Source organism: Pandoraea sp. NE5 (genome assembly GCF_024363545.1).
Taxonomy (GTDB): domain Bacteria; phylum Pseudomonadota; class Gammaproteobacteria; order Burkholderiales; family Burkholderiaceae; genus Pandoraea; species Pandoraea cepalis.
Window position 1 is genome coordinate 4,574,573 of the sequence record NZ_AP025517.1, and the last position, 57,671, is coordinate 4,632,243.

Annotated in this window: 52 protein-coding genes and 1 other RNA gene (1 of these 53 cut by a window edge); 10 read left to right on the forward strand and 43 right to left on the reverse strand. The window is 62.9% G+C overall.

Going from position 1 to position 57,671, the window contains the following annotated elements:
* On the reverse strand, window positions 1-683 hold the 5' portion of the coding sequence (gene aceF, locus PanNE5_RS20690) for a dihydrolipoyllysine-residue acetyltransferase (protein WP_261938738.1). It extends 997 nt beyond the left edge of the window; 683 of the gene's 1,680 nt are visible here — the first part of the coding sequence; it begins with the start codon at window positions 681-683; the stop codon falls past the left edge of the window.
* 95 nt (window positions 684-778) lie between these two features.
* On the reverse strand, window positions 779-3,466 hold the full coding sequence (gene aceE / locus PanNE5_RS20695) for a pyruvate dehydrogenase (acetyl-transferring), homodimeric type (RefSeq protein ID WP_017231577.1): 2,688 nt from the start codon (window positions 3,464-3,466) through the stop codon (window positions 779-781).
* 342 nt (window positions 3,467-3,808) lie between these two features.
* Between aceE and PanNE5_RS20700 the strand changes: the two genes are divergently transcribed.
* From PanNE5_RS20700 to PanNE5_RS20720, 5 genes are all read left to right on the forward strand, one after another.
* Window positions 3,809-6,292, forward strand: coding sequence for a PAS domain-containing sensor histidine kinase (locus tag PanNE5_RS20700; protein WP_039829656.1), 2,484 nt, complete (start codon window positions 3,809-3,811; stop codon window positions 6,290-6,292).
* The gene (locus PanNE5_RS20705) at window positions 6,289-6,933 is read left to right on the forward strand and encodes a response regulator transcription factor (RefSeq protein WP_017231575.1); all 645 of its coding nucleotides are present in this window, start codon (window positions 6,289-6,291) and stop codon (window positions 6,931-6,933) included. The genes PanNE5_RS20700 and PanNE5_RS20705 overlap by 4 nt, the downstream gene beginning before the upstream one ends.
* Before the next feature lie 70 nt (window positions 6,934-7,003).
* A complete protein-coding gene (locus tag PanNE5_RS20710; RefSeq protein WP_157211311.1) occupies window positions 7,004-7,147 on the forward strand; it encodes a hypothetical protein in 144 nt (47 codons plus the stop codon).
* A gap of 91 nt (window positions 7,148-7,238) precedes the next feature.
* Entirely contained in the window at window positions 7,239-8,093 is an 855-nt protein-coding gene (gene folD, locus PanNE5_RS20715; RefSeq protein ID WP_017231574.1) for a bifunctional methylenetetrahydrofolate dehydrogenase/methenyltetrahydrofolate cyclohydrolase FolD, read from the forward strand.
* A gap of 235 nt (window positions 8,094-8,328) precedes the next feature.
* A complete protein-coding gene (locus PanNE5_RS20720) occupies window positions 8,329-10,407 on the forward strand; it encodes a M3 family metallopeptidase (RefSeq protein WP_261938739.1) in 2,079 nt (692 codons plus the stop codon).
* Between the two features lie 81 nt (window positions 10,408-10,488).
* Here PanNE5_RS20720 and PanNE5_RS20725 read toward each other — a convergent pair whose 3' ends face one another.
* The 17 genes from PanNE5_RS20725 to ndk all read right to left on the reverse strand — a co-directional run bounded on the left by PanNE5_RS20725 (window position 10,489) and on the right by ndk (window position 27,907).
* Complete coding sequence (locus tag PanNE5_RS20725; RefSeq protein ID WP_017231572.1) at window positions 10,489-11,166, reverse strand: DUF4189 domain-containing protein; 678 nt, start codon at window positions 11,164-11,166, stop codon at window positions 10,489-10,491.
* Between the two features lie 234 nt (window positions 11,167-11,400).
* Window positions 11,401-11,937, reverse strand: coding sequence for a phosphoribosyltransferase (locus PanNE5_RS20730; RefSeq protein ID WP_017231571.1), 537 nt, complete (start codon window positions 11,935-11,937; stop codon window positions 11,401-11,403).
* Between the two features lie 27 nt (window positions 11,938-11,964).
* On the reverse strand, window positions 11,965-13,305 hold the full coding sequence (locus PanNE5_RS20735) for an adenylosuccinate synthase (protein ID WP_017231570.1): 1,341 nt from the start codon (window positions 13,303-13,305) through the stop codon (window positions 11,965-11,967).
* 74 nt (window positions 13,306-13,379) lie between these two features.
* Complete coding sequence (locus PanNE5_RS20740; RefSeq protein ID WP_017231569.1) at window positions 13,380-14,540, reverse strand: ATP phosphoribosyltransferase regulatory subunit; 1,161 nt, start codon at window positions 14,538-14,540, stop codon at window positions 13,380-13,382.
* A gap of 38 nt (window positions 14,541-14,578) precedes the next feature.
* Window positions 14,579-14,734, reverse strand: a complete 156-nt coding sequence (locus PanNE5_RS20745) for a DUF2065 domain-containing protein (RefSeq protein WP_150553354.1) — start codon at window positions 14,732-14,734, stop codon at window positions 14,579-14,581.
* Window positions 14,735-14,841: 107 nt separating this feature from the next.
* Complete coding sequence (gene hflC / locus PanNE5_RS20750; protein ID WP_017231567.1) at window positions 14,842-15,744, reverse strand: protease modulator HflC; 903 nt, start codon at window positions 15,742-15,744, stop codon at window positions 14,842-14,844.
* 12 nt (window positions 15,745-15,756) lie between these two features.
* Window positions 15,757-17,109: an FtsH protease activity modulator HflK gene (gene hflK, locus PanNE5_RS20755; protein WP_026131523.1), complete on the reverse strand. Its 1,353-nt coding sequence runs from the start codon at window positions 17,107-17,109 to the stop codon at window positions 15,757-15,759.
* A gap of 221 nt (window positions 17,110-17,330) precedes the next feature.
* Window positions 17,331-18,500 (reverse strand): GTPase HflX, encoded by a 1,170-nt coding sequence (hflX, locus tag PanNE5_RS20760; RefSeq protein ID WP_017231565.1) that lies wholly within the window; start codon window positions 18,498-18,500, stop codon window positions 17,331-17,333.
* Window positions 18,501-18,599: 99 nt separating this feature from the next.
* Window positions 18,600-18,836, reverse strand: coding sequence for an RNA chaperone Hfq (gene hfq, locus PanNE5_RS20765; RefSeq protein ID WP_010807283.1), 237 nt, complete (start codon window positions 18,834-18,836; stop codon window positions 18,600-18,602).
* A gap of 126 nt (window positions 18,837-18,962) precedes the next feature.
* Window positions 18,963-20,300, reverse strand: a complete 1,338-nt coding sequence (gene der, locus PanNE5_RS20770) for a ribosome biogenesis GTPase Der (RefSeq protein WP_017231564.1) — start codon at window positions 20,298-20,300, stop codon at window positions 18,963-18,965.
* Between the two features lie 77 nt (window positions 20,301-20,377).
* Entirely contained in the window at window positions 20,378-21,553 is a 1,176-nt protein-coding gene (gene bamB, locus PanNE5_RS20775) for an outer membrane protein assembly factor BamB (protein WP_026131521.1), read from the reverse strand.
* 98 nt (window positions 21,554-21,651) lie between these two features.
* Entirely contained in the window at window positions 21,652-22,281 is a 630-nt protein-coding gene (locus tag PanNE5_RS20780) for a tetratricopeptide repeat protein (protein WP_017231562.1), read from the reverse strand.
* 32 nt (window positions 22,282-22,313) lie between these two features.
* Window positions 22,314-23,690 carry a histidine--tRNA ligase gene (hisS, locus tag PanNE5_RS20785; RefSeq protein ID WP_130025657.1) on the reverse strand — a complete coding sequence of 459 codons (1,377 nt, stop codon included), beginning with the start codon at window positions 23,688-23,690 and terminating at the stop codon, window positions 22,314-22,316.
* A 21-nt stretch (window positions 23,691-23,711) separates the two neighbouring features.
* The gene (gene ispG, locus PanNE5_RS20790; protein ID WP_261938740.1) at window positions 23,712-24,992 is read right to left on the reverse strand and encodes a flavodoxin-dependent (E)-4-hydroxy-3-methylbut-2-enyl-diphosphate synthase; all 1,281 of its coding nucleotides are present in this window, start codon (window positions 24,990-24,992) and stop codon (window positions 23,712-23,714) included.
* An 18-nt stretch (window positions 24,993-25,010) separates the two neighbouring features.
* The gene (locus tag PanNE5_RS20795) at window positions 25,011-26,039 is read right to left on the reverse strand and encodes a RodZ domain-containing protein (RefSeq protein WP_261938741.1); all 1,029 of its coding nucleotides are present in this window, start codon (window positions 26,037-26,039) and stop codon (window positions 25,011-25,013) included.
* Window positions 26,040-26,300: 261 nt separating this feature from the next.
* Window positions 26,301-27,422 (reverse strand): 23S rRNA (adenine(2503)-C(2))-methyltransferase RlmN, encoded by a 1,122-nt coding sequence (rlmN, locus tag PanNE5_RS20800; protein WP_261938742.1) that lies wholly within the window; start codon window positions 27,420-27,422, stop codon window positions 26,301-26,303.
* A gap of 59 nt (window positions 27,423-27,481) precedes the next feature.
* A complete protein-coding gene (ndk, locus tag PanNE5_RS20805) occupies window positions 27,482-27,907 on the reverse strand; it encodes a nucleoside-diphosphate kinase (RefSeq protein WP_017231638.1) in 426 nt (141 codons plus the stop codon).
* A 444-nt stretch (window positions 27,908-28,351) separates the two neighbouring features.
* Here ndk and PanNE5_RS20810 point away from each other — a divergent pair, with 444 nt between their 5' ends.
* The gene (locus tag PanNE5_RS20810; RefSeq protein WP_369751541.1) at window positions 28,352-29,017 is read left to right on the forward strand and encodes a Bax inhibitor-1/YccA family protein; all 666 of its coding nucleotides are present in this window, start codon (window positions 28,352-28,354) and stop codon (window positions 29,015-29,017) included.
* Between the two features lie 231 nt (window positions 29,018-29,248).
* Here the strand turns inward: PanNE5_RS20810 and rlmD are convergent, their stop codons facing one another.
* The 12 genes from rlmD to PanNE5_RS20870 all read right to left on the reverse strand — a co-directional run bounded on the left by rlmD (window position 29,249) and on the right by PanNE5_RS20870 (window position 41,005).
* Window positions 29,249-30,709, reverse strand: a complete 1,461-nt coding sequence (gene rlmD / locus PanNE5_RS20815) for a 23S rRNA (uracil(1939)-C(5))-methyltransferase RlmD (protein WP_410007599.1) — start codon at window positions 30,707-30,709, stop codon at window positions 29,249-29,251.
* A 188-nt stretch (window positions 30,710-30,897) separates the two neighbouring features.
* Window positions 30,898-31,674, reverse strand: coding sequence for a 3'-5' exonuclease (locus PanNE5_RS20820; RefSeq protein WP_017231641.1), 777 nt, complete (start codon window positions 31,672-31,674; stop codon window positions 30,898-30,900).
* A 114-nt stretch (window positions 31,675-31,788) separates the two neighbouring features.
* Window positions 31,789-32,874: an RNA polymerase sigma factor RpoS gene (rpoS, locus tag PanNE5_RS20825; protein WP_017231642.1), complete on the reverse strand. Its 1,086-nt coding sequence runs from the start codon at window positions 32,872-32,874 to the stop codon at window positions 31,789-31,791.
* Window positions 32,875-32,889: 15 nt separating this feature from the next.
* Window positions 32,890-33,663: a peptidoglycan DD-metalloendopeptidase family protein gene (locus PanNE5_RS20830; protein WP_240756292.1), complete on the reverse strand. Its 774-nt coding sequence runs from the start codon at window positions 33,661-33,663 to the stop codon at window positions 32,890-32,892.
* Between the two features lie 86 nt (window positions 33,664-33,749).
* Window positions 33,750-34,898 carry a protein-L-isoaspartate(D-aspartate) O-methyltransferase gene (locus PanNE5_RS20835; protein WP_261938743.1) on the reverse strand — a complete coding sequence of 383 codons (1,149 nt, stop codon included), beginning with the start codon at window positions 34,896-34,898 and terminating at the stop codon, window positions 33,750-33,752.
* Window positions 34,895-35,656, reverse strand: coding sequence for a 5'/3'-nucleotidase SurE (surE, locus tag PanNE5_RS20840; RefSeq protein WP_017231423.1), 762 nt, complete (start codon window positions 35,654-35,656; stop codon window positions 34,895-34,897). Before surE ends, PanNE5_RS20835 begins: the two co-directional genes overlap by 4 nt.
* A gap of 164 nt (window positions 35,657-35,820) precedes the next feature.
* Window positions 35,821-36,639: an ABC transporter permease gene (locus tag PanNE5_RS20845; RefSeq protein WP_017231422.1), complete on the reverse strand. Its 819-nt coding sequence runs from the start codon at window positions 36,637-36,639 to the stop codon at window positions 35,821-35,823.
* A 21-nt stretch (window positions 36,640-36,660) separates the two neighbouring features.
* Window positions 36,661-36,795, reverse strand: coding sequence for a hypothetical protein (locus tag PanNE5_RS20850; protein WP_261938744.1), 135 nt, complete (start codon window positions 36,793-36,795; stop codon window positions 36,661-36,663).
* 6 nt (window positions 36,796-36,801) lie between these two features.
* The gene (locus PanNE5_RS20855; RefSeq protein WP_026131493.1) at window positions 36,802-37,614 is read right to left on the reverse strand and encodes an ABC transporter ATP-binding protein; all 813 of its coding nucleotides are present in this window, start codon (window positions 37,612-37,614) and stop codon (window positions 36,802-36,804) included.
* On the reverse strand, window positions 37,614-38,645 hold the full coding sequence (locus PanNE5_RS20860) for an ABC transporter substrate-binding protein (RefSeq protein WP_017231419.1): 1,032 nt from the start codon (window positions 38,643-38,645) through the stop codon (window positions 37,614-37,616). Before PanNE5_RS20860 ends, PanNE5_RS20855 begins: the two co-directional genes overlap by 1 nt.
* 104 nt (window positions 38,646-38,749) lie before the next feature.
* Window positions 38,750-39,952 carry a CaiB/BaiF CoA transferase family protein gene (locus PanNE5_RS20865; protein WP_261939883.1) on the reverse strand — a complete coding sequence of 401 codons (1,203 nt, stop codon included), beginning with the start codon at window positions 39,950-39,952 and terminating at the stop codon, window positions 38,750-38,752.
* Between the two features lie 327 nt (window positions 39,953-40,279).
* Window positions 40,280-41,005, reverse strand: coding sequence for a helix-turn-helix transcriptional regulator (locus PanNE5_RS20870; RefSeq protein ID WP_017231417.1), 726 nt, complete (start codon window positions 41,003-41,005; stop codon window positions 40,280-40,282).
* A 205-nt stretch (window positions 41,006-41,210) separates the two neighbouring features.
* Here PanNE5_RS20870 and PanNE5_RS20875 point away from each other — a divergent pair, with 205 nt between their 5' ends.
* Window positions 41,211-41,843: a hypothetical protein gene (locus PanNE5_RS20875; RefSeq protein WP_261938745.1), complete on the forward strand. Its 633-nt coding sequence runs from the start codon at window positions 41,211-41,213 to the stop codon at window positions 41,841-41,843.
* 138 nt (window positions 41,844-41,981) lie between these two features.
* Here the strand turns inward: PanNE5_RS20875 and PanNE5_RS20880 are convergent, their stop codons facing one another.
* The 12 genes from PanNE5_RS20880 to ffs form a co-directional block, all read right to left on the reverse strand.
* Window positions 41,982-43,313, reverse strand: a complete 1,332-nt coding sequence (locus tag PanNE5_RS20880; RefSeq protein ID WP_261938746.1) for a hypothetical protein — start codon at window positions 43,311-43,313, stop codon at window positions 41,982-41,984.
* A 362-nt stretch (window positions 43,314-43,675) separates the two neighbouring features.
* Window positions 43,676-44,437 (reverse strand): hypothetical protein, encoded by a 762-nt coding sequence (locus tag PanNE5_RS20885; protein ID WP_261938747.1) that lies wholly within the window; start codon window positions 44,435-44,437, stop codon window positions 43,676-43,678.
* 12 nt (window positions 44,438-44,449) lie between these two features.
* A complete protein-coding gene (locus PanNE5_RS20890; protein WP_051060032.1) occupies window positions 44,450-45,160 on the reverse strand; it encodes a C39 family peptidase in 711 nt (236 codons plus the stop codon).
* A gap of 52 nt (window positions 45,161-45,212) precedes the next feature.
* Window positions 45,213-46,595, reverse strand: coding sequence for a hypothetical protein (locus PanNE5_RS20895; RefSeq protein WP_017231412.1), 1,383 nt, complete (start codon window positions 46,593-46,595; stop codon window positions 45,213-45,215).
* A gap of 30 nt (window positions 46,596-46,625) precedes the next feature.
* Entirely contained in the window at window positions 46,626-47,168 is a 543-nt protein-coding gene (locus tag PanNE5_RS20900) for a hypothetical protein (protein ID WP_232424475.1), read from the reverse strand.
* Window positions 47,169-47,272: 104 nt separating this feature from the next.
* The gene (locus tag PanNE5_RS20905) at window positions 47,273-47,785 is read right to left on the reverse strand and encodes a hypothetical protein (RefSeq protein ID WP_026131488.1); all 513 of its coding nucleotides are present in this window, start codon (window positions 47,783-47,785) and stop codon (window positions 47,273-47,275) included.
* Between the two features lie 5 nt (window positions 47,786-47,790).
* Window positions 47,791-48,363 carry a hypothetical protein gene (locus PanNE5_RS20910; protein ID WP_017231409.1) on the reverse strand — a complete coding sequence of 191 codons (573 nt, stop codon included), beginning with the start codon at window positions 48,361-48,363 and terminating at the stop codon, window positions 47,791-47,793.
* Between the two features lie 752 nt (window positions 48,364-49,115).
* A complete protein-coding gene (locus tag PanNE5_RS20915; RefSeq protein ID WP_017231407.1) occupies window positions 49,116-50,474 on the reverse strand; it encodes a sigma-54 dependent transcriptional regulator in 1,359 nt (452 codons plus the stop codon).
* Window positions 50,475-50,723: 249 nt separating this feature from the next.
* Window positions 50,724-51,320, reverse strand: a complete 597-nt coding sequence (gene recR, locus PanNE5_RS20920) for a recombination mediator RecR (RefSeq protein WP_017231406.1) — start codon at window positions 51,318-51,320, stop codon at window positions 50,724-50,726.
* Between the two features lie 35 nt (window positions 51,321-51,355).
* Window positions 51,356-51,682 carry a YbaB/EbfC family nucleoid-associated protein gene (locus PanNE5_RS20925; RefSeq protein ID WP_017231405.1) on the reverse strand — a complete coding sequence of 109 codons (327 nt, stop codon included), beginning with the start codon at window positions 51,680-51,682 and terminating at the stop codon, window positions 51,356-51,358.
* A gap of 158 nt (window positions 51,683-51,840) precedes the next feature.
* A complete protein-coding gene (dnaX, locus tag PanNE5_RS20930; RefSeq protein WP_261938748.1) occupies window positions 51,841-53,802 on the reverse strand; it encodes a DNA polymerase III subunit gamma/tau in 1,962 nt (653 codons plus the stop codon).
* A 323-nt stretch (window positions 53,803-54,125) separates the two neighbouring features.
* Window positions 54,126-54,224: signal recognition particle sRNA small type (ffs, locus tag PanNE5_RS20935), an RNA gene on the reverse strand.
* A gap of 292 nt (window positions 54,225-54,516) precedes the next feature.
* Here ffs and trxA point away from each other — a divergent pair.
* The 3 genes from trxA (at window position 54,517) to PanNE5_RS20950 (ending at window position 57,473) form a co-directional block, all read left to right on the forward strand.
* Complete coding sequence (gene trxA, locus PanNE5_RS20940; protein ID WP_010807316.1) at window positions 54,517-54,843, forward strand: thioredoxin TrxA; 327 nt, start codon at window positions 54,517-54,519, stop codon at window positions 54,841-54,843.
* 193 nt (window positions 54,844-55,036) lie between these two features.
* Window positions 55,037-56,299, forward strand: a complete 1,263-nt coding sequence (gene rho / locus PanNE5_RS20945; RefSeq protein WP_026132103.1) for a transcription termination factor Rho — start codon at window positions 55,037-55,039, stop codon at window positions 56,297-56,299.
* A 172-nt stretch (window positions 56,300-56,471) separates the two neighbouring features.
* A complete protein-coding gene (locus tag PanNE5_RS20950; protein WP_261938749.1) occupies window positions 56,472-57,473 on the forward strand; it encodes a tetratricopeptide repeat protein in 1,002 nt (333 codons plus the stop codon).
* Window positions 57,474-57,671 lie beyond the last annotated feature (198 nt).

A 57,671-nucleotide genomic window follows, 5' to 3' on the forward strand; every position in this document is an offset into this window, starting at 1 on the left:
GCAGCGCTCGGTGCCGCAGGGGCCGGCGCGCTCGCTGCGGCAGCGGCAGCGGACTTCGCCGGTGCGGCGGCAACAGCGCCTTCGAGCACAACGATCAACGTGCCTTCCGACACCTTGTCGCCCACTTTGATCTTCAATTCCTTGACCACACCCGCAGCCGGGCTCGGCACATCCATCGACGCCTTGTCGGACTCCAGCGTGACGAGCGATTGCTCGGCCGTCACGGTATCGCCCACCTTGACCAGCACATCGATCACGGGCACGTCGTCATACCCACCAATGTCCGGCACCTTGACGTCGATCTTGCTCGTACCGCCGCTGGCGGCCGGGGTTGCCGATGCGGCCGGTGCAGCGGGTGCCGCGGCTGGCGCGGCCGCTTGCGGCGCAGCCGCAGGCGTCGGCGCGGGGGCTGCCGCCGCACTGGCTTGCGCGCCCGAACCGTTGGCGGTCTCGAGCGTCAGAATAAGAGAACCCTCAGATACTTCATCGCCGACTTTCAGGCTCAGCGCCTTGATGATGCCAGCGGCCGGGCTCGGCACATCCATCGTCGCCTTGTCCGATTCCAGCGTGATCAGGGCCTGCTCGGCATCGATCTTGTCGCCCGCCTTGACCAGCACGTCGATGACGGGCAAGTCCTTGAAGTCACCGATATCGGGGACTTTCACTTCGATCACTTGACTCATTTTCCACAGTCTCCTCGAGGCTGCGCTTGACGCGCGGCGCGCCCCGCCTGCCGCTTGAGGCGGCTGGCGGTCGCACGCGCCGCGCGAAGCGGCCTTTAGACGGTCATCGGGTTGGGTTTGTTCGGATCCAGGTTGTACTTGGCAATCGCTTCGGCAACCTTGGTCGCCGGCAGCGTGCCTTCGTCGGCCAATGCCTTGAGGGCAGCGACCGTGACCCAGTTACGATCCACCTCGAAGAAGTGACGCAGCTTCTCGCGCGTATCCGAACGGCCGTAGCCGTCGGTGCCGAGCGCCACATAACGACCCCGCACGAAGGGGCGAATCTGATCGGCGTACGTGCGGATGTAGTCGGTCGATGCGATGACCGGACCACGGGTGTCGTTCAGGCACGACTCGACATGCGACAAACGCGCCGGCTCGGTCGGGTGCAGCAGATTGTGGCGCGCCGCGTCGTTACCTTCGCGGGCCAGCTCCGTGAAGCTCGGGCAGCTCCACAGATCCGATTCGACGCCCCAATCGTTCTTGAGCATTTCGGCGGCGGCGATCACTTCGTTGAAGATCGTACCCGAACCCAGCAGTTGCACGCGCGGTGCCTTGCTGTCGTCCGCCCCGCGACGGAACGCGTACATCCCCTTCAGGATGTCCTGCTCAACGCCTTCCGGCATGGCCGGATGCGGGTAGTTCTCGTTCATCACGGTCAGGTAGTAATAGACATCTTCCTGATCCTGCACCATGCGACGCAGGCCGTCCTGAACGATCACGGCGAGTTCGTAAGCGAACGTCGGATCGTACGGCAAACAGTTCGGAATCGACGACGCCCACAGCAGCGAGTGACCGTCTTCGTGCTGGAGACCTTCGCCGTTCAGGGTCGTACGACCGGCCGTGCCGCCCACGAGGAAACCGCGAGCGCGCATGTCGCCGGCCGCCCAGGCCAGGTCGCCCACGCGCTGGAAGCCGAACATCGAGTAGAAGATGTAGAAGGGGATCATCGTCTCGCCGTGCGTCGAGTACGACGTGGCGGCCGCGATCCAGTCGCACATGCCACCGGCTTCATTGATGCCTTCCTGCAGAATCTGACCGCTCTCCGATTCCTTGTAGAACATCAATTGATCCTGATCCTGCGGGATGTAGCGCTGGCCGACCTGGCTCCAGATACCAATCTGGCGGAACAGACCTTCCATACCGAAGGTGCGGGATTCGTCCGGCACGATCGGCACGATACGCTGGCCCAGCGCCTTGTCCTTGAGCAGCACGTTGAGAATCCGCACGAACGCCATCGTCGTCGAGATCTCGCGGCCTTCGGCGGTCGCCTTGAGCAGGGCATCGAATGCGGACAGCGCAGGCACCGGCAACGATGCGGCCTTGGTGCGACGCTGCGGCAGATAGCCGCCCAGCTCCATGCGGCGCGCGCGCATGTATTCGAGTTCCTTCGAGCCTTCCTCGAACTTCAGGTACGGCACGTCGGCGATCTGGTCATCCGCGATCGGCAGCTTGAACTGGTCGCGGAATTTCTTGAGCGACTCCACCGGCATCTTCTTCTGCTGGTGGGTGATGTTCATGGCCTGACCGGCCTCACCCATGCCGTAGCCCTTGATGGTCTTGGCCAGAATGACCGTCGGCTGCCCCTTGTGCTGGGTGGCCGCCTGGTATGCGGCGAAAATCTTGTGCGGATCGTGGCCGCCGCGGTTAAGCGCCCAAATGTCTTCGTCTGACCAGTCGGCGACCATCGCCTTGAGTTCCGGCGTATTGAAGAAGTTCTCGCGCACGTACGCGCCGTCCTTCGACTTGTAGGTCTGATACTCGCCGTCAACACACTCCATCATGCGCGTCATCAGCAGACCCTTCTTGTCGCGGGCGAGCAAGGTGTCCCAGCGGCTGCCCCAGATCACCTTGATGACGTTCCAGCCGGCACCGCGGAACTCCGATTCGAGTTCCTGGATGATCTTGCCGTTACCGCGCACCGGGCCGTCCAGGCGCTGCAGGTTGCAGTTGATCACGAACACGAGGTTGTCGAGATGCTCGCGACCGGCCATGCCGATGGCGCCGAGCGATTCCGGCTCGTCCGTCTCGCCGTCGCCGAGGAAGGCCCAGACCTTGCGGCCCTCGGTCTTCACGATGTTGCGCGACTCGATGTACTTCATGAAGCGCGCCTGGTAGATCGCCATGATCGGGCCCAGGCCCATCGACACCGTCGGGAACTGCCAGAAGTCAGGCATCAGCCACGGGTGCGGATACGACGACAGACCGCCGCCGTCCACTTCCTGGCGGAAGTTCTCGAGCTGGGGCATTTCCAGACGGCCCAACAGGAAGGCGCGGCTGTACACACCCGGCGACGAGTGGCCCTGCACAAAGACCAGGTCGCCACCGTGCTTGTCGGACGGCGCATGCCAGAAATGGTTGAAACCAACGTCATAGAGCGTTGCGGCCGAGGCGAACGACGCGATGTGACCGCCGACGTTCGTGTCCTTGCCGGCGCGCAGCACCATCGCGATCGCATTCCAGCGCGTGTACGAGCGAATCTTGTGCTCGACATCCTGATCGCCGGGGATACGGGCCTGCTGGTCGAGCGGGATGGTGTTGATGTACGGGGTATTCGCCGAGAACGGGTGATGTTCGCCGTTGATGCGGGCGAACTCGATCAGCTTCTCGAGCAGGTAGTGGGCACGCTCTGGGCCCTCGGCCGCCAGCACGCCTTCGAGCGAGGCCAGCCATTCTTGCGTTTCTTGGGGATCGGCGTCCGCGGGGGACACGATCTTGAGGGCTTCTTCAGGTACGGCGGACATGGTGTCTCCTTGTCTGTCGTTAGCGGGTTGGCGTGACGGTCGAATCCCGCTTTATGGACGGGCCCACCGGCTTTTTTACCGGGGCATTGTACGAAGGTTACTCCCGCCTTCGCAAGCGAAATTTCAGATTACGATAGTAAATTTTATAATGCGGAATTCTGCTGCGGTGCACATAAAATCAATAGGTTGCTGGTGCCATCACACCACGATTTTCCAGCGTACCGATCGGTCTCAAGAGCAAATTGCGCGGCCGTCTTACGCAAAAGCTCGGAGGCTTCCGAAAAGCAAGCGGTCGCCGTTGATGGCAGCGGGAAACCGCCCGGCCTGCGCTACAATCTCGCCATGCTTTCGCCCCGCCTTGCCAATTCCGCTCCGCCGTCCCGGTCCGCCGCTACGTCTGCCCGCTCCAACCGTTGGTTGCAGGGGTTCGCGGAGTCGCATTACTACTTGCTGGTCCCGCTCGTCTCCATTGTGATCTTTCTCGTGGTGATGAGTCTGATCCTGTGGAGCCTGAACCGCCGGGAGACGGAGCAACAGCAGGACACGCTGTATCGGAATGTGGCATGGGCGCAGCAACAGATTCGCCTCAACATGCTGGCCATTCAAGATCAGATCAGCTCGCTTGCGCGCGACACGGCAGCCAAGCCGCAGGACGTTGCGCACTTCCAGAATACGGCGAACGAAGTGATGCAAAATCATGCGGACATCGTCTTCATGAATTGGCTGGACGCGTCGCAGCGTCCCAAGTGGGCGGCGCCGGCGGATTCCCCGTTCGCGTCGCGGTTGCAGGGCTCGGCGCAGCATCCAATGGAAGACGAATTATTGGTCGCGTTCCGCGCCGCCCGCGATTCGCGCCGCTCGGCCTATTCCACCCTGATTTATGACGCCTCGGGCGCAAGCTACATCGTTGTACAGGTGCCCGTGCTGCGCGAGCGCGAGTTCCTCGGCACGATCAGTGCGGTGTATTCGGTGGAAGGCTTGCTGATCCACGAGTTGCCGCAGGAGCTTGGCGACAAGTTCAAGGTGTCGTTCATCGACACTCACAACAACGAGCTGGCAACGACATCGACACGCCCGCCGTTACCGCGCGATGTCTCCTACGAGTTGCTCCTCGATCCCCCCGGGCACAGTCTCGCGGTGCGCATCTACTCGTATCCTGCCGTCGGCAATTTCGTCAACAACACGCTGGTGTGGCTGATCGCCGGCTTGTCGTGCTTCGTGCTCTGGAGCCTCTGGAGCCTGTGGCGGCATACGCGCCAGCGCTTCGAGGCACAGCAGGCGTTGTTCAACGAGACGTCGTTCCGGCGGGCCATGGAGAACTCCATCGTCATCGGCATGCGTGTGCTCGACCTGCAGGGCCACATTACTTACGTGAACCCCGCGTTCTGCCGGATGACAGGCTGGGACGAGCAGGACCTCATGTACCGGGCGCCGCCCTACCCTTACTGGCCCAAAGACGACATCCACGAAATGCAGCGTCGCATCGACATGACGCTGCGCGGCAAGGCGCCCTCGCACGGCTTCGAAATTCGCGTGCAGCGCAAAGACGGCACGATTTTCTACGCGCGCATGTTCGTCTCGCCGCTCGTGGACGCGCATGGCCGTCAGACCGGCTGGATGTCGTCGCTGACCGATATCAGCGAACCCAAGCGGGCGCGCGAGGAACTCGCCGCCGCCCATGAGCGGTTCACGACCGTGCTGGAGAGCCTCGACGCGTCGGTATCGGTACTCGCCGTCGACAAGGCGGAATTGCTGTTCGCGAATCGCTATTACCGTCAGTTGTTCGGTACGCGCCCGGAAGGCCACCTGGAGTTGTCCGGTGGCGGCGAACTCTCCCCTACGTCGCTCGATCACATCGATCTGGTCGATGCCTTTGCCGGACTGCCTGCCGCGTCGCTCACCGACACGGCTGCGCAGACACAGGAAATTTATCTGCCGGCGCACCAGAAATGGTTCGAAGTCCGGCGTCAATATATTCAGTGGGTGGACGGCCACTTGGCACAGTTGCAGGTGGCAACGGACATTACGGCCCGCCGTCATGCGGAGGAGCTGGCCCGTCAGGAAGAAGAACGCCTACAGTTCACGGGGCGTCTGACGACCATGGGCGAGATGGCTTCGTCGCTGGCCCACGAACTGAACCAGCCGCTCGCGGCCATCAACAACTACTGCATGGGCACGGCGGCCCTAGTGCGCGCCGGGCGCACCTCGCCGGAAACGTTGCTGCCCGCGCTGGAAAAAACGTCACAGCAGGCGGTGCGTGCGGGCATGATCATCAAGCGGATTCGCGCGTTCGTGAAACGTAGCGAACCGAAGCGTCAACCCTCGTCGATCTATGAGATCGTCGCGGATGCCGTGGGGCTCGCCGAGATTGAAGCGCGCAAGCGCCGCATTCGCATTGTGACCGAGCTGCCGGCAGGACTGCCACAGATCAACGTCGACCCGGTGCTGATCGAACAGGTGCTCGTGAATCTGCTCAAGAACGCCGCCGAGGCCATGCACGGCTATACGCCGCCGCCCGGCCAGCGTCGCGACCTGAGCGTGCGTCTGCACGTGGAACGGCGAGATAAATCGGTCGAATTCCAAGTCTCGGATCATGGACCTGGGGTGGACGAGGCCACCATCGAACGATTGTTTGAACCTTTCTTTAGCACTAAATCGGACGGCATGGGCATGGGCCTGAATATCTGCCGTTCGATCATCGAATCACACCACGGCCGTCTGTGGGTAGAAAACAATGACGTCGACGGCGTGCGGAATGGTTGTACTTTTTGTATTCTGTTACCGTTAGAAGGCGATACGACATCCGGATCCGGGGGAGGACTATGACGACACCCAACACCACTATCGAACAAGAAACCGTCTTCGTCGTTGATGACGACGAGGCGGTCCGCGACTCGCTTCGCTGGCTACTCGAGGCCAATGGCTACCACGTACGAGGCTTTGCCAGTGCCGAAGAATTCCTTTCGCACTACAACGGGCATCAGCTTGGCTGCCTGATTCTGGATGTCCGCATGCCGGGCATGAGCGGCCTGGAACTTCAGGAAAAGCTGGTCGAGAACCGGTTCAACATTCCCATCATCTTCGTGACGGGCCATGGCGACGTGCCGATGGCCGTCGACACGATGAAGAAGGGCGCGATGGACTTCATCGAAAAGCCGTTCGACGAAGCGGAATTGCGTGCTCAAGTCGAGCGGATGCTCGCAAAAGCACGGCAAGACGCCAGCAGCCAACGCGAGTTGCAAGCCGCCGAGGATCTGCTGTCCAAGCTTACAAGTCGTGAACATCAGGTGCTCGAGCGCATCATTGCCGGCCGCCTGAACAAGCAGATCGCAGACGATCTTGGCATCAGCATCAAGACGGTCGAGGCGCACCGCGCCAACATCATGGAGAAGCTCAACGTCAACACCGTTGCCGACCTGCTCCGCCTGGCACTCTCGAAACGTTCCGGCGGATCGCCTCGCCCCTGAACCCGGTCGCCGCCCGCCGTCCGCTCGCCATCGCGCCGGCTGACTGACGGGCGGCCGAAGTGCCGGACCCATGACCGGTAGCATCTCGACCGGTTGCGGTGGCATGATGCTGCTCGCCAAGGAGACGCGGCGAGCAGCGTCAGCCGTGCAGCGCCGTAGCTCGCTCGAAGCCGCCGCCGCGCCCCCTCCCGCGCGTTGCGGCGCGCCGCTATAATACGGTCTTTGCGCCTGTCACCTGCCTGACCGGCGCGGCCGTATCCGGCCCCTCGGGCCAGCCCCCATCCTTCCTACGATATCCACGCATCATGACCGCCACCCTCATCGACGGCAACGCCCTCGCCAAACGTATTCGCGCCGAAGTTGCCACCCGTGCCGCCGTTCTGACCGCCCGCGGCCACCAACCCGGGCTTGCCGTGGTGCTGGTCGGCGAGGATTCGGCCAGTCAGGTCTACGTGCGCAACAAGGTCAAGGCCTGCGAAGACAACGGCCTGTATTCCTCGCTCGACCGCTATCCGGCCGATCTGACGGAAAGCGCCCTGCTTGCCCGCATCGATGAACTCAACCGCGATCCTAAGATCAACGGCATCCTCGTTCAACTGCCCCTGCCTAAGCACATCGACAGCCACAAGGTGCTCGAAGCCATTGCGCCGGAAAAGGACGTCGACGGTTTTCACGTGTCGAATGCGGGCGCCCTGATGACGGGGGCACCGCTGTTCCGCCCGTGCACGCCCTATGGCTGCATGAAGATGCTCGAGTCCGTCGATTTCCCGCTGCGCGGGGCGGTGGCCGTGGTAATCGGCGCGTCGAACATCGTTGGCAAGCCGATGGCGATGATGCTGCTGCAGGCAGGCGCCACCGTCACGATCTGCAACAGCAAGACGCGAGATCTGGCCGCGCACACCCGCAACGCTGACGTCATTGTCGCGGCCGTGGGCAAGCGCAATATCGTCACGGCCGATATGGTCAAACCGGGTGCGGCAGTCATCGACGTCGGCATGAACCGTGACGACGCGGGCAAGTTGTGCGGCGACGTCGATTTCAACGGCGTCAAGGATGTGGCCGGCTATATCACGCCGGTACCGGGCGGCGTGGGACCGATGACGATCACCATGCTCCTCGTCAACACGCTTGAGGCCGCCGAGCGCGCCCTCGACGCCTGATCGTCAGCACCGCGCGTCACGCCGGGCGTGCTCGACCTCTCGGTCGCGCGCGCCCTTGTTGCTTTTGGGCCCGTGGTCGAATCGCTGGCGTAAGCCGTTGAATGCCGGCCGGGCGTCGCACTCCAGGGATTCCGCCGCCAACACGCCCAATCGGACCGGTTGAAAAAAACGACTGGAAAATTGCCCGGGATGCCCCCACACTCTTCGTAAGCCCCTCCCCGTGGACAACGAACGCATGAATACGCCACAAACCAACCCTCTGCTCGATATCCAGGGACTTCCCCGTTTTGCCGAGATCCGCCCCGAACACGTAACGCCCGCCGTCGACGTGCTCCTGGCACAAGCGCGTGCGGCTGTGGACAAGGCTGCAGATCCCTCCACGCCGCCGACGTGGGCCAACATTCTCGACGCCGTAGAAGACGGCACCGAAGGTTTGGGCCGGGCCTGGGAAATCGTTGGACACCTGAACGCCGTCGCCGACACCCCGGCGCTTCGCACGGCATACGGCGATAACCTGCCGCGCGTCACCGAATTCTCCGCCAGCGTCGGCCAGAATCTGGCGCTGTTCGAAAAGTACAAGGCCATTGCAGCCGGCCAGGAATTCGCAGACCTCTCTCCGGCTCGCAAGAAAATTCTCGACAACGAGATGCGCGGCTTCCGATTGGGCGGCGCCGAACTTCCTGAAGACCAGAAACCGCGATTCGCCGACATTCAGGAAGCACAGGCGGACCTCGCCAAGCGCTTCTCGGATCACGTGCTCGACGCGACCAACAAATTCTCGCTTGTCGTGACCGACGAGCAGGACCTCGCCGGCCTGCCCGACGACGACAAGGCCGCGGCACGTGCCGCCGCACAGCGAGACGGCCTGGACGGCTGGAAATTCACGCTACATTTCCCCTCGTACTTCCCGGTGCTGCAATACGCCGACAATCGCGCGCTTCGCGAAACGCTGTACCGGGCCAATGTGACCCGGGCTTCCGAACTCGGCCCGCAATTCGGCAACGGCGAGGCGGACTGGGACAACACCGAGATCGTTGTCGAGCAACTCGCGCTGCGCCGCGAGGAAGCACACATGCTCGGCTTCAAGAACTACGCCGAGGTATCGCTCGAGCCCAAAATGGCGGAATCGCCCGCGCAAGTCCTCGAGTTCCTCGAAGACCTCGCCCGCCGCGCGCGTCCGTACGCCGAGCAAGACTGGGCCGAACTGCAAGCGTTTGCCGCCGAGTCGCTGGGCATCGAGAAGCTGCAACCCTGGGACACGACCTACGCATCGGAGAAGCTGCGCCAGCAACGCTACGATTTCTCGGAGTCGGAAGTCCGTCAGTATTTTCCGTTGCCCAAGGTGCTCGACGGTCTGTTTCGCGTGGCCGGCACGTTGTTCGGCGTGACGATTCGCCCGCAGGATGCCGAAACGTGGCATCCGGATGTTCGCTTCTTCCGCATCGAGCGCGATGGCGAACTCGTGGCGCAGTTCTACATCGATCTGTTCGCCCGCGAAGGCAAGCGCGGCGGTGCCTGGATGGACAGTGCCCGCACACGCAAGCGCCTGCGCAACGGCACGCTGCAAACGCCGGTGGCGTACCTCGTGTGCAACTTCCCTGCCCCCGTCGGCGACAAGCCGGCGTTGCTGCCGCATGACGACGTCATCACGCTGTTCCACGAGTTCGGGCACGGCCTGCATCACATGCTCACGCAAGTGGAAGATGCCGGCGTGGCGGGCATCAATGGCGTCGAGTGGGATGCTGTCGAGTTGCCGTCCCAGTTCATGGAGAACTTCTGTTGGGAGTGGGATGTGCTTGAGCACATGACCGCTCATGTGGAGACGGGTGCCCCGCTGCCGCGAGCCCTGTTCGACAAGATGCTGGCCGCCCGCAACTTCCAAAGCGGTTTGATGATGCTGCGTCAGTTGGTCTTCTCCGACTTCGACATGCACCTGCATTACGATTTCGATCCGCACGGCAACGAGTCGGTGCTGTCGCTTTCGCAACGCATCAACGATCGATTGCACGTTACGCCTCAGGCGGATTTTTCGCGTTGGCCGAATACTTTCAGCCACATCTTTGCAGGCGGCTACGCGGCCGGATATTACAGCTACAAGTGGGCGGAGGTGCTGTCGGCGGATGTGTATGCGGCGTTTGAAGAGGCGGCGAAGGTCAGCGGCTCAGTCCTCGATACCGCCACCGGCGCCCGCTACCGCGATGAAATTCTCGCGGTGGGCGGCAGTCGCGAAGCAATGGCGTCGTTCATTGCGTTCCGGGGTCGCGCACCGGAAGTCGATGCCTTGCTGCGCCACAGTGGCATGTCGGCAAGCTGACGCACCGCATCAAGTCAGCGAGGAATGAACAACGGGCGCCTCTGTGCGCCCGTTGTTTATCGTGATACAGGATGCACACCATCATTCATCTTCGTCACAGCCGTTCGGTCGCCAAACATATTGGCTCGTTCCCTTATCGAGACAGTGAGCCGCCTGGAAGCGAATGATGCATCCGTTTTCATACGTTCGCACGCATGCACCTTCGACGCATCGCGTCTGCATGCGAACCACCTGCCCGGTAGGAATCCGGCAGGGTGCGGGCGACACTGACGCCGCCTGTGGTGTCGGCAAACGCCTCCCCGGGCGCTGACCGCTATCGAACCAAACCTGTGCGCTATCGAGCGAACATTGCCCTGCGCGCTGACACACGGCGAAGGCGTCCTGAACGGCAGACGTCTGCGTGTCACCCAGCGCAATGCCGATCTCTCCATTGACTGCACGCACGACCGCCCAGTAAGCCGGCCCATTACCGGACATCAACACGTCGCATCGCCCGCCCCGGCGACCGGAAGCCAGTTGGGCTCGGCAACGATCCAGCGCGGCGACCTTGGCCTTTGCCATCGACGTCTGGTCGGTCACCGACACATACCGAATCCCGCTCGCGGTCCGCACCCCGGCCACCGCCGACGCCGCGACACTCGGCGTGCTGGCGATCGCCAGCACGCTCGCGAGGCCTACTGTGCAAATCAAGGGATAGGAACGCCACCACTGATTCATGACGTGACCGCCGCCGCGCGATTTCCAAAAGTTGAGATTCATACGGCATCAGATCACATCGCCCAAACCGACGAAGCCTCAAGCAGAAGGGAAATCAGTCGCCATATGGCATCGCCGTAAGCCCGTTCGATCGCCCCGCGATCAAGTGACATCGCACCAACGACGCACGCTCAAAACAAAACAGGCGGCGCATCTCACGATGTCACCGCCTGCTTTGTCGGGGCTCCCCCCTTGCCGAACGCCGCCTAGCGGCATGTTCAGCCATCCCGTCGTCGCTCAGGTGCCGCGCTTGATCCACGCCGACAAATTGTGCGGACGCAGCGTGTCGTACTCTTCGAACGGCTGGTGAATCCACGGATTCGTCGGCAGGAAATCGACCGCGTAATCGGGCGCCACTTTCGAACACGCCTTGTGCCACAGCACCGCCGAGCGCACGTCTGTCACCTTTGGGAAACGCTCCTTGAGGTGCTTGCCAACGCGCTCGAGCGTCACGCCCGAATCGACCAGGTCGTCGACCAGCAGCACGCGACCTTCCAGCTCGCCGCGCGTGATGGTGATGAAGTGAGCGATGTCGAGGTCACCGCGAACGGTCCCTTCGGCTTCACGATAGGAACTGGTCGCCAGAATCGCGAGCGGCACGTCGTAGATGCGCGCGAGTTGATCGCCCACACGCAAGCCACCCCGGGCCAGGCACAGGATCTTGTCGAACTTCCAGTTCGATTCGTAGACCTTGAGCGCAAGTCGCTCGATGAGCCGATGATACTCGTCCCACGAGACCCAAAGGTTCTTGTCGTCGTTTTGGGGTAGATTCATGGTGTGCTGTGCCAACGCTACGGTGCTTCAGTGCTTGAACGGGTGACGCAACAAGATGGTTTCGTCACGATCCGGGCCGGTCGACACCATGTCGATCGGAATACCGCTCACCTCTTCAATGCGCTTCAGATAGTTCTGCGCCTGAGCCGGCAACTGGTCCCATGCCGTCACGCCCACCGTGCTCTGCGACCAGCCGGGGAAGTCTTCGTACACCGGCTCGCATCGCGCCACATCCACCGCACCACGGGGCAGGATGTCGACCGTCTTGTCGCCAATCTTGTAGCCGACACACAGACGCACCGTGTCGAGACCGTCGAGCACGTCGAGCTTGGTCATGCACAGGCCGGTCACGCCGTTGATCTGAATCGAGCGCTTGAGTGCTGCGGCATCCATCCAGCCGGTACGGCGCGGGCGGCCCGTCACCGAACCGAATTCCTTGCCGACCGTGGCCAGTTGCAGGCCGATCGCTTCCTGACGGGCGGGGTTGTCCGCATCGTACAGTTCGCTCGGGAACGGCCCCGCACCCACGCGAGTGCAATAGGCCTTGGTGATGCCCAGCACGTAATGGAGTTGTTGCGGACCGACGCCCGCGCCAGCCGAAGCGGCACCCGCGACGCAATTGCTGCTGGTCACAAACGGATACGTACCGTGATCGATGTCGAGCAACGTGCCCTGGGCGCCTTCGAACAACAGGTTCTGGCCTTCTCGGTTGGCCGCGTAGAGCATCTGCGACACGTCGGCGATCATCGGCTGCAGACGCGCAGCGTAGCTCAGCATCGTATCCAGCGTTTCCTGGAAGTCGACGGCCTTCGCGCCCAAATACTGTGTCAGGACGAAGTTGTGATAATCGAGGGTTTCACGCAGACGCTCGGCGAAAGTCTCCGGATCGAAGAGATCCTGCACGCGCAGCGCACGGCGGCCGACCTTGTCTTCGTAAGCCGGGCCGATGCCGCGACCGGTCGTACCGATCTTGCCGGCGCCGCGACGGGCTTCACGCGCCTGATCGATGGCGACGTGATACGGCAGAATCAGCGTACAGGCTTCGGAAATGCGCAAACGACCGCACACATTCAGGCCCGCGCTTTCCAACTCCTCGATTTCCTTGAACAGCGCTTCCGGCGAGAGCACCACGCCGTTGCCGATGTAGCAGGTGACGTCCTTGTGCATGATGCCCGAGGGAATCAGGCGCAGAATTGTCTTCTTGCCACCAATGATGAGCGTATGTCCGGCATTGTGGCCACCTTGAAAACGCACCACGCCTTGCGCGTGATCGGTCAGCCAGTCGACGACCTTACCCTTACCTTCGTCGCCCCATTGAGTTCCGATAACGACGACGTTGCGCCCCTGATTCAAAGCATTGCCGGACATAACAATAGTTGGTTTGGTTAAAAACGTATTCTACCCGTGTTGGCGTAGGCTAGTGCCGCTTTTTTCAGCGACGTTCACCGGGGTGTCACAACCCATTGGCCCGCTTTTTCGACAAGGACGCGGTCGCCCGTGAACTCCTCGAAATCCTGATCGTGGCCCGGCAGCATGCGAATAACGACTTCACCCGCGTTGCGCAGGCTGTCGATCTTCGCGCGCAGCCCCGGCACATCGTCAGCCGGCGCCAAAATCGCGTTACTCCGCGCTTCGACCGGGGAAATCGCAGCCAACTCACGCAAATCCAGCGAAAAGCCCGTTGCCGGACGGTCTCGACCAAACGCCTGGCCCACCTTGTCGTAACGGCCGCCGCGCGCAATCGCATTGGGTATGCCGTCGACATAGGCCGCGAACATCACGCCGCTGTGGTACTGATAGCCACGCAGATCGGCCAGGTCGATCGACAATACGGCCGGCCCGTCCTTGCTTTGCGCCGCCGCCAGATAGGCCAGATCGTCGAGTGCCGCCCTCACGCCGGGCAGGTCCGGCAACGCCTTGCGGGCACGAGCGAGCGTCTCGGCCGGTTCGCCATACAGCGTGGTCAGCGCCAGCAAGGCATCGCGCAGGCTCGCCGGAAGATCGCGGGTCAACGCCTCGAGCTGCGGCACGTCCTTCGTGGCCAATGCCCCGAACAACTCGCTCTCGACGGCCTCAGCGGCCGGCACGCCCTCGATGAGCGCTTCGAGCACACCGGCGTGGCACAAATCGATGCGGATCTGCTTCAGACCGGCAAGCTGGAGACAGTAAAGCAGCAGTTCCTGGATCTCGAGATCGGCTTCGAGCCCGCTGTGCCCAAAGATCTCGGCACCGATCTGGAATGGCTCGCGCGTCGCCAGCAGATTACGCGGACGCGTAAATAGCACGCTTCCGGCATAGCACAGCCGCGTCACGCCCTTCCGATTGAGCAAATGAGCGTCGATACGGGCAATCTGCGGGGTAATGTCCGCACGCAGGCCCATGGTGCGCCCGGAAAGCTGATCGACGAGCTTGAACGTGCGCAGATCGAGGTCATGGCCGGTGCCGGTCAGCAGCGACTCGACGTACTCGAGCATCGGCGGCATCACGAGTTCGTAGCCGTAGGTACGGAAACGGTCCAGCATCAGCCGGCGCAGATCTTCAATCTTGCGCGCCTCGGAAGGCAGCACGTCGGCGATATTTTCGGGGAGTAGCCAGTTCGGCATGGGTATTTCGGTATTCAGGCGGCGCGAGAAAGCGCCTTTTAGTGGTCGGCCAGCAGCATCAGAATCAGCCCCAGCGAGACGGCGGCCAAACCGAAAAAGCGAATCTGGCCGGACGGCATTTCCGTTATTTTACGAAAACTTTGCCGCCACCGGTCTGGTGCGACAAACGGAAACATTCCCTCGACAATCAGCATGAGGGCCAAAGCGAGAAGAATCGTGCTGGTGCTCACAGGGGACTCGGCCAAAATGCCACCGCCCGCGATTGACGCGGGCGGTGGCAGCTACTCGGATGTCAAGGACGCTATTTTCGCGCTTTTCCGGCCGGCGCGCCAGCCGCACCGCCGGAACCACGCATGAATCGGAAGAAATCGCTGTTCGGATCGGCAATGATCACGTCGCGCTTGTCACGGAAGGTCGCCTTGTACGCTTCGAGGCTCTGATAGAACTGAGCGAACTGCGGATCGCGACCGAACGCCTGCGCGTAGATACCGGCAGCCGTCGCATCGCCCTCCCCCTTGACCTGCTGCGCCTTGGCATAGGCCTCCGCCACGACCACGTCGCGCTGGCGGTCGGCATCGGCGCGAATCTGCTCGGCCTCGGCCGCGCCGGTCGAACGCAATTCGTTCGCCACGCGCTTGCGCTCCGCCGCCATCCGGCTATAGACCGAATCGCTGATACCCGCGGCCAGATCGACCCGGCGCATCCGCACATCGACAATTTCGATGCCGACTTGCGCAGCGTCCTCGCCGACCTTCTGCTTCACCCACTGCATGACCTGATCGCGCTGCGACGACACGACCTCGGTCACGGTGCGCTTGGTGAACGCTTCCTGCAACGCCGAGCGAATCTGCTGCGTCAGACGATCCTGCGCGAGGCGGCTATCCCCCTTGAAGCTGACATAGAACTTGCGCGGATCGACAATACGCCACTTCACGTACGAGTCGACGATCAGGTTCTTCTTCTCGGCCGTGATGAAGCGTTCCGGCTCGGGATTGTCGATGGTCATGATGCGCTTGTCCAGATACAACACGGTCTGGAGCGGCGGCGGCAATTTGAATTTCAGGCCGGGCTGACTATAGACGTCCTTGATCTCGCCCAGCGAGAACACCACGGCATAACGGCGCTGATCCACCACGAACATGGTCGAGGCAAGCACGATCAACAAAACGATCAGCGCGACAATAACGGTTCCAATACGGTTCATGCGCTTATCCCCTTAGCGTGAATCGCGTTCGCGGTTGCGCAGTGCCGCGCGCGATCGATCATGGTCAACATCGCTGCCGTCATCGGCGGCGGGCGCACCCGCGGCCTTCCCTGTGCTGGCGCCCGAGGCCGGTGCCGGGGCCGACGCGTCGCTACGCGAACGCTCCATGATCTTGTCCAGCGGCAGATACAACAAACTATTGTTCTTCGAATCCACCATGATCTTCGTGGTGCGCGAGTAGATCTGCTCCATCGTGTCGAGATACATCCGCTCGCGAATGACGCCCGGCGCCTTCGCATACGCTTCCTGCACCGACTTGAAGCGATCGGCATCGCCCTGTGCCTGCGACACTACGCGCGCCTTGTACCCGGCCGCCTCTTCCGTCAGACGCGACGCCGTGCCCTTGGCGCGCGGAATCACGTCATTAGCGTAGGCCTGCGCCTCATTCTTGGCACGCTCCAGATCCTGGCCCGCCTTCACCGCATCGTCGAACGCAGCCTGCACCTGTTCAGGCGGCTGCACGCTTTGCATCGTCACGCTCGTGACCAGGATGCCGGTCTTGTAACCGTCGAGAATGCGTTGAATCGAGGTGACGAGTTCATTGGCGATTTCTTCGCGGCCAGCGTAGAGCACGAAATCCATGTTGCTCTTGCCGACAATCTCGCGCACGGCCGTTTGCGCGGCCAGATTCACCGACGATTCGGCATCCACGTTATTGAACAGGAACTCGGTGGCGTCCTTGATGCGGTACTGCACGGCAAAGCGCACGTCGATGATGTTCTCATCGCCGGTGAGCATCGACGAGTCCTTCAGATCGGTGTCGCGAATGGTGTTCGAGCGGCCGATTTCGACCGAACGGATCTGCGACATGTTGACGATCTCGACCGCCTGGAACGGATACGGCAGGCGCCATTGGATACCCGACGTCGTGGTGTACTTGTACTTGCCGAATTGGGTGACGACGCCGACCTGCCCTTCCTGGACGATGAAGACGCCCGTTGCCAGCCAGATCAGGAATGCCAGCGCGACGACCACGCCGACGCCGATACCCGAGCCACGCGAGCCCCCGGCGCCGCTACTCGAGCCACCGTTACCGCTCCCGCCGCCCTTGCGGCCGAAGATACGGTTAAGACGCCGATTGAAATCGCGCCAAAGTTCGTCGAGATCGGGCGGGCCGTCCTGCTGCGGACCTTGCGGTCCGCGCTGCGGCTCCTTCTGATCCTGCGAATTCGGATTGTTCGAACGATCGGGGCGGTTCGGTTCCTGATTACCGGACGGCGTATCGCCGCCGCCGTCCCGCCCCCAGCGCGGGTCGTTCAGGGAGAAGATCAAGCCAACTCGTCGCATCAAAGCTTTTGGAAGCATAGGTAGAAGCGTGGTGACTGAAGCGGTCTTGGCGTTGCGACCGGCGCGCCCACTTCGGAGTGCGCATGCTGCCGGTTCGCGCGTGGTTCCCGAATCTGGTATGCCGATCGGCGGCCTTGACCGGCCTCCGTCTGGTCTCTTGCCAGGTCGTCGCCCTCGTTGGGCCGTGCTGCCGGAAATCCCCGTGGCAAGCTCCGCCCTACATGGTGCGACGTCTCGTGTTATCTGTCTTCTGCGCGCGGCGCATCGGTCCAACGGTCGATAAGCCGGACATCGGGCGCTTCTTGCAGCGATTGTAACCCACCCGTACCGGCCACAACCGCCTCGCTGATGGCCTCGCGCAGCAGGTCGAGCCCTTCGCCAGTGCGCGCGCTCAAAAAGACTCGCGTGATGCGCCCGGCTTCATCCCGTTCGATTCTCGGGCCTTGCGCGGCCAGTTCCGGCACCGCATCGATCTTATTCCAGACAAGAATCTGCGGGATGTCCGCCGCATCGATCTCCGCCAAAACGGCGTTGACCTCGGCCATCTGCTCCTGACGCACCTGACTTGAGGCGTCCACCACATGCAACAGCATGTTGGCGTGCACCGTTTCCTCAAGCGTCGCCCGGAATGCCGCCACCAACTGGTGCGGCAGCTCGCGGATGAATCCGACAGTGTCAGACAGCACGATGTTCCCGACTTCGCCAAGATAAACGCGACGCGACGTCGTATCGAGCGTGGCAAACAGCTGATCTGCGGCGTAGGCGTTGGCTTTCGTCATCGCGTTGAAAAGCGTGGATTTGCCTGCGTTCGTGTAGCCCACGAGCGAAATCGACATGGTGCCGCTGCGCTGACGCGCACGTCGCTGGGTGTCGTGCTGGCGCTGAAGCCGTTCGAGACGCGCAGAAAGCGACTTCACGCGCTCGCCGAGCAGGCGACGATCGGTTTCCAACTGCGTTTCACCCGGCCCGCGCAGACCGATACCGCCCTTCTGACGTTCCAGGTGAGTCCAGGCGCGCACGAGGCGCGTGGACAAATACTGCAACTGTGCGAGTTCGACCTGCAGCTTGCCCTCATGACTCTTGGCGCGTTGGGCAAAGATATCGAGGATCAGGCTGGTACGATCGACCACACGGCACTGCAGCAGGTGTTCGAGGTTACGCTGCTGACCGGGGGTCAGGGCGTGATTGAAAATCACCAGTTCGACATCGTACTCGTGGATCGCGGCACGCAGTTCTTCGGCTTTGCCACTGCCGATGAACAGCTTCGCGTCCGGGCTACGGCGACGGCCGGTAACGGTCACGACAGGCGTGGCGCCTGCGGATTGCGTCAGAAGGTCGAGTTCTTGGAGACTGGCTTCGAAATCGAGTTTGCCGAAATCGATGCCGACGAGCGCGGCGTTGATAGTCAAGCTACGCGGGGAGTGGGTATTGGGGCTGTTGGACAAGAGCGGGCGATGGGGAAGAGAAATTCGCCCGGCCGGAGTGACTCCCGGTCGGGCGAGCCTGAATCAGGACTGCTCGGCTTCCGGATGGAAATTCACCGGACGCGCAGGCACGACCGTCGAAATGGCGTGCTTATAAACCATTTGGGTGACCGTGTTGCGCAGCAGGACGACATACTGGTCAAACGACTCGATGTTTCCCTGCAGCTTGATACCGTTGACCAGATAGATCGAGACGGGAACATGCTCCTTACGCAAGGCGTTCAGAAACGGGTCTTGTAGAAGTTGCCCTTTGTTGCTCATATATAACTCCGTTGTATTTTTAGCAAATGACCGTAAGTCAAGGCGTGTGCGCGCTTCCCGCCTTGACTTCCACACTATAGCTGATTTTGCTAGCGTCGCCAGCAAAACCCCGCCCGGGTTTGGCTTTCATTCGCCCTTGGCGTAAGGGTTCGCGCTGTTGCGAAACTCTATGCGTAATGGAGTGCCCTTCAACTTAAAAGTTTCCCGGAAACGATTCTCCAGATAGCGGCGATAGCTGTCGGTCACGCCATCGAGACTATTCCCGTGGATGACGATGATCGGCGGATTCGAGCCCCCTTGGTGCGCGTAGCGCAACTTCGGACGCGAGAACCCGGAACGCCGGGGCTGCTGGTGCTCCACCGCCTCGTTGAGGGCGCGCGTGAGCTTCGGCGTCGGCAACTTGGTCATGGCCGCCGCGTACGCATCGTCCACCGAGCGCATCAGCGGGCCAATGCCCGTGGACTTCGTCGCCGAGATAAAGTGAAAATTCGCAAAGCCAAGGAATTTGAGTTTTCGCTCAAGCTCCTGCTTGATCTGGTCGCGCGAATACTCGTCCAGCCCGTCCCACTTGTTCACGCCGACGACCACCGCACGTCCCGACTCGACGATGAAGCCGGCAATGTGCGCATCCTGATCGGAGATGTCCTGACGGGCATCGAGCATGAGGATCACCACGTTCGCATCGGCAATCGATTGCAGTGTTTTCACGACCGAAAACTTTTCAACCGCTTCGAACACCTTGCCACGACGACGCAGCCCGGCCGTATCGATCAACGTGTAGTTTCGCCCCTGACGCTCGAATTCGATGTGGATCGAATCGCGCGTGGTCCCCGGCATGTCGAACGCGATCACGCGCTCTTCGCCGAGCAGCGTGTTGACCAGTGTCGACTTGCCAACGTTAGGACGCCCGACGATCGCGATCTTCACTCGCCCGTCGTCGCGCGTGCTGTCCTCGTTCTCGTCCTGATTGGCATAGAACGGCGCGATGGCTTCGTCGATGACTTCCTTGACGCCGTCGCCGTGTGCCGCCGAGATCGCCAGCGGATCGCCCAGGCCGAGTTCGTAGAAGTCATTCGCGACCGCACTGTACTTCATGCCCTCGGCCTTGTTGACCACGAGCATGATCTTGCGTCCCGTCTTGCGCAGATAGTCCGCGATGATCTGGTCTTGTGGCGTCAGGCCCTGACGCCCGTCCACGATATAGATCACCACGTCGGCCTCGACCACGGCCTGGCGCGTCTGCTTGGCCATTTCGTGGAAAATGCCGTCCTTGGCCACGGGTTCGAAGCCACCGGTGTCGATCACCAGGTACGGATGCTCGCCAACGCGCCCCTCGCCATAGTGACGGTCGCGCGTGAGCCCGGGCATGTCGGCGACGAGCGCGTCGCGCGAGCGGGTCAAACGGTTGAATAGCGTCGATTTGCCGACGTTGGGGCGCCCTACGAGCGCGATCACGGGTTTCATGAATAAGCCTAAAAACGAAGACGGCCGGCGCGCTGCCGGCCGTTCCCGGAAAATGCCCGGGTGCTGCCGGTCACCGGTTAATCCGGACGGAAGCCGTAAATGTTGCCGTCGCGCGTTTGCACGACCAGCGTCTGGCCGGCGAGAATCGGCTGTGCACTGATCGCACCACTGAGCTTGACGCGGGCGAGCAGTTCGCCGTTCTCACGCGACAGGAAATGCAAATAGCCCTGCTTGTCGCCCACCACCACGACACGGCCGAGCGCCAACGGCGCCGACAAGTCGCGGTACTTGAGCTTGTCGTTCTGCCACAGTGTACTGCCATCGGCAGCGTTGAAAGCGTAGACGGCGCCGTCGGTGTTGACCGCCGCCACGACACGCTCGTCCTGCGTCACACCATTCGGCGACGAAAAATCACGCGCCCACAGGCCATTGCCGGTCTGCACATCGGCGCATCCCACCCGGCCCTGGAACGTGGCGCCGCACACCTGGCGGCCGAAGACGACCGGCGTGCCCGTAACGTCGTTCACACGCTCCACCTCGGTCACGCCCTTCGGGTACGACAGCGGCGTGACCCAAAGCGGGTTGCCGGTGTTGGCATCGAGCGCCACCAGCTTGCCCCCCGGGAAGCCCGTCACGACCGCACGATCGCCCAAAAACGTCATGCCGGTCCCGGTGCGCAGTGTGAGCGTCGACGTCGGCTGCGAGTACGACCAGCGCACCGAACCGGTGGCGGCGTCAAACGCCGTCACCCGGTTGTTGATCGCGCGCACGACGACCAGACCCCGACCGACCAGCGGCGCCGTGAGCACTTCGCTACCGGCGTTCGCCTTCCAGGACGACTTGCCGTCGTGATCGAACGCGATCACGTCGCCCTTGTGCGTGGCGACGACGGTCGTCTCCCCATCGCTGCCCGGACCGGCGGTGATGTTCGTATCCGCCTTGGCCGACCAAGTCGACGCACCCGTGTCGGCATCCACGCGCACGATGCTGCCGTTGGCGCCCGCCGCGAACACGGCGTTGCCCACGGCGACCGGTGCGAAGCTATAGGCGCCGGACTTACCGACGCTCGCCGTCCATATCTGCTTGACGTTCAGCGCCTGCTTGATCTCCGTGAGCGGCGTCGGCTCGTGCGCCGGCTTGCTGCCAAAGAGTCCACACCCTCCCAGCGTACCCAGCACGGCCAGCATCGTCACGGCGCTGCCCGCGCGCTTGAAAATGCCACGGCGCGTCGAGACGGACTGTGACGTGGCCATCGTTTGCGGCATCGATCGACGGAAGTCGTTAAAGATCATCATGTACCCGATTTTGCGTTATGGGAGGGTAATACTTGCCAACGGAATGCCGACGCGCGTCAGGCCCCCAGCGCGTCGAGCTTGAACTGAACGAACTGGCGCATGCCCGAGTCCTGCTTATCGAGCTTGTCGAGTGCCAGCTTGTATGCGGCCCGCGCGTCGGCCATCTTGCTCTGTGCGACGAGCACGTCGCCACGGCGATCGGCAAACAGCCCGGCATACGGTGCCGGCGGATTGTCGAGCAGCTTGAGCGCCTCGTCGTACGCCTTCTCGTCGAGCAGCACGCCGGCCAGACGCAGCTTGGCGAGTTGCTTGTACTCGTCGTCTTTCGCGTTCGACACAGCCCATTGCAGTTGCGCTTTCGCGAGCGCCACGTCGCCCGCGTCCGCCAGCGACTTGGCCGCCAGTAGCGCCGTCATCTGGGCGTAAGGCGTGCCGCTGAACTTGCTTTCCATGTCCGACGCGATACGCGCCACCTTCGCCTTGTCCTTGGCGTCGATCGCGGTTTCCAGCTCGCCGTAAAGCACACCGGCCTCGACAGTCTGCTTGCGGTCGTAATAACGCCACAGGTTCCAGCCACCATAGGCCAGCATGATGACGACCAGCATCCAGACAACGTAATTGCCGTACTGCTTCCACCAGGCCTTTACGTTCTCGATCTGTTCCTGTTCCTCGTGATAGCTGCTCATTCGCCGGGGTTCTCCGTGTCTGGCGTCTTGGGTTAGTGAAGCGTCGTGTTCGCCGTGCCGTCATCGGCCAGGCTTTCGTTCACGCTTTCGTCGGCACTGGCGACGATGGCGTCGATCAGGTGTTCCGCGAGGGCCTCGAACGCCACGCTCGTCTGGTTGTTCGCCGGATCGGCGGCACGCAGATGCTTGACGACGACGGTACCCGACGCTACTTCGTTTTCACCGACGATGATGGCGAAGTTCGCGCCGCTCGCATCCGCTCGCTTCATTTGCGACTTGAAGCTGCTGCCCTTGCCGTCCGGGCTGCAATGGAACACGACGTTCAACCCGGCGTCGCGCATGCGTTCGGCCGCGATCAAGGCCGGCGCAACCGCCGCCTCACCCTGGTGCACGACGTAGACGTCGGCCCCTTCGGCCTGCGGCACGAGGTCGTCTTCGCGCAACAATTCGAGAATGCGCTCAACGCCCATCGCCCAGCCGCACGCCGGCGTGGCGTCGCCACCCAGTTGCTCGACCAGCGGATCGTAGCGGCCGCCACCGGCGACCGTACCCTGCGCGCCGAGCTTGTCGGTCACCCATTCGAACACGGTCAGGTTGTAGTAATCCAGACCGCGCACCAGACGCGGATTGATCGTGAACGGAATGTTGTTCGCCTTGAGCAGCGACTGCACGCCTTCGAAGTGCTTGATCGAGTCCTCGCCGAGATAATCGATGAGTTTCGGCGCCCCTTCGACCATCGCCTGCATCGCCGGGTTCTTCGTATCGAGCACGCGCAACGGATTCGTGTAGAGACGGCGCTTGCCGTCTTCGTCGAGCAGGTCGACGTGCTTCTCGAGATAGGCAATCAGATCGGCGCGATGACGCGCACGCTCTTCGCCCTGGCCCAGCGAGTTCAGTTGCAACTGGATGCCGGTCAGGCCGAGATCGTCCCACAGGCGCTGGCACATCAGGATGATTTCGACGTCCGCATCCGGGCCGGCAAGCCCCAGTGCTTCAACCCCCACCTGGTGGAACTGGCGATAGCGGCCGCGCTGCGGCTTCTCGTGGCGGAACATTGGACCGAAGTACCACAGGCGCTTCGGGCCGCTGTACAGCAAATTGTGTTCGAGCGTTGCCCGAACCGCCGCAGCCGTTCCCTCAGGGCGCATCGTGAGCTGCTCGCCGTTGAGCGAATCGGTGAAGCTGTACATCTCCTTCTCGACGATATCGGTCACTTCGCCAATACCGCGCGTGAACAACGACGTATGCTCGAGGATCGGCGTGCGGATCTGCTGATAGCCGTACGCGCGCAGCATGGCGCGCACCGATTCCTCGAAAAACTCCCATAAGGCCTCATCCTGCGGGAGGATGTCGTTCATGCCTTTGACCCCGGCCAGTTTGGCGGGGCGCTTCTTCTTTGCGTCAGTCATATTTTCTTGTGTCCTGCCTGCTTAGGCGGTGACCGCCCCTTCGGTCTGAGCGTAGCGGGTCTTCACGTACTCGTCGACGATCTGCTGGAACTCTTCGGCGATGCGATCGCCGCGCAGCGTGCGGACCTTTTCGCCATCGACAAAGACCGGCGCGGCCGGCGATTCGCCCGACCCCGGCAAGCTGATGCCGATGTTCGCGTGCTTCGATTCCCCCGGACCATTCACGATGCAGCCCATCACCGCCACGTTCATGGTCTCGACGCCAGGATATTGAGCCTTCCATACCGGCATTTGTTCACGCAGATATGTCTGAATACTGGAAGCGAGCTCCTGGAACACCGTGCTCGTCGTGCGGCCGCAACCCGGGCAGGCGATGACCATCGGCGCGAACGCACGCAGGCCCATCGTCTGCAGAATTTCCTGCGCCACGACAACTTCCGCGGTACGCGCACCGCCCGGCTCGGGCGTAAGCGAGATGCGGATCGTATCGCCGATCCCTTCCTGCAGCAGCACCGACAGCGCCGCCGTCGACGCCACGATACCCTTCGAGCCCATGCCGGCTTCGGTCAATCCCAAATGCAGCGCGTAGTCGCACCGCTTGGCCAGTTCGCGATACACGGCGATCAGGTCCTGCACGGCGCTCACCTTACACGACAGCAAGATCTTGTCGGCCGACAGACCCACGCGCTGCGCCAACGCCGCCGACTCGAGCGCCGACGTGATGAGCGCTTCGTACATCACGCTTTGCGCGTCCCAGGGATGGGCGCGAGCAGCGTTCTCGTCCATGATGCGCGCGAGCAACGCCTGGTCCAGGCTGCCCCAATTCACGCCGATTCGCACCGGCTTGTCGTACTTGATCGCCATTTCGATCATTTGCGAGAACTGCGTATCTCGCTTGGCGCCCTGCCCGACGTTCCCCGGATTGATGCGGTACTTCGACAACGCCTCGGCGCATGCCGGGTAGTCGGCGAGCAGCTTATGGCCGTTGTAGTGGAAGTCGCCCACGAGCGGCACGGCTACGCCCATGCGATCGAGTTGATCGCGAATCGCCGGCACCGCGGCGGCCGCTTCGGGGGTGTTCACCGTGATGCGCACCAGTTCCGAGCCCGCCTGCGCGAGTTCCTTGACCTGAATGGCCGTACCGATTGCGTCTGCGGTATCGGTGTTGGTCATCGATTGCACGCGAATCGGCGAGTCGCCACCGACCGTCACGAGCTGGCCGCCACAGCGAATGGCGACCTTACGCGACTGACGACGAGGTGCCGGACCGCCGATGATCGGCATGCATTCTACAGAAGCCATGATTACCCTCTTTCGGTCTCACTGCAGCGTCAGACGCGCCACGTTACCCGCATTGCGGGACTTGATCTCGACCGGTTGACCGTTGAATTCCAGCGATTCGACGCCCGCCACGTTGCCCACAACGATCTTGAGCGGCGCATCGCCCGTAATTTCCTGTGCGGTACCCGCGCGCATCAACTGGGAGAACAGCACCTTGCCGCCCTTCGAACGCACTTCGACCCAGCTATCGGATTTCAGCCGCAACGAAATCTTGCCGGTCCCGGGCGCGACCGCGCTGACCGCAGATGCCGGCGCGGGCGCTGCCGCCAAAGGCGAACTCGCCCCGGCGAGCCCGGCAACCACATGCGTCGGGTCGGCCGCGGCGATCAGGCCCGGGCCCGCCGCCGTCGTGGCCGAAGCGCTGTCGACCGTGCTTTCCGTATTTCCGATGTTCGCGCTTTCCGCGCCCGGCGGCGTGCCATTGGCGTCGGTCACCACGGGCTGGCTGGCGGGCTCCGCCCCCTGCGCCGACACAGCGCTGGCCAGCTCGGCTGGCTCGACCGACCCACGGCCCGCCTTGTGGGCGTTGCCGAAGTACCACGCGGCGCCCGCGATCACGACCAGAGCCACCAATGCCCAAGGCCATTTGGCCTGCGACGCGGCGACCGGCGAGCGGAAACGCACCGGGCTCTTCGGGATGCTGGGCTGGCCCACCGGCGCCTGCGGAACGTCGACGGCAGCGGCGCGGCCGAAACTGCGCAGCGGCTCGACCATCGGCTCCGGGTCGGCCCCGAGCATACGTGCATAACTGCGCACGACCCCCAGAATGAACGGGATTTCCGGCAGCGCTTCCCACTCGCCGGTTTCCAGGCGCTTGAGCTTTTGCACCGAGATTTTCAGGCGCGCCGACACGTCTTCGATCGACATGCCGCGCTTCTCGCGCAATGCGGCCAGTTGCGCTCCCACCTGCGCTCCCAGCTCAGCCCATCCGGCGGCCGCGCCCTGTGACGCGCCCGGGCCCTGAGCCTCGGCTTGCCCGCCGGCTTGCGCCTGATTCTGGTTATCCATCGATACGCCCCCGTTCGTAAGCAGCCGCCCGCAGCGGCTGAGGATATGCTGACCACAATTCCCCACCATCACCTGCCGTGCGCGCGGCGTAAGAATCTGCTCGGCGCATCAGAAGTTTCTGCAAGGAACTGAAGGAATCGCGCAGGACACAAAACGCGCCCTGCGCAAGGAATGCTGTCGTGCGAGACAGATCCGACGAGCGACATGGCACGCGCGGGGCCGACGGCCCTCGCCACGGTCCGCGCTCGCCCATGCGCAACGTCATACGGTACGCACCTCGACCGCGATTTTCCCGAATTTGCCGCGTTGTGCAAGTCGCGTGCGATCCTGCACCTCGCCGGCGAGTTGACCGCAAGCGGCGTCGATGTCGTCGCCACGCGTCTTGCGCACGGTCGTCACGAGGCCTGCGTCGAGCAGAACTTGCGCAAAGCGCTTGATCTGCGGATCCTTCGAGCGCAACAGCCCGGACTCGGGAAACGGATTGAACGGGATCAGATTGAATTTGCACGGCACGTCGCGCGTCAGCGCAACCAGCTCGCGCGCATGCGCCTCGGTGTCGTTCACACCGTCGAGCATGCAGTACTCGAACGTGATGAAATCGCGTGGCGCCACTTCCAGGTAACGCTCGCACGCGCCCATCAGCTCGCGTAACGGATATTTCTTGTTGAGCGGCACGAGGACATCGCGCAGCGCGTCGTTCGGCGCGTGCAGCGACACCGCCAACGCCACGGGCAACTCCTGGCCCAGCCGATCCATCATCGGCACGACACCCGAGGTCGACAGCGTGACACGGCGACGTGACAACCCATAGGCGTTGTCATCGAGCATCAGGCGCATCGCCCCCACAACATTCTCGAAGTTGAGCAGCGGCTCGCCCATGCCCATCATCACCACGTTGGTGATAACGCGCTCGTTCTTGCCCTCGCGTCCGAGGTCGCGGCGCAATGCGAATTCGGCCATCCACAACTGACCAATGATCTCGCCGAGCGACAGATTGCGAGAGAAACCCTGCTTGCCGGTCGAACAAAACCGGCAATTGACGGCGCAGCCCGCCTGCGAAGAGACGCAAAGCGTGCCGCGCGTTTCCTCGGGGATGTAGACCGTTTCGACGGCATCGCCGTTGCCCACGTCCAGCAGCCATTTGCGCGTGCCGTCAGCCGACAGGTGGTCGGTGATGACATCGGGCGACGCGATCGTTGCGCGTGTGCGCAACTTCTCGCGCAGCGACTTGGCCAGATCGGTCATGCCGTCGAAATCGGCGGCGCCCATCTGGTGGATCCAACGCTGGAGCTGGCGGGCACGGAACGGCTTCTCGCCGAGCGAGCCGCAATAGGCGGCCAGACCGTCCGGATCGTAATCAAGCAGATTCGTGAGGTTGGTCATGACCTGGGTCCTTCAACATCCCTTCGGTAACTTCCTGCCATGGAGCGGCTAAACGCGGCTTAGCGCGCGTAGACGTTCATGCCCGGGAAGAAGAACGACACTTCCACGGCAGCCGTTTCAGCGGCGTCCGAGCCGTGCACGGCGTTGGCGTCGATGCTATCGGCGAAGTCGGCGCGGATCGTGCCCTTCTCAGCCTTCTTCGGGTCGGTGGCACCCATCAGATCGCGATGCTTCGCCACGGCGTTCTCGCCTTCCAGAACCTGGATCATCACCGGGCCCGAGACCATGAAATCGACCAGATCCTTGAAGAACGGACGTTCCTTGTGCACGGCGTAGAATTGCTCGGCTTCGGCGCGCGACAGATGCACCAGCTTGGCAGCAGCGATCTTCAGGCCCGCGTTCTCGAAGCGGCTATAGATCTGGCCGATCACGTTCTTGGCAACGGCATCGGGCTTGATAATCGACAAAGTGCGTTCGACTGCCATGAAAAACTCCAAAAAATTAAGCAGTTATACAACCAACATGAACCCGTGATTGTAGCACGAAGGCTGTTATGATGGGGATGGAACCTACAGTGCGCATACCGCTCAAACGCAGGACGGCCGGGACGATCCGGCTTGTCGTGAAGTCAGGATCATCGCGGGATTCCGACACCTTCCCTACATAGGAGGGTTGGACAACGACGCGGCGGATTGAAATTCAGGCATTCGCCCTGACATTTTGAGAAGCGTCCGAGCGCTTTCCCCGCCATCTTTCGGTATCCTGTGGCTTCGACGACGAGCCAGACGAATGGCTGCGGGGGATCGACCGGCGACTAAAGCCGGTTGTCGTAAGCGTCAAGAGGCGCTTGCCGGCCCCGCCGGCGGGCACAATGACCACGGAGAACACAAGATATGAACCAGGATTTCCAACGTTTCGGCTACGGCGGGATGCGCGACGTCACGACCGTACAGATGCGCAACAAGGTGCTGCGCAATACGTACTGGCTGCTCGCGTTGTCGATGCTGCCGACGATTGCGGGGGCCTGGCTGGGCGTGAACTATGGCTTCGCGCTGTTCGCGGGCAGCCCGATGGTCAGCATGATCGCGTTCCTCGCGATCGCATTCGGCTTCATGTTCGCCATTGAGCGCTTCAAGAACAGCGGCGTGGGGGTGGCGTTGCTGCTGGGCTTTACGTTCTTCATGGGGTTGATGCTCACACGGTTGCTGAGCTTCGTGCTGGGATTCTCGAACGGCGCATCGCTCATCATGATGGCGTTCGGTGGCACCGCCGTGATTTTCGGCGTCATGGCAACGGTCGCCACGGTCAGCAAACGTGACTTCAGCGGGCTGGGCAAGTGGCTGTTCATGGGCGTGCTCGTGATCCTGCTGGCCTCGGTCGCCAATATCTGGCTGCAACTGCCGGCGCTGATGCTGACGGTGTCGGTGATCGCCATCGCCATCTTCTCCGCGTACATCCTGTTCGATGTGCAGCGTGTCGTGAATGGCGGCGAGACGAACTACGTCACCGCGACGCTGGCCATTTACCTTGACCTGTACAACATTTTCACCAATCTGCTGGCCATTCTCGGCGTGCTCGGCGGCAATCGCAACTGACGCGACCGACAGGTGGTGCGGCGGGCAACTCCGCACCACGCCGCGGATGCGAAAAAGCCAGTCCTTCGGGACTGGCTTTTTCTTTGCGTGACGGGATTTTACGATGTGCGGCCCACCCGATGCGCTAGTGGGCCGGGTCGCTCAGGCCTGCACTCCGCCCGCCCGGATCCATTGGCCGCTGCAGCGCCGCGGCCGCCGCAACCGATGGCCAGCCGCCGCCATCACGCACGATCAGGCCTCGTCGTGAATCACGCCGTCGCCACCGGTAGCACCGGCAATCGCCTCAACGCCCTCAATGCCCTGATCGGCCTGATCGGCGGAAGCATCCGACGCCGACACCCGCACCGTCGGCACCCACGGCTGCCCGATGCTCTCATGCTCGAACACGGCCATCGACTCGACGTGCGACGTGTGTGGGAACATGTTCACCACCCCGGCCAGCGTCAGGCGATAGCCCGCTTCATGCACGAGCACGCCCGCGTCACGCGCCAGCGTTGCCGGACTGCAGGAAACGTAGACGATGCGCTTGGGCAGGCCGTCGTAGCCCTGCTGCGCCAATTCGGCGAGCGCCTTCGATACCGCCAGTGCCCCTTCGCGCGGCGGATCGATCAGGTAGCGGTCAAACGCACCCAATGCGCGAATATCCTCCGGTGTGATGTCGAACAGGTTCCGGCACGCGAATTCGGTCCGTTCGGCCACGCCATTACGTTGCGCGTTCGCGAGCGCACGCTCCGTGAGCGCGGTGCTGCCCTCGATCCCCATGACGGTGCCGGCGCGACGCGCCAGTGGCAGCGTGAAGTTCCCCAGGCCGCAGAACAGATCGAGCACACGCTCATGCGACGCCGGCGCCAGCAAGCGCAACGCGCGATGCACGAGCACACGGTTGATCTGATGGTTGACCTGCGTGAAGTCCGTCGGCTTGAACGGCATCCGGATCTGATATTCCGGCAGGGTGTAATGCAATTCCGGGTCCAGCGGGTAGAACGGCACCGCGGTGTCCGGCCCCTTCGGTTGAACCCAGAACTGGACGTGATTTGCCTCAGCGAAGGCGCGCAGAATGTCCTCGTCCGCTGGCGTGAGGGGCTCGAGAATACGCAGCACGAGCGCCGTCACCTCGGCGCCGATCGCCAGTTCGATCTGCGGCAGACGTTCCCGAATGGACAGCGACTCGACCAGGCGCCGCAACGGCACGAGCATGTCAGAAACGTGGCGGGGCAGCACTTCGCACGAGTCCATGTCGGCCACGTAGCTGCTCCTGCGCTCATGGAATCCGATGAGCACGCCCCCCTTTTTCGGGACGTATCGCACCGTCAGACGTGCACGGAAGCGATAGCCCCAGTCTGGCCCCTGAATGGGCCGAAGGATGGCTTCGGCCTTCACCTTGCCCAGACGCGCCAGATTGTCCTCGAGCACACGCTGCTTGATTGCGATTTGTGCACGCGGCTCGAGATGCTGCATCGAGCACCCACCGCACTTGCCGAAGTGCGGACACTGTGGCTTGGCGCGCATCGGGCTGGCGCGCAGCACATCAATGGCTTCGGCCTGCTCGAATTTGGGTTTGCGACGATAGCTGAGATAGGTGACGCGTTCGCCCGGCAGCGCGCCTTCGACAAAGATCACCTTGCCGGGCTTGTAGTCCGGTGCACCCGGCTCGCCCTCGGGCGCGGTGCGGCCGACGCCGCGCGCTTCCATGTCGAGCGATTCGATATCGATAATGCCGGGCTCGGCAGCCGGCCGGCCGCGTGAGGAATTTCGGGAGGAGCGGGTCACGTCGTTGTTCTCATGTGCGACAGCAAACCGAACATTTTAATCGATTCGCTCGCCACTGACGTACGCTCGTTCGCGCAGCGCCGACATCCCCCGGCCCCAAACTCAGGCGATCACGCCCAGGCGGCGAGATATTCCTTCCAGTGCGGCGCCGCTTCCTCTTCGAGCGAGCGTCTCACGAATTCGATCTCCTGCGCGTACTCCGCCTGACGCAAACCGCCCCGCATCAACTGAAAGCGGCAATAGACCAGATACGTGTTCACCACGTCCGTCTCGCAGTAATTGCGAATCTCCTCAAGCTTGCCCGCGCGGAACGCTTCCCAGACCTTGCTGCCGTCCATGCCGAGCTTGCCTGGAAACCCGCACAGCTTGGCCAGGTCGTCGAGCGGCGCGTTTGCACGGCCCTGATACATCGCCAGAAGATCCATCAAATCCAGATGACGTTGGTGATATCGGCTGATGTAGTTGTTCCACTTGAACTCGCGGTCGTCCTCACCCATGTCCCAATAGCGCGGCGCGGCAATGCCGTGAATCATCGCGCGGTAATGCAACACGGGCAGGTCGAAGCCGCCGCCATTCCACGACACGAGTTGCGGCGCGTACTTCTCGATCGTGCGGTAGAAGCCAGAGACGAGTGCCGCCTCGCCATCGTCGAGCGTACCGAGGGATTTCACACGAAAGCCGTCGCGATCGCGAAACACGCACGAGATTGCCGCAACGCGCTGCAAGTGCAACGGCAGGAAGTCGTGCCCCACCTTTTCACGGCGGGCGGCAAAGGCGGCGTCGGCCACGGCATCGTCGGACAGCCCGGCGTACGCCGGCTCGAGCTTGCGCAGGCCGTCAACGTCGGGGATCGTTTCAATATCGAAGACGAGGACAGGTGATGACATGGTCAGAATGTGAAGTGAAATTCAGTGCGCGCCGCCGCATCACGGCGACGTCATGGCATGCCGCCCCCGATGACGCGGGCGGCGAATGGCGGCGGTCGTCGAGGTCGACACCAATCAGAGCACGGCGTCCTTGCGCACCCCATTGGATGCGAAATAGCGCTTGAGCTTGACGAGCGCCTCTTGCTGGATCTGACGCACGCGCTCGCGCGTCAGTCCCATTTCGTCGGCCAGTTCTTCCAGCGTGGCGGGTTCCACGCGGTTAAGTCCGAACCGTCGCTCGATGACGTAGCGATGCTTGGTGGACAGGCGCGAGAGCCAAAGGCGCATGAGGTCTTCCAGCTCGCGATGCTGCACCTCCTGCTCCGGGGCCGCACTGTGATCGTCCGAGAGCAAATCGAGCAAGCTACTGCCCGGATCGATTTCCAGCGGCGCGTCCAGCGACGCCACGTGCTCGTTGAGCGCGAGGATGTCGATCACCTCTTCGGGCGTTTTGCCGGTCAAATCGGCAATGTCTTCGATACTTGCGTCGCGCTGCTCGCCACCATCGACATACGCCGCACTCTTTTCAAGATGACGCTTCGCGCGCAGCACCTGATTGAGTTCGCGAATCACATGCACCGGCAAGCGTACGGTGCGCGCCTGATTCATGATGGCGCGCTCGATGCTCTGGCGAATCCACCACGTGGCATAGGTTGAAAAACGGAACCCGCGACCCGGGTCGAACTTTTCAATCGCATGCATCAAGCCGAGATTACCCTCCTCGATCAGATCGAGCAGTGGCACACCGCGATTGAGATAGCCCTTGGCAATGCTCACGACGAGGCGCAGATTGCGCTCGATCATGACCTGACGGGCCGCAAACTCGCCAGCCTGGGCACGCGTGGAGTAATCGAATTCTTCCGCGGGCGTGAGCAGCGGTTTGACGCTGATACGGTTGAGATAGTGCTGGACGGTATCCGCCGTAAGTTCGGCCTGCAGCACCGTGCCGAAGTCCTCGGCCTCGGGCTTGCGCTTGCGGCCGGCGGCACCGGCTTCGGCCGCGTCGGACGACGACGCGTCGTCGCCCTCCTCCGCCTCGCGCTCGTCGAAAGCGTCGTCCACGTCCTCGTCCTGCCGGGATTGCCGATCGTCGATTTCCTGATCGGGCTCCGGGGCAGCGAGGTCTTCCTCTTGCGAAGTGCGACGCTTTCTCTTGAGCATTCGACCCTGCCTAGTTTATTGAGGCGGCAAATACTTCATCGGATCTACAGGCTTGCCGTCGCGACGTACCTCGAAATGCAGCATGACACGATCCGCATCCGAGTTGCCCATTTCGGCAATTTTCTGACCCCGCGTGACGGAGTCGCCTTCCTTGACCAACAGTGTGCGGTTGTGCGCATACGCCGTCAAGAAGGTAGCGTCATGTTTGATGATGACGAGGTTGCCATAGCCGCGCAGGCCAGCCCCCGAATACACGACCTTGCCCGCTCCCGCCGCATAGACAGGCTCGCCTACGGTCCCGCCAATGTTCAGGCCCTTGTTCTTCGAATCGTCGAAGCGGCCAACGACATTGCCCTTGGCTGGCCACGACAATTGCAACTCGCCACTCGACACGGCGGACGGTGCAGACGGTGCGGCCGTCGCCGACGCGCTGGCCGGCGGCGTCACGACCGCCGGCGGCACCGAGGCCACATTGTTGCTGGCGAGCGGCGCCGGCAACGGCGTGCCGGTATCCCCGGCGGGTGGCTTCACACGCAAGACCTGGCCAACCTCGATCTGATCCGCATTCTGGATATTGTTCCAGCGCGCGATATCGCGATAGTTCTGACCGTTCTCCAGCGCGATGCGATAGAGGCGATCGCCGGGCTTGACGCGGTAATACCCGGCCGGCACCGGCGTGTTGTCGATGACAGGCGCTGCGCCTGGCGCACTACCGTCGGTCGCCACACCGCCTACGGTACGGTCGACGACCGGCGCCCCGACTTGTCGCGATGCGCACGCTGCCAGCATGCTCAGCAACAGGACGCTGGCGACGCGTTGTTGGAAACCCGCTCGCAAATTCACTCAAATCCTCCGCAGAATAAGGCCCGTCGGGCTTAGATGATGCCCGATTTTAAGGGGACGAATAACACCCTATCAAGCTGGGTTTCGCGCCACTGGCGCGTACCGGTGCGCTCGATGAGGGTCAAAATCTGTTGCTCACCGCCCACGGGCGCGATGAGGCGTGCGCCAACGGCGAGTTGATCGATCAGCGCGTCCGGAATTTCCAGTCCGGCAGCGGCAATCACAATGCCGTCGAACGGCGCGACCGTCGGCAGCCCTAGCCGCCCGTCTCCGTAATGCAGGCGAATATTCGGCACCCGCAGCGGTCGCAAGTTGGCCTTGGCACGCTCATGGAGCGGACGCACGCGTTCGATCGAGTACACGTCGCGCGCCACACACGACAGGACCGCCGCCTGGTAGCCGCATCCCGTGCCGATTTCCAGCACCTTCTCCAGCGGACGCCCGCCAGCAAGCAGCAGCTCGATCATGCGCCCGACGACCGATGGCTTGGAAATCGTCTGCCCGTGTCCGATCGGCAGCGCCGCGTCTTCATAGGCCTGATTGGCGAGCGCCGCGTCGACAAATCCGTGACGCGGCACCGTGGCCAGCGCCGCCAGCACGCCCGGGTGTTTGACGCCGGATGCGGCCACGCGTTCAGCCATCCGCGCGCGCACCCGCTCGGAGGTCAGTCCGATGCCATCCGGCGAAATCCCGAGCGCCGAGGCGCTCGCGCGTCCCGTGCCACCCGCCGAAACCTTCGTTGCCGTCACCCCGCGCACCGCGCCCCTGGCACCGACGGCCGCGCCCGGCTGGGCATGCCCCGTCCCCGCTGTTTTGACGGTGGGCCGCGGCGCACCTTTCGCAGCATGCGGCGCGGGCTGCGCGTGGGGGGCGGACGCGGGTCGCGCCAGTCCTTTCGGTACGACCGCGTGCGGCGTCTGTGCGCCGCCGGGACGCGCTGACGCGCCGGCCATTGGCGTCGCGGCAGCCCGCAGGCCGCCGTGCGTATTCGGAGAAAGATTGCCGCCAGTCGGCGTCTTTCCGTTCCCTTGACTTGCGGGCGCCGCGGCGCGCGTCATCGCGGCAGGCGGCGCGCCGGCGGGACTGGCCCGCGACGCCTTGTCGAGCACCGGCGCCTGACGTTGCCGGCGGCTCATCACATCGGCCAAGGGGAGAGGAAAACGCTTTGGCGGTGTCGTCATCGTTGGGTCACCCCTGCGCTGGCCAGCCAGTCGTGCACGACGCCAAGCCGTGCGGTATGCGTGAGATCCAGTTGCAAGGGAGTGACCGAGACGTAATCGTGCGCCACGGCGTGAAAATCGGTGCCTTCGCTGCTGTCGCGCGCGTCGCCAGCCGGCCCGATCCAGTAAATCGTTTCGCCACGCGGATTCTCCTGACGGATCACCGGCTGCGATTGATGCCGTTTCCCAAGTCGCGTCGCCACTGCGCCCTTAAGGTGGTCGTACGGCGAATTGGGGATATTGACGTTCAACAGGAAGGGCGCGCCCAGCGGGCGCTCCATATACCGCTCGACGACCTCGCGCGCCACACGCGCGGCGCTATCGAGGTGATCCCAGCCTTTATGGACTTGCGAGAAGGCGAACGAGGGAATCCCGAAGAGAAACCCTTCGGTGGCCGCCGCCACTGTGCCGGAGTAGAGCGTGTCTTCGCCCATGTTCTGGCCGTTGTTGATGCCGGACACAACGATATCGGGCCTTTCGTCGAGCAGCCCGGTCAGCGCTATGTGCACGCAATCGGTCGGGGTGCCGTTGATGAACGTGAAGCCGTTGCCGCCTTTGAACACCGACAGCGGCCGTTGCAGGGTCAGAGAATTGGACGCACCGCTACAGTTCTGTTCGGGCGCCACTACGGTAATGTCGCCAAGCGGTGCCAGCGCTTCGTAAAGCGCGGCCAGGCCAGGCGCCTGATACCCATCGTCGTTGCTGAGCAGGATTCGCATGCGGCAATTGTAACCGAGGAAAGGTGCCCGGATATGACGCCATCACAGCATCACGCCTGTCGTTGCGGCGATTCGGTGGCAACACAACGGCCACGGATCTGCCACAAATTTGCCGCCATGCCGTCACGACCGCCGGCGACATCGGCGTCGCCAGCGGCCGTACCTTACATCTTCTCGGTCTCGCCGGCCTGGGGCTGCCAGACGAGCAAACGCCGTTCGACCACACCGACGAGCCCGTCGAGCACGAGGGCAAACGCCGTCAGGATCAAGACGCCGGCAATCACGGCGTTGATGTCAAACGTGCCTTCCGCTTGCAGAATCAGGTAGCCCACGCCGCGCGCCGACCCCAGATACTCCCCGACCACTGCCCCGACGAACGCGAGTCCGACCGAGTTGTGCAGGCTGGAGAACACCCAGCTGGTGGCGCTCGGCAGATACACGCGACGCAGCAACTGCCGCTGATTCGCGCCCAGCATGCGGGCATTCGCCAGCACGACCGGACTGACTTCCTTTACGCCTTGGTACACGTTGAAGAACACGATGAAGAACACCAGCGTTACACCCAGCGCGACTTTCGACCAGATGCCAAGCCCGAACCACACGCCGAAGATCGGCGCGAGAATCACGCGAGGCATCGAGTTGGCCGCCTTGATGTACGGATCGAACAGCGCGCCCGCGCTCGGCGAGAGCGCCAGCCACAGTCCCACCGCCAGCCCGAACACCGTGCCGATGACAAAGGCGAGCACGGTCTCGAGCAGGGTGACGCCGAGATGCAGATAGATCTCCCCGCCGGCGAACCACTGCCAGATCTGGAGCAATACCTTCTGCGGCTCGCCAAAGAAGAAAGCCGCCTTGTCGGGGCTGTCGAAGTAGAACGCGGGGAGCAGCGTCGGGCTCGTGAGGACGTACCAGACGAGGAAAGCCACCACCAGCAGCAGCCATTGCCACAACCGCAAGTGCCGCATGATCGAACGATTACGCATGACGAACGAATTCCGGGAATATCAGACGAGCGATCGGACAAGCCAATCGGACCCACCAAAGCCATCCGGCAAATCGAACCCATCCAGCCCGTCGAGCCAGTCCAGCCATTGCACCCAGCCGCACCCGCCGAACAGAAAGTCGGTGATTTGCCACATGACGTGTCAGACTGCCTTCAACTGTTGCGCATAGCCCTTGAGCACTTCCTCTCGCAGCACGTCCCAGATCTGGGCGTGCAGCTCGGTGAAGCGCGAATGCGTGCGGATTTCCGCCACATCGCGCGGACGCGGCAGATCGATGCGGAACTCCCCGATCGGGTGCGTGCCCGGCCCAGCCGAGAGCACCACGACACGGTCCGATAGCGCTATCGCCTCGTCCAGATCGTGCGTGATGAACAGCACCGCCCGGCGCTTGGCCGCCCACAGGTCGAGCAACTCGTTTTCCATGAGCTGACGCGTCTGGATGTCAAGCGCCGAGAACGGCTCGTCCATCAGAATGATGTCCGGATCGAGAATCAGCGTCTGCGCCATGGCCACGCGCTTGCGCATGCCGCCCGAGAGCTGGTGCGGGTAGCGATCGCCGAACCCGCCCAACCCCACGCGCTTGAGCCACTCGTGTCCGCGTGCCTTCGCTTCCTCGGCCGATACGCCACGGAACTCCAGCCCCGCGGTCACGTTGTCGATGGCGTTGCGCCAGGGCATCAGCGCTTCGGCCTGGAACATATAGCCGGCGCGCGAATTGATGCCCTTGAGCGCCTCGCCGAACACCTTGACGGTACCGGACGACGGCGCCAGCAGCCCGGCAGCGACGTTGAGCAACGTCGACTTGCCGCAACCGGTGGGGCCGACGACCGAGACAAACTCGCCCGGCGCAATGTCGAGCGAGGTGTCGGCCACGGCCGTGTAACGCTTCGCGCGATCGTCTCGCGCGACGAACGTACACGTAATGCTGTCGAAACTCAGAGCCGGCGCTGTCATCATTTGTACTTGGCGTCGGCCTTCTTCGTGAATTCGTTCGTGAACGTCTTCGCCAGATCGATCGGCTTGCCCTTGACGGATTCGTCGAACGCCTGCAACGTGCGCAACGCCGTGGCCGGGCCGTCGGCGGGAATCAGGCCGTCCGGGGACATGGCCTCTTTCACGCGGCCCCAGGCATCGAGGTACAAGGCGCGGTCGCCCAGCAGATAGGCGTCGGGTACCGTCTTGATGATGTCCGCCGGCCCAGCCGTCTGAAGCCAGCGCAACGCACGGACCATCGCATTGGTCAGCGCCTGCGTCGTATTCGGATTCTTCTGAATAAACGATTCGTTCGTGTACAGGCACCCCGCTGGCATGTGGCCGCCGAACACCGACACCGTCTCCTTGAGCGTACGCGTGTCCGAGATCACGCGGATCTCCTTGTCGCGCTCGAGCATGGTGATCACCGGATCGAGGTTGACGATGGCGTCGATATTGCCCGAGCGAATCGCGGCGAGCGCACCGGACGACGCGCCGACACCGACGAACGCTACCTCGTTGGGCTTGACGCCGCCTTTGGCCAGCACGAAGTTCGCCATGATGTTGGTGGACGAGCCGGGCGCCGTCACGCCAATCTTCTTGCCACGCAGGTCGGCCAGCGACTTGTAATTCGGCATTGTCTTGTTCGACACGCCGAAGACGATCTGCGGGGCGCGCCCCTGCAGCACGAACGCGCGGATGAACTGGTTTTTCGCCTGCAACAGGATCGTATGTTCGTAAGCGCCCGACACCACGTCGGCGCTACCGCCCACGAGGGCTTGCAACGCCTTCGAGCCACCGGCGAAATCCGAGATTTCGACGTCGAGACCCTCGTCCTTGAAGTAATTCAGGCGTTCGGCAATCGTGAGCGGCAGGTAATAGAACAGATTCTTGCCGCCGACGGCGATCGCGACCTTGGTCTTCTCGAGTTTGCCTTGCGCGAAGCTGGGGCGAATGCCTGCGCCGATCAAGCCGGCCGCGGCCAGCGTCGTGACGAACTGACGTCGTTGCATGAGGTTTGTCTCCGTGGTTGCAGCGTTTTTTCTTGGTGTAACGTGCTTATTCGCGAGCCGCAGACGGTGCCGCGCCCCGTGGTCCTGCGCGAGATCAGCGCAGCTCAAATGACGCCGTTCTCGCGCAGTGTCTTGATTCGTTCGGCATCATAACCTAGTTGCCCGAGCACCTCTTCGGTGTGCTCGCCAAGTGCCGGGCCGAGCCATTGCGTGTGCCCCGGCGTTTGCGAAAGCTTGGGCGTGACGTTCGGCAGATCGATGGGCGTGCCGTCCGGGAACGTGTGACGCTGAATCATCTCGCGCGCGATGAACTGGGGATCCTTGAACATGTCGGCCACGGTATAGATACGGCTTGCCGGCACGTCGGCCCCTTGCAGCACGGCCAGGGCGTCGTCGATCGGACGCGTGCGCGTCCATTGGCCGATGGCATCGTCGATTTCCTGCGTGCGCGGCACGCGGCCGTCGTTGTGCGCAAGGGCGGGATCGTCCGCCAGATCGGGCCGGCCGATGGCGTGCATCAGCCGCTTGAAGATCGGATCGCTGTTGCCGCCCACCACAATCATGCCGTCGGCGCACGGATAGGTGTTCGACGGCACGATCCCCGGCAGCGACGCGCCCGTGCGCTCGCGCACCATGCCGGCCACACTGTACTCGGGCACCACGCTCTCCATGAGGTTGAAAACGGCCTCGTAAAGGGCGACGTCGACCACCTGCCCCCGCCCGCCGTTCACATTGCGGTGATGCAGCGCCATCATCGCGCCAATCACGCCGTGCAGCGCCGCGATGGAGTCGCCAATGGAAATGCCGATGCGCGGCGGTGGCAGGTCCGGATATCCGGTGATATGGCGCAGTCCGCCCATCGACTCGGCAATCGCGCCGAAGCCGGGCCGGTCACGGTACGGCCCGGTCTGCCCGTAGCCCGACAGGCGCACCATCACGAGCCCCGGATTGTCGGCCGAGAGTTGCTCGTACCCCAATCCGAATCGCTCGAGCAGCCCGGGACGGAAATTCTCGACCACGATGTCGGCCTGCGCGGCGAGCTTGCGCACGATCTCCTGCCCCTCGGCAGACTTGAGGTTGATCGTCACCGATTTCTTGTTACGCGCCTGCACGGCCCACCAGAGCGACGTGCCGCCCGCGTCGGGGTGCAGCTTGCGCCACTTGCGCAACGGATCGCCGTGCTGCGGATCCTCGATCTTGATGACTTCGGCGCCGAACTCTCCCAGCATGCGCGCGGCAAACGGACCCGCGATGAGCGTGCCGAGTTCGAGCACCTTCACGCCGGCGAGCGCGCCGCGCGCCGGCAAACCCGCGGCGCCGCCCCCCTGCGACGAGGTGGCGTCGGAAGACGGGCCGGCAGCGGATGCCGTAGACACCGGGGCGGGACCTTGCGGCAATACAGATTCGAACGGCTTGGACGACTTGGACAACGCGTGGACTCCTGTGCCTCGTCGACGGACATCGCCGTCGACTTCGAGACGCCGCCGTCAGCGGCGCCTGTCGCAATGGGTGGCAAACGAAGCTCGTATAGTAATTCGACAGTCCGCGATCGGCCAACCATCGCGCAGCGATTCCCGGAAAGTTCTGAGTTGAATGATCGCGAAATCCGATCGGGCAAGCCGGGGGGCCGCTCGTCAGGTCTCGAACAGATGACGCGCCCCGCGCTGCGCCGCGATGTAGATCGCCTCGCCACGATTGCGGGCGCCGAGCCGCCGATACAGGGCAGACACGTGGGTCTTGGCGGTTCCCTCGGAGATCACCAGTTGCTGGCAGATCGTTTTGATGGATAAACCGCGCGATAGGAGTGCCAGAATTTCGTACTGCCGCGCGGAGATTCCGAGCAGCGCCGACTCGGCCAGTTGCGTCGCCTTGTCGCCGCCCATCGGGAACACCGGCAGACGCGAGAGCGGCAGCGCTTCGCCCAGTGCCTCCTGGCGCCAAAGCACGAGCAATGCCGAGATGGCCTCGTCGGGAACGAATCGACCGCCCGTGAACGCCAGATCGAAGACCGCACGCGTGCGCGCAACCGAACTCGGCCATGGCAGACATGCCGCCGCACCAGCCTGCAGCCAGCGAATGATTTCATCGGGAAAACCCGCATCTCCGATGACGAGCACCGGGACGGGCGGCGCACAGTCGGCGGCCGTCGCACACAGACCATCGATGTCTGGCGTACGGGCCACCGACTCGGCAAGCACGAGCGCGCGACGCGACGGCAACTCGCGCAACCAAAGCCAGTCCTGCGCCGTCACCTCGTCGACGTGACGCAAAACTGGCGGCGTCGCGTTCGCGTCGGTCTGCAGTGCGACCTGCAGGCCGCTCAGCCAACTGGCAGCCTCACCCACGACCAGCACACGCATGGTTTCCCCCGTCGTTCCGGTCAGCCCGCCCCCGGGCCGCCGCCCCGCTTGTTATCAAGCCCGATGTGCTCATGAGTTGCCCGCCTGTCGCATGCTCGACACATGCCCAGGCGGCTACGAAAACCGAAGAAACCCTCCAGCCTTCGTCATGAGGCAAACATCAGGCGTCACCTCGCTTGTAGCGCAATTTACGCACGAAACCCGCATGGTTCCGGGTCCCGAACTCACGAACGCCGCTCCATGTTGCCTTCGCGCGACAAACCGCAATCTGCGTAAATTATTTACTCAATTTTCTAACATTCCGCTATTACTTTTTTCCCTTCCTTTTCTCGAATCGCGCCATAAAATACAACGTGTGCTGGGAGGACAGTCATTGGAGGCCGGGGGGCATACCATGAACAAGAAGATCAGCGTCAAGACGACGTGCGTTGCTATGGGTTGTCTGGTGGGGGCGTGCGTTGCCGTCTCCTCGCAAGCCCAGGCGGTCGATATGCGCGGCGTTCCGGTCGCGGTCAGCGACGCCTTGCTCGCCAGCACGCGTGCGGCGAACCTGCAGCACAGCATCGTCGCCAACGTGCCGGGCATCGCGCCCGTTGCCGCCATTGCACCGGCCCACGCCGTGGCGCAAACGGCGAACAATGTACGCCTCTGGGACGAAGTCATCCCCCCCGCACCACTGCCCAAACCCACGCAAGCATCGATTTCCTTGCCGAATGGGCCGCGCATGATCGCTGCGATTTCGCACGTTTCACCCCCTGCCCTGGCCGCGGGAATGCAGCCGACCCGTCTGTCCGTCAACGCAGGGGGTGGCGCTATGCCCCCCCGCCCATCGCGCTAACCGAAGGTCGCAATGGGCCACGCCCATCGCTATCGCATCCGCCTTCCTTGACCCTGATTCCATGCGCATCGCCGGTGCCGGCGACGCGCAAACCCCGTTCCTGCTGCCTTCTTCCACACCTACGCGGTCCCCCCGTCGTCAGAACGTGTACGGGAAGCGCAAACCGATCACGTAGTTCGGCGCGTCCGGCGACATCCCCGCATTGACATAGCCGTTGACCGTCCAGTGCTTGTTGATCGCATAGTTGATGCCGAAATTGAGCGACGCCGCGTTCGTCGAGCTGCCCGCCACCGTGGTGTAGGCGCCGCCTGGGCTGGCCGTCTTCGTCGCGCGCGAGATCGCCGTCGAATACGAGATCGACAGCGCCGTCTTGTCGTTGAGCGCCAATGCCATGCCCGCGCCCACCTGAATAATGTCGCCGAGCTTGACCTTCGCGGGTTGCGTCGTGCCTTCGACAGCAGAGACGTCATCGAACGTGCGGGCAACGTTGTAGGTGTACGCCACGTTCGCGAACAAGACGATCGGATCGTAGGTGCGCAGGAACGACAGGCCGGCCGTGAACGCCCAGATGCCGTTCCCCGTCGGCAGGCGCGACGGCGTCGTCAGGTTGTTATTGGTCGGATCGGGCGTGCCGAGCTTGATGCCAAACGGTGACGTACCGGTCGGCGCGGTCACGCGAAACGAGGCCACGATATCGGGCCAGTTCGCGTTCTCCTTGACGAGTTGGTAGTACAGGGACGCATTCACGTCGCCGATGTTCGCCGAATTCTTGCTGATGTCGCTCACCGACGATGCCGCGCCGCCCACCCCACCCGAGATGAAGTCCGAATTGCGGTAGAGATACGGCACGTCGAACGCCACACTCAACCGGTCATTGATCCCGTAGCGCGTGTTGACGTCGAACGTCCAGACGTTGGCCTTGGTCTCGCCGAGATTCAACTGACCGAGAAAGATGGCATCGAGGGCGAGAAAGCCGCTCAGCACGAGTTGACGCCGGTCGTAGTAGCTGTAGCTGATCCCCGTATCGATGGTCAGCTTGTGGTCGAACAGCGGCGCGTGCTGGGCCTGCACAACCGCCTCTTCGGCCGGCGTGCGCTGCGATTCGCTCGTGCTCTTTTGCATCTGCTGCGTCTCACCGATCGGCGTGGCCGATGAGGGCCCCGCCGCGCCGGCGGCGCCGCCGCCCGGCGTGCCCGCCGAACCGGCGGCCGATCCGTCACCGGGCGAGACCTGCGCGATCTGCGCAGTATCCCAGGCGGTCAGACCGCGTCCGCGTTGCGCCATCTCAATATCCGTGAGGCGCTGCTTGAGAGAAGAAATTTCCCGCTGCTGCCGGTCGACCATGTCCATCAACATTTGCACACGGTCGTCCGGCGATGGGTTCGTATGCTCCTGAGCCTGGGCCGATAGCGTGAAAAGCAGTACCCCCAACGGAATAGCGGCAACGGGAAAAAAGCGATGAGTGTTCATGATCCCCCCCGGGTAAAGGTGCGGACAGGCGTCCGCGCGCAATCCAACAAACACGTATTGCCAACAACGGTTGTCCTTGCTGCTCGACTGCGGGGTGATGCGTGCGAAACCCATTCCGTTTCCGGTGGACGTGCAATGCCCGGGCTCTGCCGACGTCACCTTCTTGTTCACCGCAAGCGACCTGCGGCGACGCCCCACTTCTCGTTATCTTGGCGTCCGGCCAAGGGTTACAACGTCGCCGGACACGGTTGCCGGCGTCACCCTGCGCACCCATGGCAGCGCGGCGCCGTCACTTCACTTGCTCTTGACTTACCCTTCACTTGCGCTTCACGTCGTCGACTTGGGTTGACGATCCTCAACCGTCATCGGCGGATCGCGGCGATGTTTGCCAACGCGCTCTGAATGCCGGCCTGATGCAGTGCGGCCGACGTAAGCGGATTCGTCTGCAGATTCAGTTGCATCGTGTTCATGACCTGCTGGGCATTACCCGCCACCTGCACGACCTGCATGATCTGGTTCATCGCCGCACCGGCCCCGCCGCCCACGCTCTGGCCGAGATTGCCGTTCGGCGTATTCAACGTGATCTGCATGCCGGCCGACGAAATGGCCACGCTGGCGCTCAAATTGCCCACCGTGGTCTGCGAACTGTTCGCGCCCTGCCCGCCGATCGGCACCAGCGACGCGATCGTTACCCCGGGACCGAACTGAATGATGGCTTTGTTCAGGGCGTTGTTCGCGTCGCCGGCCACCTGCGTGATCTGGGCGACGCCATTGATCAGTACGCTCGACGCGCCCGACACTGACTGCGTAAGCGGCCCGGTCGCGTTGACCAGACCGGGGATAATGCCGGTCGCGGCACCGGTCTGCACCTGGACGCCGCCGCCGTTTTGATTCACACCCAGCACGCCGGTGGCCATCAGGCTCGCACCGGTCGGCATCTGCCATTGCGACTGCATGACGAGCTGAAAGCCCGTGATCATGTTCTGTTGTGCGTACTTGCCGGTCGCGTGCGCGAGCACTTCATCGCTCACAGGCGTCCAGCTCTCGGGCACCACGCTCGATGCGAATGCCGGCACGGCACTTGCAAGCAGCGGGATTGCCAGCATCGGGACAAATCGGTTCATGATGGTCTGGTCTCAAAACAGATCCGCCCGGATGATGCCGAAGTCCACCATCGGGGCCGGAGATGTCCCGGTCGCCAAGGCGCTGTCGCGCAACTTGACTGCCAGGGACTCGTTTCCTTTGAGCAGCGGTGAATCCTCCAAAAACGGCTTGCCGACGACCGCCAACACCAAGCCATTCCATTGCTTGGCAAAATCGGCCTGCTCGATAATGCGATTGCCCAGCGCCGGATCGGACACGAACACCCGTCCGTCCTTCGCTGCCTTGATGACTACAAAGTGTTGATAGCCGTTGACGTCGATCAGCGCGATGACCGGGATGCGCAAGTCGTAAAGCGCGTTCACGTCAACTTTGAATCCTCGCCCCTCGAGTCCCAGCGTCTCCACGAATTTCTTCATGTCGAGCATCGAGAAGCCATTCTTGATGACCGTTTCCGGGTTGGAGAACGCCATCATTCGCTGGATCATTTCCGGCTCGGGTATGTCGATCCCGTAGCCGTATCGCAGCAGCGTTGCCAAGGCTGCGGATCCACAGCTGAAGTCGTATTCCTGCTGGACCAGATTCACGTAGTGCATCGACTTGAACGAGCGCATCTTCTTGACCGCCGGTACACCAGTCGAAGATTCGAGGTTCACCGATGCATACTGCGCGTGCCCGGCCACGCTTGCGCACGCCAGAGCGCAAACAGTAGCGATCCTCACTGCGGCACGACGCGCATCATTCATGTCACACCTCATGAAAAAACCGGTCCGGGAATCCCCGGACCGGTTCGGTACTTCACTTGATTGCCGAGACGGCAAGGCTGTTGCTCTGCACGTTGCCGATACCCGAAGCCACGTTCACACCGATGTTGCCGCTGGCCCACGACAGTGCGCCGTTACCCAGCGAAGCATTGGCGATGAAGTCGCCCGAAGCGTGCATCGAAGCCGACTGGTCGGTTTGCGCCGTCGAATTGGCCGCACCGCCCTTGTACCAGCCATAACCGCTTTGCGAGACCGCGGCGGCCAGGCCGTTCTGCTGCACGTTACCCACACCTGCTGCCACGTTCACACCCACATTGCCAGTCGCACCGGCGAGGGCGTTGTCCCCCACGCTGGAAGTGACATAGAACTGCGAGATGCTGGCCGAGCCCTTCGACGACTGGTTCGCGAACACCTGTGCCGAGGCATACACCGGCTGGGCATTGAGCGAAGCGATCGCGACGTTGTTGGCCTGCGCGTTGTCGGCACCTGCCGCCACGTTCACACCGATGTTGCCGTTGGCGTTAGCCAATGCCCCATTGCCCAGCGTGGCACCCATCGTCTGGTACTGCGCCGTGTTGATGTGATACGTGATCGCGCCATGCACCCACGTGGTCGACTTCATGTACGTGTCGGAGAAACCCCACAGTGCGCCTGCGGCAATCGATTCGCTATGGACCGAAGCCTGACCTTCGTTGAACAAGCCGTGGAACCCTGCGTCGAAGCTCTTCTGCGTGTTCAGGAAGCCTGCCGCGAGGAAGCCGGCAGCTTCCTGCGATTGCTGCTGGTAGGCGTAGCCGCCCCATGCGGCGCCTTGGCCTGCACCGAAGTTGCCGAAGAGGTAGCCGCCGTACACCCCACCTCCACCCGGCAGCCAGAAGTGACCGCCACCGATGGCGCCGAAGCCACCCGCAATGTTCGAATACTCATACCCGCCACCGGCGATGAAACTGCCCGAGCCGGAGTGTGACTGACCCGCGATATACCCGGCACCGGCCTGGAAGGACTGGCTGGTGTTCAGGTGACCATTGGCCTCGGCATTCACCCACGACGTCGTGTTGTCGAACGACGTCCTGGTCGAGCCAGCGAGCAGGTATGCGCTACCCTGGTTCGAGACCGTGGTGGTCTTGGAATGCACGCCGTACGTCACGTCGCCCGTCACGTAGCTGCCAAGCAGCGGGCCCGTCAGGTGCACGCCGTGCGCGTCGACCATCTGGCTGCTTTGCACGACAGCGTTGCCGGTGTTGTCCACCGTGACGCAGCCGCGAATGCCGACCAGACCGAAAATGCCGACCAGGTTCAGAACGTTGGTTTCGTTGCCGATGAACGAGAAGCTGTATTGCTGGTGATGAGACGGGTACGCCATGGCGGAACCCGTTGCTACCAGCAGTGCGGCCGCTGCAATTGCTTTCGTTTTCATGACCATCTCCTTGACGAGAGAGTTACCCAGTTAAAAAGATGTGCCCGCCGGGGGACGGAGCACAAAAACATTTGCGGTTACATTGCCTATCCCAGCCGACTGGTTCACTTGGACCACACCGTTCGCACCGCGGAAGGCGTCACCGGAAATCGACGCCGTGCGGAACAGATCGTTGAGGTTGTCGTGCCCAGCCGGGCCACCCTTAGCGATCGCAGCGGATAGTGCCGTATCCGATACGCTCGCCACTCCAGCCGCATCGCCCGTCACAATGACCGTGGCGTTGCGTTGAAGATTGCCGGCACCGCTCGACTGATTGACTTGCGTCAGCCCCGAGGTGCCCGAAAATGCGTTGCCTTGAATTGCGGCGCTGGCCGCGCCGGTCGTCGTGGTGACGAGCGCCTGTTGATTCGTGCTCGATGCGCCGACGCTCACTCCGCCGCCATTGGCGATGACCGCGCTGTTGGCCTGGGCGTTGTTCACGCCAGCCGCTTGATTGACACCAAGGGCCCCGGTCACACCCACCGCCACACCGTTATCGATGGTGGCGTGCGTGCCGGCGAGTTCGCCGTTCACGATCCACACGTCTTGTGCCGACGACACTCCTGCGACGGCGCTCAGGGCGGTGGCTGCCGCCAGAGCGATGGCGCGATGGGCACGATGCGACAGGCGATGCGCGCTCATTTCGCCGCTCCTGCCGCACCAATGCTCGTGAGCGGTGCCAGTGCCGAGTTGATCACTGACGGTACGAGCGTACCGATGCTGCCGATACCACCGCCACCGCCGACCCCGGCGCTGAAGCCGCCGCCCACGCCGTTCGAGGTGTTGAGGGCGTTGCCACCGCGGGCATTGCCCACCAGCACCCCCATCACCGGGTCGATGCCGGAGCGCACGGCCCCCGTGACGAGACCGACCGAGGCGCGGCCCGTCAACTCACTATCCATGACCTGATTGACAGCCCCCATGGCGGTGTTGAACGGCCCCGTCGGGAATGCCGGTACGGCGATGCCAATCGGATTCTGCTCACGGGGCAAGCCGCGATAGGCGACTTCCGGGCCGATGTTGCGTTCGATCACCAGGTCCCCGGGCGTCGCCGGTTCGGCGTGCGCGCGGCCGGGGAGCAGCGCCGGGGTCAGCGCCACCATCATCGTGGCGAGGACACTGCCGGCATGCAACAGGGAGAATTGAGTCATCTGATTCACCGCGTGGAGTAAGTCACACGCGTCACCTGAACGTTGTTCACGCCGCTAGACAGTTGTTGCGGACGCGGCATCGGCGTCACGGCGCCGGGCAGTTCGTCCCACAACGTCACGCCGTTGGCGAGCGTCATTCCAGGTGACTGGACCATCGCGCCGCCTTGCAGATTGCGGCCGCGCTGGCTCCCGAGTTGTGCGTCATCGATACGGGCTGCCGCAAGGGGCACCCCGGTCACGCCCATGTCCTGGACGCTGGCAATGGGACTCGTGTCGTCGCCACCGGCAGCGGCCGGTGCTTCGTCCGTCGTCGTGCGGGCCGCGACCGGGACCAGGTCGGAGACCGGTGCCACCATGGCAGGGTCAGCATCCGTGACCCGCGTCGCAGGCAGCGTCGTCGAAAACGACGTCGGCACCATTGAGCCCGTCAGCATCGCCACATGCATAAGCGGCGAGCGCGAGAATTCATGCGCTTGCGCCGGTGCAGCGCACAGACCGAACGTCGCGGCAATGGCAGCGGCCAGCGCGCCTGCGCCTTGTCGTACTCGGTACTGAATGTCGGTGGTGAGAATTCGCATCGCTGTGCCCTCCTTGCCCGGCTCAATAAAGCGACTTCCGTGCCACCCGACTTAAGTGATTGAAAACATTGACGTTAGATTTTTCGACTTGGCCGAACGCCCGGGCCAATGCGCGAAAACGTTTCAGCATTGATACGCAGGCCATGCCGGGCCGCCGGTGCCACATCACCGACGCATTCCACAAACATTCCGAACTGCGAACGATATCGGCGTCGCCAGCGACGCTTGCCTTGGAGCCCCGGTTGACAAGGGCTTCCGGTGACAGAATTGCGGCAGTTTTATCCGCCTGCGACGTAACGACACAGCGTCGTCACAGATGCCCGCGCGAGGCGCGACGCCGTACGGTGCCGTGGATGTTTCATCTTTGATCGGTCTGCGCGGCCACCGGCCACGCCCATTTTCGGCGGCGGCAAAGCGCGTTCCCCCCGACCGCAGGCAGGACTTCGCGAGGTCGGGAAAGCGCAGGTGACGACGCACCGCAGACGCACACGTACGACGCCGCGGGACGCGTTCTCTGGAAAGGCGAGACAACGCAATGCGTATGGAAGACGTTCGAGAGGACTGCGGGAAGGTTCGCCGGATTCGCCCGTCGTTATTGGCGATGGCAGAAGTCGCGGATTGCGAGGACAGCGGTGAAAACACGGCGTAAAGCGGTCAGACTTGCGGGCTCAACTCGACGATATTCAGGAGCCCAAAAAGAAACGACCGCCCTGCTCATCACAGGACGGCCGCCCTCTCTTCGCCAGAAGACATCAGGCCGGCACGCCCGATTCGTCACCACGCATTCCATACCGGCACATGAGGCGGTACAGGGTAATGCGCGAAATGCCCAGCTCTGCCGCCACGTCCGTGAGCCGATGACAGTGGCGCAGCAATGCCTGCTCGATGGCCGTTCGTTCGGCCTCCGCGCGAATTTCCTCGAGCGTTCGCACGAGGGTCGGCACCCACGGCGTCAAGTCGAGATCCTTGGCCGAAATCATGCGGCCGTCGGCCATGACAATGGCGCGGCGCACGCGGTTGATCAGCTCGCGAACGTTGCCCGGCCAGTGATATTCATACATCGCCTGTACCGCGCACTGGGTGAAGCCGCGGATTTTGCGATGATTGTCGCCCTTGAAGCGTTGCAGAATATGGTGCGCGAGGATCTCGATGTCCTGCCCGCGCGCACGCAGCGGCGGTTCGTCCACCCGCAGTACGCAAAGGCGATGGAACAGATCCATGCGGAACCGCCCTTCTTTGACGGCTTCCTCCAAATCGACGTGCGTCGCCGAAATGATGCGCACGTTGACCGGAATCACTTCATGTCCGCCGAGACGCTCGATGGCGCCCTGCTGCAGGAAGCGCAACAGGCTCGCCTGGCTTTCGATCGGCAGGTCGCCGATTTCGTCGAGCAGCAGCGTGCCGCCATTGGCGGCCTCGACGCGGCCGATCTTGCGCGCATTGGCGCCGGTGAAGGCGCCGCGTTCGTAGCCGAAGAGTTCGGATTGCATCAAGTGCGGCGGAATTGCCCCGCAATTGATCGCGACGAACGGCCCCTTGGCACGCGACGAGCGCTCGTGAATCGCCACGGCACTCAGTTCCTTGCCCGTGCCCGACTCGCCCGAGATAAACACCGGGGCTTCGGTATTGGCCACTTTGCGGATCGTGCGGAAGAGTTGCTGCATCGCCTCGCACGTGCCGACCATCTCCTGATCGCCGCCGACTTGCGGCGTGACGAACGGCACCTCCGAGAGCGATGCCATGCCCCAGGCATGTCCGATCGAATGGGCGAGTTGGTCGTTCGTACAGGGAACGTTGACGTAATCGAAGCAATAGTCGCGGATCAGCCGGCGAATCGCTTTCGTCGTGAGTTGTTCGGGATTCGTCGCGGCAACCCAGCCGACCGTGGCGGGTTGCATGCAGGACTCGAATGCGCCCATCTCGCGGTCGCTATAGCCGCTCGCCAGATCGATGAGTGCTGCGCTGGTCGTCCCCGGATTCAGAATGCGACTGACGTCGCTGGCGCTCTTGGCCGGCAAGACTTGCCAGCCTTGCTCTCCCAGGAAAGACAACAGACCGTCGTTGTGCTTTCGGGAGGCGTAAATCAGGGTGCGCCCGGTATCGTTAGCCATACCTTAACTCCCTGCCTAAGCAGTGCCCGTGCGCAGTTATTGGGTCATCGACCGGATCTACGCGACGGGAATACGGCCCCGCGCCGCTCGTGAACTTTTTGAATTCCCCGTGCTGGTGGGTCATCAAGTCGGCAGGTTCAGTCTAGAAGACCGGGATGGGTGCAGAAATACCGAATAACAGCTAATCCGATTGGATGAGAGGAGCAGTACCTACGCGCAGCGTTGGAGCGCGACACGCGCGCGTCATGCTCAGAGCGTATGCCTGTCGAGCACGGCACGCGCGATCGTACCGGCGTCCACATACTCGAGTTCGCCACCGACGGGTACCCCCCGCGCCAGCCGACTCACGCGCAAACCGCGCGCCTTGAGCATCTGTCCGAGATAGTGGGCGGTGGCCTCGCCTTCGTTGGTGAAGTTGGTGGCGAGCACCACTTCCTTGACCACGCCGTCCGTGGCGCGGCGAATCAGTTGCTCGAAGTGAATCTCGCCGGGACCCACGCCGTCGAGCGGCGAGAGATGCCCCATGAGCACGAAATACAGCCCCTTGAAGGTCAGCGTCTGCTCCAGCATGTTCTGGTCGGCAGGCGTTTCCACCACGCACAGCAGGCTCGTGTCGCGCTCGGGATCGAGACACGTCTCGCAAATCTCGACTTCGGTAAATGTATTGCAGCGCGCGCAATGGCGAATCTGCTCGGCGGCATGCACCAGCGCCTCGCCCAGCCGCACCGCGCCTTTGCGGTCGCGTTGCAGCAGATGGTAAGCGATGCGTTGCGCGGACTTCGGGCCGACCCCCGGCAACGCGCGCAGGGCATCGGCGAGTTCCTGCAGGCTCGAGAGCTGGGACATGCGTCGTGTGTCTCTTTAAACTGGCGGAGGACCGCTCAGAACGGCATCTTGAAGCCCGGCGGCAGCGGCAGACCGGCGGTCAGGCCGCCCATCTTCTCCTGCGCCGTCGCTTCAGCCTTGCGCACCGCGTCGTTGAACGCCGCCGCCACGAGGTCTTCGAGCATGTCCTTGTCGTCCGCCAGCAGGCTCGGGTCGATGGTCACGCGACGCACGTCGTTCTTGCACGTCATCACGACCTTGACCAGCCCCGCCCCCGACTGACCCTCGACTTCGATCAGGGCAAGCTGCTCCTGCGCCTTCTTCATGTTTTCCTGCATTTGCTGGGCCTGCTTCATCAGACCTGCAATGTTTCCCTTCAGCATGGTGACTCCTGAATAAATCGTATGAGGTGGGTCAGATGCCGCGCGTCCAATGCTGTACGCGCCGAGCATCGCGGTGTGTCGTCGTGTGTCGTCGTGTGTAACGCGCGTTTGAGGATTTTCTTCGAAAACCCGGCACCGAATTGCGACAGCGAACGGCCTTATTGTAACGGGCGAACGCTGCCCGGCAGAATCTGGGCGTCGAATTCGTCGATCAGTTCGCGCACGAGCGGATCGTCCGCGATCGCCCGTTCCGCCGCGCTCTGGCGCGCCGCCGCCGCTTGCGCGGCGAGCGAAGCCGCTGTCGTCCCCACCTGCCCCAGCTCGACATGCAATTGCACCTCGGCGCCGAAGTGCTCAGACAGCGTCTGACGCAGCTTGTCGGTGGTGGCCGCATCGGCCAACTGCCGCAGCGGCACGCGCAAATGCAACGCGCGACCGGCGACCTCGGTCAACTCGCTTTGAAATGCCAGTTGTTGGGCAAGACCGCGTGCCGGGAGACCGGCGGCCAATGCCGGCCATTCGCCGGTAAAGACCGGTGCGACACCGTCGGCTTCACGATAGACGCAAGCACGCGGCGTCGTCGCAGGCGCTGCCGTTACCGCACCGGCAGCCCCTGCAGGCTCGGGCTCCGGGTCGGCACCGGCTGGCGCCTCGTCGGAGGCGCGCGACGCGCTGCCGCGATGGGCGCCTGCGCCGCCGGCAGCGCGTCCTGCCGTGCCCTTGCGTCCAGCATTGAGGGCGGCAAGGGCCGCGCGGGCGGGCGACATCGGGGCGCCATCGGCCGGCGCACTGCTTCGCGCCGACGGGGCATGGCGTGCCTCGGGTTGGGCGGCCGGCGCGGCAGGCGGCGAGACCGCCGACGATGCCACGGAAGCGGCTGACGCGGGCGAAGCCGATGAAGCCGATGCTGCAGACGATGGGGACGCACGCCCCGTTTCCGCCATCGGGGTCCGCGACGGCGCGGCCGCTGGGGTCACAGCCCGCGCGACACCCGCCGTCTGCGGCGTTGGCGGTTCCGCCAGCGTGCCGCCCGCGAGCAACGGCGTGAACGCCGCCATTCGCAGCAGCGCCATCGAAAAACCGGTGTATTCGTCCGGCGCAAGTCCCAGATCGCCACGCGCACGCGTGGCGATCTGGTAATACAGTTGGACGGCTTCAGGCGACAACGCCTGCGCCAGACGTCTCACGTCCGCCGCTTCCGGCCATTCGTCCGACACGGCCTGGGGGGCGTATTGCGCCAGAGCAATCTTGTGCAGCAAGCTGCCGAGATCCTGCAATCCCGCCGCAAACGAGAAACTGCGCTCGGCCATTTCGTCGGCAACGGCCAGCAGGTCGGTGCGCGATTCGTCGTTGAGGGCGTCGAGCAGACGCACGAGCACGCTCTGGTCGATGGCCCCGAGCATGCCGCGTACGGCCGTCTCGGTCAGCGGACCCGCGGCATAGGCGATGGCCTGATCGGTGAGCGACAGGGCGTCGCGCATGCTGCCGCCCGCCGCCTTGGCGAGCAGACGCAACGCCTGCGTCTCGTTCTCGATGCCTTCCTCGCCGAGGATGGTCGTGAGGTGCGACACGATGTGCCCGGCCGGCATCTGCTTGAGATTGAATTGCAGGCAGCGCGAGAGCACAGTGACCGGAATCTTCTGCGGATCGGTCGTCGCCAGGATGAATTTGACGTGCGCGGGCGGTTCTTCCAGCGTCTTGAGCATCGCATTGAACGCGTGCCCCGTCAGCATGTGCACTTCGTCGATCATATAGACCTTGAAGCGCGCATCCGCTGGCGCGTAGACGGCTTTTTCCAGCAGCGACGTCATTTCGTCGACGCCGCGATTCGATGCCGCGTCCATTTCCACGTAGTCGACGAAGCGCCCTTCGTCGATGGCCCGGCAGGCCTTGCACACGCCACACGGCTCGGCCGTGATGCCCGTCTCACAATTGAGCGCCTTGGCCAGAATGCGCGAGAGCGTCGTCTTGCCCACGCCACGCGTGCCGGTAAACAAGTAGGCGTGATGCAAACGCTGTTGCTCGAGCGCGTGCGTCAACGCACGCACGACATGCTCCTGGCCCACCAGGGTCGAGAAGCCTTTGGGGCGCCATTTGCGCGCGAGTACTTGATAGGTCATGCCAAATTGTAACAGTTCGGCGTTGAGCGTCCGCACCGATGTCAACGCCCAATCGGGCGTTGTCAGCCCGGGAAATCCGTCAGGCTATCGGTGCGATAGAAAAAAATGTTGCGCGATTCTACCAAGCGGCCCCGGCGCACGCGATACGCGTTGAAATAGCACCGACGGGACGCGGACGGTGACCGTCAGCGGGCATCGACGAACCACGGCGGCACCATGTCCATTCACCATGGAAACGACCGATCGCAACGACACGCGGCATGTGAAAGCGGAGGCGGAATGTGCGCGAAATGCGCGGAGAACATCGATAAAACAAGGAGGTAGGTGACGAGCCTGACCCTCGGCACTGGCAGAAAACGGTTGTGGCTGCTTCGTTCCCGACCTGACCAGATTGGCCGCGCCACCATGCGAGGAGGCCCGTCAGGAACAGATTCTACCAGAGTCGGCGTGCCAACAGAAGCCCGACGCGCGAGATTGTGGGGCGCGGGCGCTCCCAACGGCAACCTCGCGGCGCGCTCAGGCACGACGCGCAAGCGTTTGCGATTTCCGCTAAGATGAGCACAAACTGCATTGGCGAACGCTATTGAAGCACGCGATTGCAGCCTCCATATGGAGAATGCACGCCCGGGAAAGCCGGGTGACATCTCCGGCGTCGGCGAAAGCGCGCTGTTTTCACCGGACGTTTCCGAATAGTCAGACGAGGCAACAATACTCATGAGCGAACAAATCAAGCACATTTCCGACGCCAGCTTCGACGCGGACGTTTTGAATTCCGACAAGCCGGTGCTTCTCGACTTCTGGGCGGAATGGTGCGGTCCGTGCAAGATGATCGCCCCGATCCTGGAAGACGTGGCCAAGGAATACGGCGACAAGGTGCAAATCGCCAAGATGAACGTGGACGACAATCAGGCCACGCCGGCCAAGTTCGGCATCCGCGGCATCCCCACCCTGATCCTGTTCAAGAACGGCGCCGTCGCGGGCCAGAAGGTCGGCGCCCTTGCGAAGGGTCAACTGACCGCCTTCCTCGACCAGCATCTGTAATCCCCAGCCAATGACGGCAGGTGCCGGGGCCTTTGTCGCCGCAGTGCGACAGCCCGGCGCCGGACAAGCGGTGCGGTGCTTGCGCGCGGCGCTGCTTGCTATATAATCCGGCAACAAGCATCTCAAAGTTCTTCGAGCGTTCGCTCACTTTTCCCTGATCCTTCACTTGTCGTCCGTCGGACGGCACCTCCGTATGCATTTATCCGAACTAAAGTCCCAGCACGTCTCCGAACTGCTTGAAATGGCGAACGGTCTCGATATCGAGAACGCAAACCGCCTTCGCAAGCAGGAGCTGATGTTCGCCATTCTGAAGAAGCGCGCAAAGACCGGCGAAACCATCTACGGCGACGGTACGCTCGAGGTGCTGCCGGATGGCTTCGGTTTCCTGCGCTCGCCCGAGACGTCGTATCTGGCCAGCACGGACGATATCTATATCAGCCCGTCGCAGATCCGCCGCTTCAACCTGCATACCGGCGACACGATCGAAGGGGAAGTGCGTACGCCGAAGGACGGCGAGCGCTACTTCGCGCTGGTGAAGGTCGACAAGGTCAACGACCATCCGCCCGAGGCCTCGAAACATAAGATCATGTTCGAGAACCTCACGCCGCTGCACCCGAACAAGCCGCTGCTGCTCGAGCGCGACATTCGCGGTGAAGAGAACGTGACGGGCCGCATCATCGACATGATTGCGCCGATCGGCAAGGGCCAGCGCGGTCTGCTCGTGGCCTCGCCGAAGTCGGGCAAGACCGTGATGCTGCAGCACATCGCTCACGCGATTGCCACCAACCATCCGGAAGCCAAGCTTTTCGTGCTGCTCATCGATGAGCGCCCGGAAGAAGTGACGGAAATGCAGCGTTCGGTGAAAGGCGAAGTGGTCGCTTCGACATTCGACGAACCGGCCACGCGTCACGTGCAGGTCGCCGAAATGGTGATCGAGAAGGCCAAACGCCTGATCGAAATGAAACAGGACGTGATCATTCTGCTCGACTCGATCACGCGTCTGGCCCGCGCTTACAACACCGTGATCCCGGCCTCGGGCAAGGTGCTCACCGGCGGTGTGGATGCCAACGCGCTGCAGCGCCCGAAGCGTTTCTTCGGCGCCGCACGTAACGTCGAAGAAGGCGGCTCGCTCACGATTATCGCCACCGCACTGATCGAGACCGGCAGCCGCATGGACGACGTGATCTACGAAGAATTCAAGGGCACGGGCAACATGGAAGTGCACCTTGAGCGTCGTCTCGCGGAAAAGCGCGTCTACCCGGCCATCAACCTGAACAAGTCGGGCACGCGTCGCGAAGAGTTGCTCATCAAGCCGGAAATCCTGCAAAAGATCTGGGTGCTGCGCAAGCTCATCTACGATATGGATGAGGCTGAAGCCATGGAATTCCTGCTTGGCAAGATCAAGCAGACGAAGAACAACGCCGAGTTCTTCGACCTGATGCGCCGCGGCGGCTGATTTCGCCCCCTGCGCGTCATGAGAGAAAGCCGCGACCCGCGTGTCGCGGCTTTTTCATTGCGCCACCCCGCCGCTGCGCGGGCTGTCACGATGACTGTTATATGATGGAACGGCACCGCGCACCGGCCGCCAACACGCGTTCCCCAACGCGGTTCCCGAAGGAGAGATTGCAATGTCCGAGCAAGACGATTTGATGGCGGAAGCCTTTGCCCACCTCGAAGCCGGCGACCCCGAGTCGGCGCTGGAGATCGGCAAGCGGCTCGAGTCGATGCAGTACTCGGGCGCCTATGAGGTGCAGGCAATGGCCTACGCCGATATGGACGACATGGAACAGGCCGTGACCATTCTGGAAGCCGGTGTCGCGCATGCGCCGGGCGTCTGGCTGCTCTGGCAACTGCTCGGCAACTACCGCTCCGATCTGGGGCGCTTCCCGGCCGCCATCGAGGCATATGAGGCAGCGGGCAATTGCGCGCCGGACGAAGACGTCGTCATCGTCGACTTCAATCACGCCAACGCCCTCACCCGCCACGGCGATTTCACGTCGGCACAAACGCGTCTCGACCGTGTGCTTGAGAGCCCGCACCTCGCACAGGCCGGACGTGCCTTCATCGAAAACGCCATTGCACTGCGCATGCACCTGTTCAACGCCCAAGGTGAGCCGAAGGCCGCCATTGCAACCTACGAATCGCTGCACCAGCACGCGCGTGACGACGAAGGCAGCAACGTGGCCATGGCCGACGTGCTCGCCGAGCTATCGCTCGCGTACAAGCAGTCGGGCGATAACGATAAGGCGCTCGCGTCGGCGCTGGAGGCCGTGCAGCTCTACAAGTGGAGCGACACGGCCCTGTGGGCCCTGCGTGCCGCACGCGACGCGCAATCGGATGTGGCCCACGTGATGCATCTGATCGTGGAAGGGCAATGGTATGAGCCGCTGGAGGATGAGGATCCCGATGGCCCGCCGCCCGCGTTCGTCACCACCTACGACGTGGTGGCCGAAGATGAAGCCGAAGCCCTGCGTCTGATCGCGGAATGCGAGCCGCCGCAAGTGCGCGACTCGCTGCGTATCGCCGAGACGCATCCGGTCGATCACGACGAGGAGTCGCCTATGCCCTACAAGGGAGTGTATGCCACGGGCGACTACCATATGTATCAGCCGGGCGATGATATCGACTGAGCGCACTGCCAAGCGCATCGCCTGAGCCCACGGATCCCGCGGGTCGATCCACTGAATCGACCGGATTGTCGGGCATCGCTCAGGTCATCAGCGACCGTTAGCGACAAAGGGCACCGGAATTTCCCGGTGCCCTTTGTCGATTGACAGCATCCACGCCGATGATCGCGGGGGCATCGCGCCCCCCGCGATCAGGCGTCG

Bases quoted from the DNA above. Each gene is read 5' to 3' on its own strand.
- aceE (WP_017231577.1), bottom strand. From the start codon at position 3,466: ATGTCCGCCGTACCTGAAGAAGCCCTCAAGATCGTGTCCCCCGCGGAC.
- PanNE5_RS20700 (WP_039829656.1), top strand. From the start codon at position 3,809: ATGCTTTCGCCCCGCCTTGCCAATTCCGCTCCGCCGTCCCGGTCCGCC.
- PanNE5_RS20705 (WP_017231575.1), top strand. From the start codon at position 6,289: ATGACGACACCCAACACCACTATCGAACAAGAAACCGTCTTCGTCGTT.
- PanNE5_RS20710 (WP_157211311.1), top strand. From the start codon at position 7,004: ATGACCGGTAGCATCTCGACCGGTTGCGGTGGCATGATGCTGCTCGCC.
- folD (WP_017231574.1), top strand. From the start codon at position 7,239: ATGACCGCCACCCTCATCGACGGCAACGCCCTCGCCAAACGTATTCGC.
- PanNE5_RS20720 (WP_261938739.1), top strand. From the start codon at position 8,329: ATGAATACGCCACAAACCAACCCTCTGCTCGATATCCAGGGACTTCCC.
- PanNE5_RS20725 (WP_017231572.1), bottom strand. From the start codon at position 11,166: ATGAATCTCAACTTTTGGAAATCGCGCGGCGGCGGTCACGTCATGAAT.
- PanNE5_RS20730 (WP_017231571.1), bottom strand. From the start codon at position 11,937: ATGAATCTACCCCAAAACGACGACAAGAACCTTTGGGTCTCGTGGGAC.
- PanNE5_RS20735 (WP_017231570.1), bottom strand. From the start codon at position 13,305: ATGTCCGGCAATGCTTTGAATCAGGGGCGCAACGTCGTCGTTATCGGA.
- PanNE5_RS20740 (WP_017231569.1), bottom strand. From the start codon at position 14,540: ATGCCGAACTGGCTACTCCCCGAAAATATCGCCGACGTGCTGCCTTCC.
- PanNE5_RS20745 (WP_150553354.1), bottom strand. From the start codon at position 14,734: ATGCTGATTGTCGAGGGAATGTTTCCGTTTGTCGCACCAGACCGGTGG.
- hflC (WP_017231567.1), bottom strand. From the start codon at position 15,744: ATGAACCGTATTGGAACCGTTATTGTCGCGCTGATCGTTTTGTTGATC.
- hflK (WP_026131523.1), bottom strand. From the start codon at position 17,109: ATGCTTCCAAAAGCTTTGATGCGACGAGTTGGCTTGATCTTCTCCCTG.
- hfq (WP_010807283.1), bottom strand. From the start codon at position 18,836: ATGAGCAACAAAGGGCAACTTCTACAAGACCCGTTTCTGAACGCCTTG.
- der (WP_017231564.1), bottom strand. From the start codon at position 20,300: ATGAAACCCGTGATCGCGCTCGTAGGGCGCCCCAACGTCGGCAAATCG.
- bamB (WP_026131521.1), bottom strand. From the start codon at position 21,553: ATGGCCACGTCACAGTCCGTCTCGACGCGCCGTGGCATTTTCAAGCGC.
- PanNE5_RS20780 (WP_017231562.1), bottom strand. From the start codon at position 22,281: ATGAGCAGCTATCACGAGGAACAGGAACAGATCGAGAACGTAAAGGCC.
- hisS (WP_130025657.1), bottom strand. From the start codon at position 23,690: ATGACTGACGCAAAGAAGAAGCGCCCCGCCAAACTGGCCGGGGTCAAA.
- ispG (WP_261938740.1), bottom strand. From the start codon at position 24,992: ATGGCTTCTGTAGAATGCATGCCGATCATCGGCGGTCCGGCACCTCGT.
- PanNE5_RS20795 (WP_261938741.1), bottom strand. From the start codon at position 26,039: ATGGATAACCAGAATCAGGCGCAAGCCGGCGGGCAAGCCGAGGCTCAG.
- rlmN (WP_261938742.1), bottom strand. From the start codon at position 27,422: ATGACCAACCTCACGAATCTGCTTGATTACGATCCGGACGGTCTGGCC.
- ndk (WP_017231638.1), bottom strand. From the start codon at position 27,907: ATGGCAGTCGAACGCACTTTGTCGATTATCAAGCCCGATGCCGTTGCC.
- PanNE5_RS20810 (WP_369751541.1), top strand. From the start codon at position 28,352: ATGCGCGACGTCACGACCGTACAGATGCGCAACAAGGTGCTGCGCAAT.
- rlmD (WP_410007599.1), bottom strand. From the start codon at position 30,709: ATGGAAGCGCGCGGCGTCGGCCGCACCGCGCCCGAGGGCGAGCCGGGT.
- PanNE5_RS20820 (WP_017231641.1), bottom strand. From the start codon at position 31,674: ATGTCATCACCTGTCCTCGTCTTCGATATTGAAACGATCCCCGACGTT.
- rpoS (WP_017231642.1), bottom strand. From the start codon at position 32,874: ATGCTCAAGAGAAAGCGTCGCACTTCGCAAGAGGAAGACCTCGCTGCC.
- PanNE5_RS20830 (WP_240756292.1), bottom strand. From the start codon at position 33,663: ATGCTGGCAGCGTGCGCATCGCGACAAGTCGGGGCGCCGGTCGTCGAC.
- PanNE5_RS20835 (WP_261938743.1), bottom strand. From the start codon at position 34,898: ATGACGACACCGCCAAAGCGTTTTCCTCTCCCCTTGGCCGATGTGATG.
- surE (WP_017231423.1), bottom strand. From the start codon at position 35,656: ATGCGAATCCTGCTCAGCAACGACGATGGGTATCAGGCGCCTGGCCTG.
- PanNE5_RS20845 (WP_017231422.1), bottom strand. From the start codon at position 36,639: ATGCGTAATCGTTCGATCATGCGGCACTTGCGGTTGTGGCAATGGCTG.
- PanNE5_RS20850 (WP_261938744.1), bottom strand. From the start codon at position 36,795: ATGTGGCAAATCACCGACTTTCTGTTCGGCGGGTGCGGCTGGGTGCAA.
- PanNE5_RS20855 (WP_026131493.1), bottom strand. From the start codon at position 37,614: ATGACAGCGCCGGCTCTGAGTTTCGACAGCATTACGTGTACGTTCGTC.
- PanNE5_RS20860 (WP_017231419.1), bottom strand. From the start codon at position 38,645: ATGCAACGACGTCAGTTCGTCACGACGCTGGCCGCGGCCGGCTTGATC.
- PanNE5_RS20870 (WP_017231417.1), bottom strand. From the start codon at position 41,005: ATGCGTGTGCTGGTCGTGGGTGAGGCTGCCAGTTGGCTGAGCGGCCTG.
- PanNE5_RS20875 (WP_261938745.1), top strand. From the start codon at position 41,211: ATGGTTCCGGGTCCCGAACTCACGAACGCCGCTCCATGTTGCCTTCGC.
- PanNE5_RS20880 (WP_261938746.1), bottom strand. From the start codon at position 43,313: ATGAACACTCATCGCTTTTTTCCCGTTGCCGCTATTCCGTTGGGGGTA.
- PanNE5_RS20885 (WP_261938747.1), bottom strand. From the start codon at position 44,437: ATGAACCGATTTGTCCCGATGCTGGCAATCCCGCTGCTTGCAAGTGCC.
- PanNE5_RS20890 (WP_051060032.1), bottom strand. From the start codon at position 45,160: ATGAATGATGCGCGTCGTGCCGCAGTGAGGATCGCTACTGTTTGCGCT.
- PanNE5_RS20895 (WP_017231412.1), bottom strand. From the start codon at position 46,595: ATGAAAACGAAAGCAATTGCAGCGGCCGCACTGCTGGTAGCAACGGGT.
- PanNE5_RS20905 (WP_026131488.1), bottom strand. From the start codon at position 47,785: ATGACTCAATTCTCCCTGTTGCATGCCGGCAGTGTCCTCGCCACGATG.
- PanNE5_RS20910 (WP_017231409.1), bottom strand. From the start codon at position 48,363: ATGCGAATTCTCACCACCGACATTCAGTACCGAGTACGACAAGGCGCA.
- PanNE5_RS20915 (WP_017231407.1), bottom strand. From the start codon at position 50,474: ATGGCTAACGATACCGGGCGCACCCTGATTTACGCCTCCCGAAAGCAC.
- recR (WP_017231406.1), bottom strand. From the start codon at position 51,320: ATGTCCCAGCTCTCGAGCCTGCAGGAACTCGCCGATGCCCTGCGCGCG.
- PanNE5_RS20925 (WP_017231405.1), bottom strand. From the start codon at position 51,682: ATGCTGAAGGGAAACATTGCAGGTCTGATGAAGCAGGCCCAGCAAATG.
- dnaX (WP_261938748.1), bottom strand. From the start codon at position 53,802: ATGACCTATCAAGTACTCGCGCGCAAATGGCGCCCCAAAGGCTTCTCG.
- trxA (WP_010807316.1), top strand. From the start codon at position 54,517: ATGAGCGAACAAATCAAGCACATTTCCGACGCCAGCTTCGACGCGGAC.
- rho (WP_026132103.1), top strand. From the start codon at position 55,037: ATGCATTTATCCGAACTAAAGTCCCAGCACGTCTCCGAACTGCTTGAA.
- PanNE5_RS20950 (WP_261938749.1), top strand. From the start codon at position 56,472: ATGTCCGAGCAAGACGATTTGATGGCGGAAGCCTTTGCCCACCTCGAA.